General features: G+C 71.6%; 48 protein-coding genes and 1 pseudogene (2 of these 49 running past the window's edge). 35 read left to right on the top strand and 14 right to left on the bottom strand.

Annotated elements, in window-relative coordinates; translation table 11 throughout:
* The 3 genes from ychF to ACIQIB_RS09825 all read left to right on the top strand — a co-directional run.
* Positions 1–672 carry the 3' portion of a redox-regulated ATPase YchF gene (ychF, locus tag ACIQIB_RS09835; protein WP_363607457.1) on the top strand. The gene continues 402 nt to the left of window position 1, outside the view, so only the last 672 of its 1,074 coding nucleotides appear in the window; the start codon falls outside the window, past its left edge; the stop codon is at positions 670–672.
* A gap of 198 nt (positions 673–870) precedes the next feature.
* The gene (locus ACIQIB_RS09830) at positions 871–1,152 is read left to right on the top strand and encodes a type II toxin-antitoxin system prevent-host-death family antitoxin (protein WP_363607458.1); all 282 of its coding nucleotides are present in this window, start codon (positions 871–873) and stop codon (positions 1,150–1,152) included.
* Entirely contained in the window at positions 1,149–1,403 is a 255-nt protein-coding gene (locus ACIQIB_RS09825; protein WP_363607459.1) for a Txe/YoeB family addiction module toxin, read from the top strand. The genes ACIQIB_RS09830 and ACIQIB_RS09825 overlap by 4 nt, the downstream gene beginning before the upstream one ends.
* A gap of 325 nt (positions 1,404–1,728) precedes the next feature.
* Here ACIQIB_RS09825 and ACIQIB_RS09820 read toward each other — a convergent pair whose 3' ends face one another.
* The 4 genes and pseudogenes from ACIQIB_RS09820 to ACIQIB_RS09805 form a co-directional block, all read right to left on the bottom strand.
* Positions 1,729–1,989 carry a Txe/YoeB family addiction module toxin gene (locus ACIQIB_RS09820; protein ID WP_363607460.1) on the bottom strand — a complete coding sequence of 87 codons (261 nt, stop codon included), beginning with the start codon at positions 1,987–1,989 and terminating at the stop codon, positions 1,729–1,731.
* Positions 1,986–2,243 (bottom strand): type II toxin-antitoxin system prevent-host-death family antitoxin, encoded by a 258-nt coding sequence (locus ACIQIB_RS09815; protein WP_363607461.1) that lies wholly within the window; start codon positions 2,241–2,243, stop codon positions 1,986–1,988. The genes ACIQIB_RS09820 and ACIQIB_RS09815 overlap by 4 nt, the downstream gene beginning before the upstream one ends.
* 234 nt (positions 2,244–2,477) lie before the next feature.
* Positions 2,478–3,146, bottom strand: a complete 669-nt coding sequence (locus ACIQIB_RS09810; protein WP_400757462.1) for an HAD-IA family hydrolase — start codon at positions 3,144–3,146, stop codon at positions 2,478–2,480.
* Positions 3,147–3,207: 61 nt separating this feature from the next.
* A pseudogene (locus ACIQIB_RS09805) lies at positions 3,208–4,346 on the bottom strand (dihydrofolate reductase family protein).
* Positions 4,347–4,515: 169 nt separating this feature from the next.
* On the opposite strand from ACIQIB_RS09805, the gene ACIQIB_RS09800 reads away from it, so the two are divergent.
* The 24 genes from ACIQIB_RS09800 to ACIQIB_RS09685 all read left to right on the top strand — a co-directional run bounded on the left by ACIQIB_RS09800 (position 4,516) and on the right by ACIQIB_RS09685 (position 37,562).
* Entirely contained in the window at positions 4,516–5,892 is a 1,377-nt protein-coding gene (locus ACIQIB_RS09800; RefSeq protein WP_400757461.1) for a hypothetical protein, read from the top strand.
* Between the two features lie 166 nt (positions 5,893–6,058).
* On the top strand, positions 6,059–6,877 hold the full coding sequence (locus ACIQIB_RS09795; protein WP_400757460.1) for a methyltransferase domain-containing protein: 819 nt from the start codon (positions 6,059–6,061) through the stop codon (positions 6,875–6,877).
* Positions 6,878–7,030: 153 nt separating this feature from the next.
* A complete protein-coding gene (locus ACIQIB_RS09790) occupies positions 7,031–8,497 on the top strand; it encodes a DUF4190 domain-containing protein (RefSeq protein WP_400757458.1) in 1,467 nt (488 codons plus the stop codon).
* A 103-nt stretch (positions 8,498–8,600) separates the two neighbouring features.
* Positions 8,601–8,753 carry an SPOR domain-containing protein gene (locus tag ACIQIB_RS09785; protein WP_363607465.1) on the top strand — a complete coding sequence of 51 codons (153 nt, stop codon included), beginning with the start codon at positions 8,601–8,603 and terminating at the stop codon, positions 8,751–8,753.
* Positions 8,754–8,763: 10 nt separating this feature from the next.
* A complete protein-coding gene (locus ACIQIB_RS09780) occupies positions 8,764–9,204 on the top strand; it encodes an NUDIX domain-containing protein (RefSeq protein WP_400659983.1) in 441 nt (146 codons plus the stop codon).
* 416 nt (positions 9,205–9,620) lie between these two features.
* Entirely contained in the window at positions 9,621–12,185 is a 2,565-nt protein-coding gene (locus ACIQIB_RS09775) for a SpoIIE family protein phosphatase (protein ID WP_363607467.1), read from the top strand.
* 361 nt (positions 12,186–12,546) lie between these two features.
* Positions 12,547–15,024, top strand: coding sequence for a SpoIIE family protein phosphatase (locus ACIQIB_RS09770; RefSeq protein ID WP_363607468.1), 2,478 nt, complete (start codon positions 12,547–12,549; stop codon positions 15,022–15,024).
* 106 nt (positions 15,025–15,130) lie between these two features.
* The gene (locus ACIQIB_RS09765; RefSeq protein WP_400757455.1) at positions 15,131–16,999 is read left to right on the top strand and encodes an ABC transporter family substrate-binding protein; all 1,869 of its coding nucleotides are present in this window, start codon (positions 15,131–15,133) and stop codon (positions 16,997–16,999) included.
* Between the two features lie 229 nt (positions 17,000–17,228).
* Positions 17,229–19,130 (top strand): translational GTPase TypA, encoded by a 1,902-nt coding sequence (gene typA, locus ACIQIB_RS09760; protein ID WP_363607470.1) that lies wholly within the window; start codon positions 17,229–17,231, stop codon positions 19,128–19,130.
* Positions 19,131–19,560: 430 nt separating this feature from the next.
* On the top strand, positions 19,561–21,198 hold the full coding sequence (locus ACIQIB_RS09755; protein ID WP_400757454.1) for an ABC transporter substrate-binding protein: 1,638 nt from the start codon (positions 19,561–19,563) through the stop codon (positions 21,196–21,198).
* 88 nt (positions 21,199–21,286) lie between these two features.
* Positions 21,287–22,231: an ABC transporter permease gene (locus ACIQIB_RS09750; RefSeq protein ID WP_400757452.1), complete on the top strand. Its 945-nt coding sequence runs from the start codon at positions 21,287–21,289 to the stop codon at positions 22,229–22,231.
* The gene (locus tag ACIQIB_RS09745; protein ID WP_400757451.1) at positions 22,224–23,165 is read left to right on the top strand and encodes an ABC transporter permease; all 942 of its coding nucleotides are present in this window, start codon (positions 22,224–22,226) and stop codon (positions 23,163–23,165) included. Before ACIQIB_RS09750 ends, ACIQIB_RS09745 begins: the two co-directional genes overlap by 8 nt.
* A 19-nt stretch (positions 23,166–23,184) precedes the next feature.
* Positions 23,185–24,234 carry an ABC transporter ATP-binding protein gene (locus ACIQIB_RS09740; protein WP_400757449.1) on the top strand — a complete coding sequence of 350 codons (1,050 nt, stop codon included), beginning with the start codon at positions 23,185–23,187 and terminating at the stop codon, positions 24,232–24,234.
* Complete coding sequence (locus tag ACIQIB_RS09735) at positions 24,227–25,246, top strand: dipeptide ABC transporter ATP-binding protein (RefSeq protein ID WP_363607475.1); 1,020 nt, start codon at positions 24,227–24,229, stop codon at positions 25,244–25,246. Before ACIQIB_RS09740 ends, ACIQIB_RS09735 begins: the two co-directional genes overlap by 8 nt.
* 173 nt (positions 25,247–25,419) lie before the next feature.
* Positions 25,420–27,039 carry an ABC transporter substrate-binding protein gene (locus ACIQIB_RS09730; protein WP_400757447.1) on the top strand — a complete coding sequence of 540 codons (1,620 nt, stop codon included), beginning with the start codon at positions 25,420–25,422 and terminating at the stop codon, positions 27,037–27,039.
* 150 nt (positions 27,040–27,189) lie between these two features.
* Positions 27,190–28,116, top strand: coding sequence for an ABC transporter permease (locus ACIQIB_RS09725; protein WP_363607477.1), 927 nt, complete (start codon positions 27,190–27,192; stop codon positions 28,114–28,116).
* A 76-nt stretch (positions 28,117–28,192) separates the two neighbouring features.
* Positions 28,193–29,107: an ABC transporter permease gene (locus tag ACIQIB_RS09720; RefSeq protein WP_400659997.1), complete on the top strand. Its 915-nt coding sequence runs from the start codon at positions 28,193–28,195 to the stop codon at positions 29,105–29,107.
* Positions 29,108–29,122: 15 nt separating this feature from the next.
* The gene (locus ACIQIB_RS09715; RefSeq protein WP_400757446.1) at positions 29,123–30,175 is read left to right on the top strand and encodes an ABC transporter ATP-binding protein; all 1,053 of its coding nucleotides are present in this window, start codon (positions 29,123–29,125) and stop codon (positions 30,173–30,175) included.
* Positions 30,165–31,373: an ABC transporter ATP-binding protein gene (locus tag ACIQIB_RS09710; protein WP_400757445.1), complete on the top strand. Its 1,209-nt coding sequence runs from the start codon at positions 30,165–30,167 to the stop codon at positions 31,371–31,373. Before ACIQIB_RS09715 ends, ACIQIB_RS09710 begins: the two co-directional genes overlap by 11 nt.
* 427 nt (positions 31,374–31,800) lie before the next feature.
* Positions 31,801–33,450, top strand: coding sequence for an ABC transporter substrate-binding protein (locus tag ACIQIB_RS09705; RefSeq protein ID WP_363615247.1), 1,650 nt, complete (start codon positions 31,801–31,803; stop codon positions 33,448–33,450).
* 93 nt (positions 33,451–33,543) lie between these two features.
* Positions 33,544–34,488, top strand: a complete 945-nt coding sequence (locus ACIQIB_RS09700) for an ABC transporter permease (protein ID WP_400757444.1) — start codon at positions 33,544–33,546, stop codon at positions 34,486–34,488.
* Positions 34,481–35,443, top strand: coding sequence for an ABC transporter permease (locus ACIQIB_RS09695; protein WP_363615251.1), 963 nt, complete (start codon positions 34,481–34,483; stop codon positions 35,441–35,443). The genes ACIQIB_RS09700 and ACIQIB_RS09695 overlap by 8 nt, the downstream gene beginning before the upstream one ends.
* 15 nt (positions 35,444–35,458) lie before the next feature.
* Complete coding sequence (locus tag ACIQIB_RS09690; protein WP_400757442.1) at positions 35,459–36,550, top strand: ABC transporter ATP-binding protein; 1,092 nt, start codon at positions 35,459–35,461, stop codon at positions 36,548–36,550.
* Complete coding sequence (locus ACIQIB_RS09685; protein WP_400757441.1) at positions 36,543–37,562, top strand: ABC transporter ATP-binding protein; 1,020 nt, start codon at positions 36,543–36,545, stop codon at positions 37,560–37,562. The genes ACIQIB_RS09690 and ACIQIB_RS09685 overlap by 8 nt, the downstream gene beginning before the upstream one ends.
* 52 nt (positions 37,563–37,614) lie before the next feature.
* Here the strand turns inward: ACIQIB_RS09685 and ACIQIB_RS09680 are convergent, their stop codons facing one another.
* The 5 genes from ACIQIB_RS09680 to ACIQIB_RS09660 all read right to left on the bottom strand — a co-directional run bounded on the left by ACIQIB_RS09680 (position 37,615) and on the right by ACIQIB_RS09660 (position 43,710).
* The gene (locus ACIQIB_RS09680; RefSeq protein WP_400757439.1) at positions 37,615–39,324 is read right to left on the bottom strand and encodes an ABC transporter family substrate-binding protein; all 1,710 of its coding nucleotides are present in this window, start codon (positions 39,322–39,324) and stop codon (positions 37,615–37,617) included.
* Positions 39,325–39,464: 140 nt separating this feature from the next.
* On the bottom strand, positions 39,465–41,819 hold the full coding sequence (locus tag ACIQIB_RS09675) for a peptidoglycan binding domain-containing protein (RefSeq protein WP_400757437.1): 2,355 nt from the start codon (positions 41,817–41,819) through the stop codon (positions 39,465–39,467).
* Positions 41,820–42,057: 238 nt separating this feature from the next.
* A complete protein-coding gene (locus ACIQIB_RS09670) occupies positions 42,058–42,519 on the bottom strand; it encodes a DUF6113 family protein (protein WP_400757436.1) in 462 nt (153 codons plus the stop codon).
* Positions 42,516–43,469, bottom strand: a complete 954-nt coding sequence (gene mshB / locus ACIQIB_RS09665; protein WP_400655075.1) for an N-acetyl-1-D-myo-inositol-2-amino-2-deoxy-alpha-D-glucopyranoside deacetylase — start codon at positions 43,467–43,469, stop codon at positions 42,516–42,518. The genes ACIQIB_RS09670 and mshB overlap by 4 nt, the downstream gene beginning before the upstream one ends.
* 46 nt (positions 43,470–43,515) lie before the next feature.
* Positions 43,516–43,710: a DUF2304 family protein gene (locus ACIQIB_RS09660; protein ID WP_363610822.1), complete on the bottom strand. Its 195-nt coding sequence runs from the start codon at positions 43,708–43,710 to the stop codon at positions 43,516–43,518.
* A gap of 325 nt (positions 43,711–44,035) precedes the next feature.
* Here ACIQIB_RS09660 and ACIQIB_RS09655 point away from each other — a divergent pair, with 325 nt between their 5' ends.
* From ACIQIB_RS09655 to ACIQIB_RS09645, 3 genes are all read left to right on the top strand, one after another.
* A complete protein-coding gene (locus tag ACIQIB_RS09655; RefSeq protein ID WP_400757435.1) occupies positions 44,036–46,189 on the top strand; it encodes a prolyl oligopeptidase family serine peptidase in 2,154 nt (717 codons plus the stop codon).
* Between the two features lie 334 nt (positions 46,190–46,523).
* Complete coding sequence (locus tag ACIQIB_RS09650; protein ID WP_400757434.1) at positions 46,524–47,774, top strand: sensor histidine kinase; 1,251 nt, start codon at positions 46,524–46,526, stop codon at positions 47,772–47,774.
* Between the two features lie 362 nt (positions 47,775–48,136).
* Entirely contained in the window at positions 48,137–48,343 is a 207-nt protein-coding gene (locus ACIQIB_RS09645; protein ID WP_363610828.1) for a hypothetical protein, read from the top strand.
* A 148-nt stretch (positions 48,344–48,491) separates the two neighbouring features.
* Here the strand turns inward: ACIQIB_RS09645 and ACIQIB_RS09640 are convergent, their stop codons facing one another.
* Positions 48,492–49,031: a carboxymuconolactone decarboxylase family protein gene (locus ACIQIB_RS09640; RefSeq protein ID WP_400655081.1), complete on the bottom strand. Its 540-nt coding sequence runs from the start codon at positions 49,029–49,031 to the stop codon at positions 48,492–48,494.
* 340 nt (positions 49,032–49,371) lie between these two features.
* On the opposite strand from ACIQIB_RS09640, the gene ACIQIB_RS09635 reads away from it, so the two are divergent.
* Both ACIQIB_RS09635 and ACIQIB_RS09630 read left to right on the top strand, forming a co-directional pair.
* On the top strand, positions 49,372–50,472 hold the full coding sequence (locus ACIQIB_RS09635) for a YncE family protein (protein WP_400655083.1): 1,101 nt from the start codon (positions 49,372–49,374) through the stop codon (positions 50,470–50,472).
* A gap of 149 nt (positions 50,473–50,621) precedes the next feature.
* Positions 50,622–51,254 (top strand): response regulator, encoded by a 633-nt coding sequence (locus tag ACIQIB_RS09630; protein WP_400655085.1) that lies wholly within the window; start codon positions 50,622–50,624, stop codon positions 51,252–51,254.
* Between the two features lie 6 nt (positions 51,255–51,260).
* Here the strand turns inward: ACIQIB_RS09630 and ACIQIB_RS09625 are convergent, their stop codons facing one another.
* Both ACIQIB_RS09625 and ACIQIB_RS09620 read right to left on the bottom strand, forming a co-directional pair.
* Positions 51,261–52,133, bottom strand: a complete 873-nt coding sequence (locus tag ACIQIB_RS09625; RefSeq protein ID WP_363610836.1) for a transglutaminase-like domain-containing protein — start codon at positions 52,131–52,133, stop codon at positions 51,261–51,263.
* Between the two features lie 100 nt (positions 52,134–52,233).
* A complete protein-coding gene (locus tag ACIQIB_RS09620) occupies positions 52,234–53,151 on the bottom strand; it encodes a GNAT family N-acetyltransferase (RefSeq protein ID WP_400655088.1) in 918 nt (305 codons plus the stop codon).
* Between the two features lie 227 nt (positions 53,152–53,378).
* On the opposite strand from ACIQIB_RS09620, the gene fdxA reads away from it, so the two are divergent.
* Positions 53,379–53,705: a ferredoxin gene (gene fdxA / locus ACIQIB_RS09615; protein WP_030061559.1), complete on the top strand. Its 327-nt coding sequence runs from the start codon at positions 53,379–53,381 to the stop codon at positions 53,703–53,705.
* 21 nt (positions 53,706–53,726) lie between these two features.
* The gene (gene dapC / locus ACIQIB_RS09610) at positions 53,727–54,887 is read left to right on the top strand and encodes a succinyldiaminopimelate transaminase (RefSeq protein WP_363610840.1); all 1,161 of its coding nucleotides are present in this window, start codon (positions 53,727–53,729) and stop codon (positions 54,885–54,887) included.
* Positions 54,888–54,958: 71 nt separating this feature from the next.
* Here dapC and ACIQIB_RS09605 read toward each other — a convergent pair whose 3' ends face one another.
* The gene (locus tag ACIQIB_RS09605; RefSeq protein ID WP_363610842.1) at positions 54,959–55,720 is read right to left on the bottom strand and encodes a hypothetical protein; all 762 of its coding nucleotides are present in this window, start codon (positions 55,718–55,720) and stop codon (positions 54,959–54,961) included.
* Between the two features lie 278 nt (positions 55,721–55,998).
* The gene (locus ACIQIB_RS09600; RefSeq protein ID WP_363610844.1) at positions 55,999–57,015 is read right to left on the bottom strand and encodes a hypothetical protein; all 1,017 of its coding nucleotides are present in this window, start codon (positions 57,013–57,015) and stop codon (positions 55,999–56,001) included.
* A 499-nt stretch (positions 57,016–57,514) separates the two neighbouring features.
* Between ACIQIB_RS09600 and dapE the strand changes: the two genes are divergently transcribed.
* Positions 57,515–57,671 carry the beginning of a succinyl-diaminopimelate desuccinylase gene (gene dapE, locus ACIQIB_RS09595; protein WP_400655094.1) on the top strand. It continues 917 nt past the right edge of the window, so the window shows 157 of its 1,074 coding nt (coding positions 1–157); its start codon is at positions 57,515–57,517; the stop codon falls past the right edge of the window.

Genomic DNA, 57,671 nt, shown 5'->3' with positions numbered 1-57,671 from the left:
GCCGACCTCCAGACCGTCGAGAAGGTGCTGCCCCGGCTCCAGAAGGAGGCGCGCCTGAAGAAGGACACCGCCCCCGTGCTGGCCGCCGCCGAGGCCGCGCAGGCGATCCTGGAGACCGGCAAGACCCTCTTCGAGGCCGGCTTCGACACCGCCCCGATCCGCGAGCTGCACCTGCTGACCGCCAAGCCCTTCCTCTACGTCTTCAACGTCGACGAGGACGAGCTGGCCGACGAGGACTTCAAGAACGCCCAGCGCGCGCTGGTCGCCCCGGCCGAGGCGATCTTCCTCAACGCCAAGATCGAGTCCGAGCTGATCGAGCTGGACGACGCCGAGGCGCTGGAGCTCCTCCAGTCCATGGGCCAGGACGAGCCCGGCCTGGCCACCCTCGCCCGGGTCGGCTTCGACACCCTGGGCCTGCAGACCTACCTCACGGCCGGCCCCAAGGAGGCCCGCGCCTGGACCATCAAGAAGGGCGCCACCGCCCCCGAGGCCGCCGGTGTGATCCACACCGACTTCCAGAAGGGCTTCATCAAGGCCGAGGTCATCTCCTTCGCCGACCTGGTCGAGACCGGCTCCATCGCCGAGGCCCGCGCCAAGGGCAAGGCCCGCATCGAGGGCAAGGAATACACCATGCAGGACGGCGACGTGGTGGAGTTCCGCTTCAACGTGTGACGATGTGCATACTTTGCGCTAGATGACCTGTCAACTGTGCAGGTCAGATGGGGCCCACTCTCTCGGGGGGTGGGCCCCTTGCTTGTTCCCGTGCTGACTTGGTGCTGGCTTCTCCGGGTCGGCATCGCGCTGAATGCCTCACCGGTCATCGCCGTGAGTGGTACGTTATTCGGTACCACTCTTGAAGGGTTTCCTGCCATGTCCATCACTGCGAGCGAGGCCCGCAAGGATCTCTTCCCGCTCATCAAGAAAGTCAATGACGATCACGAGGCCATCGAGATCGTCTCCAAGCACGGGAATGCCGTCCTCGTATCCGCCGAGGACTACGCCGCCCTGCGCGAGGGCTCCTATCTGCTGCGCTCGCCCGCCAATGCCCGCCGCCTGCTCAAGGCGTACGAAAACGCTCTCGGTCGCATCAACCTCGCCGAGCGCGAACTGGTCGACCCCGATGCGGCGGATGCGGGGCAGGGCGCCGCGTGAGGCTCGTCTTCGAGGATCAGGGCTGGGAGGACTACACGTCCTGGCTCAAGAGCGACCGCAAGATGCTCGCCCGGATCAACAAGCTCATTGAGGACGCCTGCCGTGATCCCTTCGCCGGGATCGGCAAGCCCGAGCCGCTGAAGTACCACCTGGCCGGCGCCTGGTCACGGCGGATCGACGACGAGCATCGCCTCGTCTACCTGGTCACGGATGAGGAGATCATCATCCTCGCTGCTCGCTATCACTACTGATCGTCCTCTGGCGAAGGTCGTCCCACCGTGCTGATTTCGTGCTGACTTAGGTCGCCGGAATCGACGTTTCCACAGGTCAGAACTCTGTACTCAACGTTCCGCTTCAACGTGTGACCGGATTAATGCCCTAAGTTAACTTGATCTGTCAAATGCACAGGTCGGGCGAGGCTTGCCTCTCTTGAGGCAAGCCTCGATTTCTTTTCCGTGCCGACCTGGTGCTGAGATTCGGGGCGGATCACTGCGGTGCGCCGTCCTGGAACGGCAGGCGGGCGGCTTCCCGAGTATCGGGCCGGGGGTCGTCCTGTGGCGTCTCGGCCGCCGCCCCTCAGTTCTCGTAGCGGTAGCGGCACTGGGCGATCAGGATCGAGTCGCCGGTGACCTTGTAGATCAAGCGGTGCTCGTCATTGATCCGACGCGACCAGTAGCCCTGGAATCCGTGCTTGAGTGGTTCCGGTTTGCCGATTCCCTCGTTGCCGTTGCACGCGATGTCGGCAACGAGTGTGTTGATTCGTCCGAGGGTCTTGCGGTCCTGGATCTGCCACCACAGGTAGTCCTCCCAGGCCCGGGAGGCGAAGGTGATCTTCACTCCGGGTTCGCCAGCTCCCGTACGGTTCCTCCGCCGTTCTCCAGCTCCTCGATGGAGGCCAGGAGGCGGCGGGCGTTCGCGGGGCTGCGCAGGAGATAGGCGGTCTCCTTGAGGGACTGGTAGTCCTCCAGCGAGACGATGACCACCGGTTCGTGCCCGGCGCGAGTGATCACTATCTCCTCGCGGTCATCCGTGACCGCATTGAGCACCTCGGCGTAGCGCGCACGGGACTCCGAGTAGGTCATCGTCTTCATGACTCGACTCCTCCGCTAGGTACAGGAAATTGTACGCCTGTGCTCGGACGGCGACAAGGGCGCGAGCGCCCCTCCGGCGGACCGGCGCCTGGTGCGCTCCTCGGGCCGGCTCTACCGAACAAGAGGTGCGCAGGGGCTTCGGCGGTGCCGGATCGGTCGCTTCGACGTCCGGGCGGTATCCGTGCGCCACCGCCCGTTCGCCCGGGTGCGTGCGGTGGCCGGGCGGCTCGGGGCTCAGCCGGTGTGGACGGTGATCGTGAGGGTGCCGTCGGGGGACGGGGTGACGGTGACCTGTTCCAGGGTGAGGGCGTGGATGGTGGGGTGGTGGGCGGCGGCGCGGGGGCCGATGCCGACGACCGGCATGCCCGCGGCGAGGGCGGCGGTGATGCCGGCCTCGGAGTCCTCGAAGGCGAGGCAGTCGACGGGGGCGAAGCCGAGGGCGGCGGCGCCCTTCAGGAAGGCCTCGGGGTCGGGCTTGCTGGCGCCGACCGATTCGGCGGTGATCAGGGTCTCCGGCAGCGGCAGGCCGGCGGTGGCCATCCGCAGCCGGGCGAGCCGGTCGTCGGCCGAGGTGACCAGGGCGTGCGGCAGGCCGGCCAGCGAGGCGAGGAAGGCGGGGGCGCCGGGGACCGGGACGATGCCGTCGGTGTCGGCGTGCTCCTCGGCGAGCATCCGCCGGTTGTCGGCCAGGTTGAGGTCCATCGGGCGCTCGGGCAGCAGCCTGGCCATCGCCGCGTGGCCCTGGCGGCCGTGTGCGACGGCCAGCACCTCGGCGGGGTCGAGGCCCTGCTCGTCCGCCCAGCGGTGCCAGCAGCGTTCGACGACGGCGTCGGAGTTGACCAGGGTGCCGTCCATGTCCAGCAGCAGGGCCTGGGTGGTCAGCACGGTGGGGGTGGCAGGCATGGAGTCTCCTCGCGGGCGCGGCACGAAATGCGAGCTGTTTGTTCAGTAATGATACAAAAAATCATCCCAACAGGTGGGCATTGACCGCGCGGGCCTCCCCGGCCAGCTCCGGCAGCTCCAGCACCTCGACCCCGGCCGCCTCCAGCAGTGCCGTCCCCTGACAGTCGGTGACGAACAGGTCCGGCTCGCGCCAGGCCACCACCACCCGGGGCACGCCCGCCGCGATGAGCAGCCGGGCGCACGGCAGTGGCCGCGAGGCCCGCTGCCCGCACGGCTCCAGCGAGCTGTAGACGGTCGCGCCGCGCAGCCGTTCGTCCCCCGCGGGGAGCTTGCCGAGCGCCGCCTCCTCGGCGTGGTCGTGGGCGTCGGCCTCGCGGCTGTAGCCCTCGGCCAGCACCGTGCCGTCCGCGCCGACGATCACCGCGCCGACCGAGAACGCGGTCGCGGACGGCGGGCAGCGGCGGGAGAGTTCGACGGCCCGCCGCAGGTGCGCGAGGTCGGCCGGGTCGGTGGTCACGGGGCGGGCTCCTTGGGGGCGTATCTGAGCAGGACGACGTCGCCCACCGTACGTGCCTCCAGCAGCCGCATCCGGCGGGCCGGGCCGCCGGGGAAGACCGCGGGGTGGACGAAGCGCGGCGCCCGCGCCTGGCCGACCAGCAGCGGGGCGACGGCCAGTTGGAGCTCGTCCGCCAGGCCCTGCGCCAGGAACTGGGTGTGCACGCTGCCGCCGCCCTCGACCATCAGCCGGCGGATCCCGCGCGCCCCGAGGTCGTCCAGCACCGCGCCCAGCTCCACCGAGCCGCCGAGCGCCACCACCTCGGCCAGCCCGTCCAGCGCCGGGCGCAGCGTGACGGCCCCGGCGTCGGTGGTGTAGGCGAGCCGGTCGCCGCCGGTGTGCCAGAAGTTGAGCGCCCGGTCGAGCCCGCCGCCGGCGGTGAGCGTCACCTTCAGCGGGTACTCGGGCCGGCCGGCCGCCAGTCGGGCGGCGCGCCGGGCGGGGTCGTTGACCAGCAGCCGGGGGTTGTCCGTGCGCAGGGTGTTGCCGCCCACCAGGATCGCGTCGCTGGCGGCGCGTTCCTCGTCCACCCGGTCGAAGTCGGCCGGGCTGGAGAGCAGCAGCCGCTCGGGGGAGGCGTCGTCGAGGTGTCCGTCGAGCGACATCGCGGCGCTCAGCAGGACGAAGGGGCGGGGGCCGGGCATGGTGGGACCGTTCTGTCGGGTGCCCTCCACCGTACGGCGCGGGCGGGGGGCGTCGGTCCGGTGAGGGGCGCTGTTCGCCGACCGGACCACCGGCCTGGGGGTGGCGTTCGCCCAGCGGCCTCATTCTGGTCGCGACCTCGCACCGCCCCCACTTCGAAGGGCTGTCACCGTGTCCCGTCTCTCCCGCGGCCTCCTGCCGCTGGCCGTCGCCGTCCTGCCGGTGCTGGCCCTGCCGGCCGCGCCCGCCACCGCCGCGTCGTACGGAACCCCCACCATCACGCTCTCGGCCGGTTACCTCTCCGGTGCGGTCGGCGCCACCGGCGACCCGACGGTCACCGTCACCGTCGCGCAGAGCGGCGCCGCCGCGTCCGCGCTGACCGTGGCGGCCTCGGCGAGCAGCCGCGGTTCGGTGGCCAGGCCCGGCGACGTCAGTGTCGCCGGCACCACCGGCACCCGCACCCTCGTGGTCGCCGCGCAGGGCGTCGGCTACACCGACCTCACCATCAAGGTGACCGGCCTCGGCGGCAAGAGCGCGACGAAGACGCTGCACTACGCGGCCTCGCCCGCCGTCCAGCACGCGGCCGCGAGCCGCTATCTGACCGGCTCCAGCGACGCCTCGGCGGCCGTCGACGCGGGAGGCGGCTACATCCTGGTGGCCGACGACGAGTCCAACGTGCTGCGCCTGTACGACCGCAACGCCTCCGGCGGGCCGGTCCGCACCTGGGACTTCAGCGGCGCGCTCGGGGTCTCCAAGGAGATCGACATCGAGGCCGCCACCCGGGTCGGCGACACCGTCTACTGGACGGGCTCCCTCGGCAACAACAAGGACGGCGCGGTGAAGCGCGACCGGCAGACCGTCTTCACCACCACCGTCACCGGCTCGGGCGCCGACACCCAGTTGTCGCCGGCCGGTTCGTACCGCGGGCTGCGTGACGACCTGATCGCCTGGGACCACGCCAACGGTGACCGCTACGGCTTCGCGGCGGGTGCGGCGGACGGCCAGGCGCCCAAGCAGATCGACGGATTCAACGTCGAGGGGCTGGAGTTCGCGCCGGGCAGCACCACCACCGCGTACGTGGGCTTCCGGGCGCCGCTCACCCCGGCCGTCACCGGCGGCCGGGCGCTGCTCGTGCCGGTCACCAACTTCTCGTCGCTGCCCGGTGGTTCCGCGCACGCCGCGTTCGGTGCCCCGGTCGAGCTGGACCTCGGCGGGCTCTCCGTCCGGGACCTGCGGCGCAACGCGCTCGGCCAGTACCTGATCGTGGCCGGTTCCTGGGCGGCCGACGACAACTCCGACCCGTACGCGCTCTACCGCTGGGACGGGCGGCCCGGGTCCAGGCCGGTCAAGGTGCTGGACCTGCCGACCAGTGACGCGGGCGGCTGGGAGGCCGTCGCGGACCTCCCCGACCTCACCGCCCCGGGTGCCCGGGTGCAGCTGATCACCGACGACGGCTCCGCCGACCTGTACGGCGACGGCACGGCGGCCAAGGACCTCACCCACGCGGAGTGGAAGAAGTCGCGGACCACCTGGTTCACCCTCAACTAGCCTCTACCGAACGGAAGAAGCCCCCGGTCGGGATCCCGGATCCCAGCGGCCGGGGGCTTTCGCACGCCGGACGCAAGCCATTATGTGAGACGAATCTTCTCGTCATGCGGGACGGGGAGTAGCGTCGAAGGCGTCGAGGAGACCGACCGAACCCCAGGGGGACGCCATGACCGGACCGCAGTCCGACGCCGTCTACACGCACGGCCACCAGGAGCCCGTGCTGCGCTCGCACCGCTCCCGTACCGCCGCCGACTCGGCCGCCTACCTGCTGCCCCGGCTGCGGCCCGGGCAGGCCCTGCTGGACGTCGGCTGCGGCCCCGGCACCATCACCGCCGACCTGGCCGAGCTGGTCGGCCCCGGCGGGCGGGTGGTGGCCGTGGACACCTCGGCCGAGGTGCTGGAGCAGGCGGCCCGGTACGTCGCCGGGCGAGGCCTGTCCAACGTGGTCTTCGAGGTCGCGGACGTGCACGGACTGCCCTACGCGGACGGGGAGTTCGACGTGGTGCACGCCCACCAGGTGCTGCAGCACGTCACCGGCCCGGTGGCCGCGCTGCGCGAGATGCGCCGGGTCGTGGCGGAGGACGGCGTCGTCGCCGCCCGGGACGTCGACTACGCGACCATGACCTGGTACCCCGAGGCGCCCGGGCTGGACCGCTGGCTGGCGCTGTACCGGCGGATCGCCCGGGCCAACGGCGGCGAGCCGGACGCCGGCCGGCGGCTGCTGTCCTGGGCACGGCAGGCGGGCTTCAGCGAGGTCACCGTCTCCTCCAGCAGCTGGACGTACGCGACCCCCGAGCAGCGGGAGTGGTGGGGCGGGCTGTGGGCCGACCGGATCGTGAGCTCCGGCATCGCCGCGACCGCGGTGGCCGAGGGCTACGCGGACCCGGCGGAACTGGAACGGATCGCGGCCGGCTGGCGGGACTGGGCGGCCGCCGGGGACGGCTGGTTCGCGATGCTGCACGGTGAGGTCCTGGCCCGGCCATAGGGCGCCCGGGCGGTCCGGGCCGGGTGAAAAATGAGCGGGGGGTGTTGGGCGAGATCGGGTAAAGTCGCGCGTCCGTTCCCATTGATCCGTCCGCGGAACGTTCGAGTCGCAACCGCTGAACTGATGCCCGTACCGGCGGGCGGGGGAGTCCACGTGTCCAAGCCCGAGCCCGACGCGCCCGTGCCCGCGGTGGACACCCCGCCGCCCGCGTCGGACATCCCCGCAGCGGACGTTCCCGCGCCCGTCGACCGGGTGAAACTGACCAAGCCGGCCGCCCCGGCCGCCCCGCCTGCGCCGGCCGGGCCCGCCACATCTGAACCTGTCGCACCCGTGCCCGCCGCACCTCCGGCCGCACCCGCCGGGGCCCCGGCGCCCCCCGCCGCCCCCGCAATGCCCCCTGCCGCCCCCGCCGACCCGTGGGCCGTACCCGGCCCCGGCGCGCCCGGCGCTCCGGTGCCACCCGGCGCTCCGGTCCCGCCGGGGGCACCGTCCGGCGGCGGCTGGGCGGCGGTCCCGCCCGGGGCGCTCTCCGGCTTCCAGCCCGGATACGCCTATCCGCCCGCCCCCGGGGCCACCAACGGCTTCGCCGTCGCCGCGCTGATCACCGGTCTGCTCTGCATGTGGCCGCTCTCGCTCGCCTTCGGGATCACCGCGCTGGTCCAGATCCCCAAGCGCAACGAGCGCGGCCGCGGCATGGCGGTGGCCGGTGTGCTGCTGGGCGTCGTCGGGGCAGTGATCATCCTGGTGGCCATGATCGGGGTGATCGCGGGCGACGCCGGCACCACCACCACCGGCCGCCCCGCCCGTGCCCCGAAGGCCCCGCCCGGTTCGGTCCTGTGGTCCACGCTCAAGTCCGGCGACTGCTACAACCCGCCGGAGGGCTCCGCCCTGCCCGATCCCGAGGGCGGGGACCAGGCCGTCTTCTGGGTGCGCAAGGTGCCGTGCCTGCTGCCGCACTACGGCGAGGTGGCCGGCACCGCCCGGATCCCCGAGAGCGCCGGGCCCTACCTGGGCGAGAACCTCATGCGTGAGCGCGCCGCCACCCTCTGCGGCCCGGTGCTCGCCGACTACGCCCTCGACAGCTGGGTCGTGCCGGACGGCATGGGCGAGGTCTACCTCTACCCCGACCGGGCCAGCTGGAAGTCCGGCGAACGCTACGTCACCTGCGGTTTCGAGGACCCGGGCGCCCAGCACCGCGGCACCGTGCGCACCGACCGGGGCAGCCTGACCTCGGCCCAGCTCGCCTACCTGGAGGCCGTCCGGACCTTCAACACCGCCTACGGGAAGGAACCGGAGGACGACATCACCGAGGCGCACTCCGAGTACCGGGCGTGGGCACGGCAGATGGCCGCAGCCTCCCGCGGCGAGGCGGAGACGCTCACCAAGAGCTCGACGGTCTGGCCGGAGAGCGTCCGGCCGAAGATCGCCGAGCTGGCGGCCGTCCAGCTGGAGGCCGCCGCCGCGTGGGACGCCGCGGCCGGGACGACCGACAACGCCACGCTCGAACGCGAGGTCCGGCGGGCCGAGGTGCTGGTCGCCAAGTCGACCAGGCCGAGCGTGGAGATCCGCCGCGAGCTGGGCCTGTCCACCGGTGAGCAGGTCGGCGAGATCCAGGTCTGACCTGACCCGGCCGGGTGTCCTGCCCGGTGCTGGCCGCGCCGGTACCCGTCGGCCCCGCGCCGGGAGCAGCGGCCCCCATACGGGCCGGGGCTACGCTCACGCCATGGACACCTTCCGGGTGATGCGGCAGGACGACAACGGCAACCGCTTCGAGGTCGCCAAGGGCCTCGGCCGGGCCGAGGCCGAGGAGGTGGCCGCGCGCTTCGAGGCGCGCGGCCACAAGCAGCTGTACTGGGTGGAGGCCGAGGGCGCATAGGGTCTGGCCCATGGAGAAGGCCATGGAGAACCCGGTCGAGGGCCCCGGCGCGGGCCGGGCCGGGAACCGGATCGTCGTCGGCGGCGCGCTCGTCCACCGGGGCCGGGTGCTGGCCGCCCGCCGCAGCGCACCGGCCGAGGTGGCCGGCCGCTGGGAGTTCCCCGGCGGCAAGGCCGAGCCCGGCGAGACCGAGACGCAGGCGCTGGAGCGCGAGCTGCTGGAGGAACTGGGCGTCCGGGCGAAGGCGCTGGAGCGGCTGCCCGGTGCGTGGCTCGTCCGGCCCGGCCTGGAGCTGCGTTTCTGGGCCGCCGAGCTGCTCTCCGGTGACCCGAGGCCGCTGGAGGACCACGACGAACTCCGCTGGCTGGGCCCGGCCGAGCTCGCCGACGTCGACTGGATCGACCACGACCGTGAGGTCCTCCCGCACATCGCCCGCCTGCTGACGGCCTGACCGGCCGGACCTGCCCGACCACCGCCACCATCCCCGCCACCACCCCCGTCCCCGCCTCCGCTGCCCCGTCGACGCGCCGGATGCCGCGTAGGTCAATCGGAAAAGACGACCTGGTCGCCGGGATAGCCTGGGCTCTGCTGGGTATGTCGCTTTTTGGCACTATTCGTCACCATCGGTGAGCCGCCCCCAGCCGGCGACGCCGATCCCGACCAGAGCCGGAGGCCCCGTCGGTGTCGAATACCGGTAACGGCGGCGGGGGAGCACGGCGTACGGGCGCTGGCGGGAGCGCAGCCGCTCGCGCCCGGCTGCGCCGTGGCGTGCGCCCGGCGGCGCCTCCGCCGCCCGCCGGCCGCCGCCGGAGCGACGGCGCCGTCCCCGAGACCCCTCAGCAGTCGACGCCGGCGCCGTCCCCGGTGGTGTCCGGCACCCCGTCGCGGGCGGGTGCCCGCAGCCGGCCCGGCCGGCCGTTCCCGGGCGGTCCCGGCGACCAGGGCGGCCCCGGCGGGCACTCCGGCGGCAACCTCTTCGACGTCGTCAAGGTCGCCATCGCGATCCTGGACACCGCGGGCCGGGTGGTGCTCTGGTCCCCGGCCGCCGAGGAACTGCTCGGCTGGCCGAACGAGCTGCTGGTCGGCCGCCGGATCGACGACCTGATCCCGGACGAGGACCAGGTCGCCCGGATCCGTGCCGCGATCCAGGACACCCTGCGGCACGGCCGCTGGGCCGGTCTCGCCGAGCTGCGCGACCGGGACGGCGCCGCCGTCACCGTCGACGCCCGGATCTCCCTGCTGGTGGACGGCGACGGCACCCCGTTCCTCCAGGTCAACATGGCCGAGGCGGGGGCCGTCCGGGCCGTCGAGCGCGACCTCGCCGTCCGTGACGCGCTGTTCGAGCAGTCCCCGCTGGGGATCGCCATCATGGACACCGACCTGCGCTACACCGCCGTCAACCAGACCCTCGCCGAGATGAACGGCGTCGCTCTCGAGGACCATGTCGGCCGCACCACCGGCGAGACGCTGCCCGAGCGGGCCGCCGACGAGATCACCGCCATCCAGCGCCAGGTGCTCGCCACCGGCGAGCCGGTCATCGACGTCACGCTGGCCGCGCCCGTCACCGCCCGGGCCGGCTACCGCTCGATCTCCTACAACCGGATGACCGACCGGGCCGGCCGGGTGCTCGGCATCTCCGGCACCGTGATGGACGTGACCGAGCGGTACCGGGCGGTCGCCAAGGTCGAGCACGCCCGCCGCCGGCTCTCGCTGCTCAACGAGTTCGGCTCCCGGGTCGGCGACCTCCTGGACGCCTCCCGGATCGCCCAGGAGCTGGCCAGCGCCGTCGTCCCGAGGCTCACCGACCACTCCGCGGTGATCCTGCTCCAGGCCGTCGCCCACGGGGACGACCTGCCCCGGCACGGCCACGACCGCCGCACCTCGCTGCTCCAGCTGGGCACCGCCTCCGTCCAGGACGGCCCCGAGGTGGAGGTGATGCTCAGACGCGGGGCCCGGATCACCTTCGCCGAGGACTCCGCCTGCGGCCGGGTGCTGCGCACCGGCGTTCCCGAGCTGCTCTCCGGCGCCGACCAGCTGAGTGACGTGACCTACCCGGGCGACCCGAAGATGCAGGCCGCCCACGACCTGGGCGTGCACTCGATGCTGGTGGTGCCGCTGCGAGCCCGGGGGATCGTGATCGGCCTGCTGCTGGTCAGCCGGGCCGGCTACCGGGAGGGCTTCGACCGCGACGACCTGGCCTTCACGGTCGAGCTGGCCGACCGGGCCGGCAGCTCCCTGGACAACGCCCGGCTGTACGCCCGCGAGCGCACCGCCGCGCTGACCCTGCAGCGCACCCTGCTCCCGCAGCAGGTCCCGCAGCCGACCGGCGTCGAGGTCGCCTACCGGTACGTGCCCGGCAGCAGCGGCACCGAGGTCGGCGGCGACTGGTTCGACGTCATCCCGCTGCCCGGCGACCGCACCGCGCTGGTGGTCGGCGACGTGATGGGCCACGGTCTGCGGGCCGCCGCCACCATGGGCCGGCTGCGCACCGCCGTCCGGGTGCTGGCCGCTCTCGACCTGCCGCCGGACGTCCTGCTGCGGCACGTCCACGAGCTGGCCGACGACCTCGCCCAGGGACCGGACGAGGCGCTGCTGGCCACCTGCATCTACGCCGTGTTCGACCCGGCGACGGCCCGGCTGACGGTGGCCAAGGCGGGCCACATCCCGCCGGTGCTGATCGTGCCGGCCGACGAGTCCGACGAGCCGACCCGGACCGGCGGCCCGCTGCCCGGCGGCACCGGCCGGATCCTCGACCTGCCCTCCGGCGCCCCGCTCGGCGTCGGCGGCGTCCCGTTCGAGTCCGTCGAGCTGAAGATCCCCGAGGGCAGCCTGCTCGCCCTCTGCACCGACGGCCTGGTGGAGTCCCGGGACAAGGACCTGGACGTCGGCCTCGGCCGGCTGCTCGTCGTCCTCGAACAGTCGTACGCCTCCATCCAGGCGGCCTGCGAGGCGGTGCTGGACACCATGGAGCAGGGCCGCGAACCGGACGACGTGGCGCTGCTGCTCGCCCGGCTCGGCCACGGTCAGGCCGGCACCCCGACCGCCGGCTGGACCCTGCCCGCGGAGCCCACCGCCGTCTCCCGGGCCCGCCGGCTGGTCCGGGCCACGCTCGTCGAATGGGGCGTCGAGGAGCTCACCGACATCACGGAACTGCTGGTCAGCGAGCTGGTCACGAACTCCGTCCGGTATGCGAGCGCACCCATCGGAGTACGGTTGACGCTCGGCGAGACGCTGCTGGTCGAGATCTCCGACCCGCTGCCCGACCCGCCCCGCGAGCGCCACGCGGAGGAGGCGGACGAGGGCGGGCGGGGGCTGGAGCTCGTGCGCCGGCTCGCGCTCCGCTGGGGCGCCCGGGCGGAGGGTATGGGCAAGGTTGTCTGGTTTGAGCAGGCCCTGCCGGGTAATGAGCCCGACGAGCCGGGAGCCGAGTAGGACGCGAGTAGAACGGGGCCGCATATGCCAGCAGGGGGCCGGGGGGAGCGCGCACTCCGGCAGGGGGCGCGGGCGTGGCATTGTGGTTGCGCGGGCGGTAGGACAAAAACCTTCGCCCGATCTGATGTTGTGATGTTGAGGGCGTGTGAACGTACCCCTCGATGATGAATACTCGGTCTTCTCGACATCCGGACGGTCGCGGGTTGGAGGGGTCGGTCCGTTGAACAGCACCCCGGCGCGGAATGCGCCGAGCAGCAGCGGTCATGCCGCTGTGCCCGGGCAGGCCGGGTCCTCCCACCTGCCCGGTCCCGTGGCGGCGCCCGCCGCGGGGTCCCCCGGCCGTGCCCCGGCGGCCCGGCCGATGGCCGACGCCCACCACTGGGGCGCCGGCGACCCGGGCTCGATCTACGACTACATCCGCGTCGCCACCTTCACGATCGGCCCCGACGGCCGGATCAGCCAGTGGAGCGGGCGCGCCGCCGACTTCTTCGGCCTGCCCGCCGCCGAGGCGGTCGGCGCCGACCCGATCACCACCTTCGTCCCGCGCGAGCTCTGGCAGCGCGGCCGCGCCCGGCTGGAGCGCACGCTGGCCGGTGAGGAGTGGGTCGGCACCACCCCCTACCGGGACGCGGCCGGCCGCGAGGGCCTCGCCGAGCTCTACCTCATGCCCGACAGCGCGCTGCCCACCGCCGGCGCCACCTGTCTCGCCGTCGACCTCGGCCGGCTGCGCCGGATCGAGACCGACCTCGCCGCCTCCGAGGCGGTCTTCGGCCAGACCCCGACCGGCTTCATCCTCTTCGACGACCGGGTCCGCCTCCAGCGCGTCAACGAGGCCTTCGCCTCCGGCCTGGGCCTGACCCCCACCGACCTCGAAGGCCTCACCCCGCACGACCTCTTCCCGCCGTCCGAGGCCGACCGCCTCACCGCGGCCCTGCGCAAGGTCCTCGCCACCGGCGAGCCCGTCTTCGACCTGCGCTTCCACTCCACCGTCCCCACCCGCGAGGGCAACCGGCTCTGGGCCGTCTCGCTCTACCGGCTGAACGGCTCGGCTGGCCAGCCGATGGGCGTCGCCGGCCAGGTCTCCGACGTCACCAGCCGGCACGTCGCCGAGCGCGAGGCCGACGGCGTCCGCCGCAACCTCGCCCTGCTCAACGAGGCCAGCGCCCACATCGGCTCCACCCTCGACCTGGAGACCACCGCGAAGGAACTGCTGGACGTCGTCGTCCCGCCGTTCTGCGACCTCGCCACCGTGGACCTCTACACCGCGCTGCTCTCCGGCGAGACCGTTCCCAGCGCCGGCCGACTCGGCGACACCGTGCTCACCGACGGCAGCGGCGAACTGCGCCGGGTCGCCGTCTCCAGCGTGGTCGGCGGCGCCTCCTCGGTCCTCGGCTCGGTCACCGGCCTGCCGATCGCCGAGCCCGGCGGCACCCTTTGCTACCCGCGCCGCTCCCCGCACGCCCGGGCGCTGCGCACCGGCCGCAGCGTCGTCCCCGACCCCGGGCCGGACCCGCTGCTGCGCTCCACCCTGATCGTCCCGCTGGTCGCCCGCGACCAGGTGCTCGGCCTGGTCCAGCTGTCCCGCGCGATCGGCAGCGAGCCCTTCGACGCCAGGGACGTCGCGATCGCCGAGGAGCTCGTCGCCCGGGCCGCCGTCTGCATCGACAACGCCCGGCTCTACCGCCGCGAGCACGAGCGCGCCCTGATCCTCCAGCGCAGCCTGCTGCCCCCGGGCAACCCGGCCGCCAGCGGCCTGGAGATCGCCTGCCGCTACCTGCCCAGCAACAACAACACCGAGGTCGGCGGCGACTGGTTCGACGTCATCCAGCTGCCCGGCAACCGCACCGCCCTGGTCATCGGCGACGTCATGGGCCGCGGCCTGCGCGCCGCCGTCGCCATGGGCCAGCTGCGCACCGCCGTCCGCACCCTCGCCATGCTCGACCTCGAACCGGCCGAGGTGCTCACCGCCCTCGACGAGATCGCCCGCGGCCTCGGCGACGACTCCGCGCCGCCCGTCGGCCCGCCCACCCCGTACGGCCGGCTCACCTCGACGGCCGACGAGGAGGCCCGCGAGGTCTACCTGGCCACCTGCGTCTACGCGGTCTACGACGCCGTCACCCGGCGCTGTGTGTTCGCCAACGCCGGCCACCTGCCGCCCGTCCTGCTCAGCCCCGGCGAGAGCGCCCGGATGCTGGACGTGCCGCCCGGTCTGCCCCTGGGCGTCGGCGGCGAGCCGTTCGAGGAGGTCGAGCTGACCCTCCCGGACGGCGCCGTGCTCGGCCTCTACACCGACGGCCTGGTGGAGAGCCGCAAGCACCAGCTGGACGAGGGCCTGCGCGCCTTCCGCACCGCGCTGTCGGCCGAGGGCAAGGGCCTGGAAGACCTCTGCGACCATGTGCTCGGCGAGCTCAACCCGCACCACGGCGAGGACGACATCGCCCTGCTGATGGCCAGGGTGCACGCCTTCCCCGAGGACGCGGTCGGCAACTGGTTCCTCCCGCCCGAGCCGACCTCCGTCGCCAAGGCCCGCGAGCTGGCCTGCAGCTGGCTGCTGGCGCGCGGCCTGGAGGAGCTGGTCGACACCACCGAGCTGCTGGTCAGCGAGCTGGTGACGAACGCGCTGCGGCACGGCCGGGGCGAGATCCGGCTGCGGCTGCTGCGCGACCGGAACATGGTCTGCGAGGTCTGGGACGACGGCTACGCCCAGCCGCGCCAGCGGCGCGCCCAGGAGACCGACGAGGGCGGCCGCGGCCTCCAGCTGGTCAGCCTGCTGGCCGAGCGCTGGGGCAGCCGGCGCACCCCCAAGGGCAAGATCGTCTGGTTCGAGCTGTCGCTCTGACCCCCGGGCCACCGCACCCGGGCGCTTCGGCTGTCCGGGTGCAGTAGCCCGCCGGCCCGCCGTGTCGGCGGGCCGGGCCGCCCCCGGACGGCGTTCCATGGCCGCCATGCGCGCCCGCCAGCTCACCGCCGCAGCCGCCGCGCTGCTGCTCGCCACCAGCACCCTGGCCGCCTGCACCGGCGACCGGGCACCCGCCCCCGCGCCGGCCCCGGTGCCGGCCCCGCCCACCATCACCACCGGTGACGTCCGCCCGTACGACCGGGACACCGTCCGGGACGGCGGCACGCTGCGCTGGGCGGTGGACGCCGTCCCGGCCACGCTCAACGTCTACCAGCCGGCCGCGACCGCCGACTCGGCGCTGCTCGCCCACGCCCTGTACCCCTCGCTGTTCCGGCCCGACGAGCACGGCCGGCCGGTCGCCGACCCGGACTACCTGGTGGCCGCGGAGTCCACCCCGCCGGGGCGGCGGCCGCAGGTGATCACCTACCGGCTCAACCCGAAGGCCGTCTGGAGCGACGGCACCCCGTTCTCGGCGGCCGACTTCACCGCCCAGCGGGCCGCGCTCTCCGGTCCCGACACCGCGTACACCAGCACCCGCCCGGCCGGATACGGCTTGATCGACTCGATCGAGCAGGGAGCCGACCCGGCCGAGGTCAAGGTCGTCCTCCGGCAGCCGTACGCCGACTGGCGGGCGCTGTTCAGTCCCCTCTACCCCGCGGCCCGGACGGCCACCGCGACCGCCTTCAACCAGCCGCTGACGGGCACGGGGCAGGTGACGGCGGGGCCGTACGCGGTGGCCGGCTACGACCCCGAGGGCGGGCGGGTCACCCTGGGGCGCAACCCGCTCTGGTGGGGCGACCCGGCGAAGGCGGACCGGATCGACTTCCTGGCCGCGCCGCCCGAGCAGCGGCTGGACGGGCTCGACCAGGACCGGCTGGACATCGCGCCGCTCACCGCCGCGGTCGACCGGGCCGGCGTCCTGTCGGGCGCTTCCCCCGATGCTTCGCCCAGCGCTTCCCCCACCGTTTCCGGCACGGCCACCCCCACCCCCGCCGCCGCGCCGCCCGCCGCCGTACCGGAGGCCGCCGTCCGGGAGCTGCGGCGGGCGGAGGCGCTGCCCGGCGTCACCGTGCACCGGGCCGCCGCGCCCTCGCTCACCCAGCTCACCCTCAACGCCGCCCACGAGCCGCTCACCGACCCGGCCGTCCGCGCCGCCCTCGGTCTGGCCGTCGACCGGCGGCGGATCGCCGATGCCGCGCTCACCCCGCTCGGCCTGGTCGCCGCACCGCTCGGCAGCCACCTCCTCACCGCCGACCAGGACGGCTACCGCGACAACGGGCCCGCCGCCGCCCCGGCGGACGTGAGCCGGCTCCTGGACGAGGCGGGCTGGCGGCGTCCCACGGACGACGGCACCCGGACCAAGGACGGCAAGGACCTCGCCCTCACCCTGCTGATCCCGGCGGGCTCCGCCACCGCCCTGCGCACCGCCGACGCGCTGACCGCCGACCTGGCCGAGTCCGGCATCGCCGTCCGGCCGGTGACGGCGCCCGCCGAGACCTTCGTCCAGGACCACCTGGCCACCGGCGACTACGAGCTCGCCGTTTTCTCCTGGCCGGCCGGTTCGAACCCGGCCACCGAGCAGCGCCCGGTCTACGCCAAGCCCCGGCCCGACCCGGACGGCGTCCTGGAGGCCGGCACCAACTTCGCCCGCGCCGGTACCGAGGAGATCGACCGGCTCTTCGACCGCGCTGCCGCCGAGCTCGACCTCGACGCCCGTCTCGCCCTGCTCCAGGAGGCCGACACCCGGATCTGGCAGCTCGGTCACTCCGTCCCCCTCTACCAGCGGCCCGACCTGGTGGGTGTCCGGTCCGGCGTCGTGGGCGCCGGGGCGTGGGGCTTCGGGTGGCCGCGCTTCCAGGACATCGGCTGGGCCGGCGGGGAGCAGAGCCCCGAGGCCACTCCGTCCGCGTGGTGAAGCGCGGTGAGGACGGGGTGATCCACTTGTGATCTTGATCCCGCCCGACCTGCCCGTTTCGGCCCACCTGGGTGGTTCCCCGTACGATAGGAGGAAGCCGTGGCATGTCCTGCCCGGCGGGTGGACCGGTAGTAGCAGGCGGAACGGGCGGCGGCGATCAACAGGGATCGCCGGTCAGCGTCTCGCGGCCGGGCGCCGAAACCCACGATTCCGGGAGAATCAGCCAGGCATGCCCACGCGCAACGACATCCGTAACGTCGCCATCGTCGCCCACGTCGACCACGGCAAGACCACTCTGGTCGACGCCATGCTGAAGCAGGCCGGCGCCTTCGCCGCCCACCAGCAGCTCGACGACCGCATGATGGACTCCAACGACCTGGAGCGCGAGAAGGGCATCACCATTCTCGCGAAGAACACCGCCGTCAAGTACCACCCCAAGGACGGCGGGGCTCCCATCACCATCAACATCATCGACACCCCGGGCCACGCCGACTTCGGTGGCGAGGTCGAGCGCGGTCTGTCCATGGTGGACGCCGTCGTCCTGCTGGTCGACGCCTCCGAGGGCCCGCTGCCGCAGACCCGCTTCGTGCTCCGCAAGGCGCTCACCGCGCGCCTGCCCGTCATCCTCTGCATCAACAAGACGGACCGCCCGGACTCCCGGATCGACGAGGTCATCAACGAGACCTACGACCTGTTCCTGGACCTGGACGCCGACGAGGACCAGATCGAGTTCCCGATCGTCTACGCCTGTGCGCGTGACGGCGTGGCCTCGCTGACCAAGCCGGAGGACGGCACCGTCCCGGCCGACAGCGACAGCCTGGAGCCGTTCTTCTCCACCCTGCTGGAGCACGTCCCGGCCCCGACCTACGACGCCGAGGCCCCGCTCCAGGCGCACGTCACCAACCTGGACGCCGACAACTTCCTCGGCCGTATCGCGCTGCTCCGCGTCGAGCAGGGCGAGCTGCGCAAGGGCCAGACCGTGGCCTGGATCAAGCGGGACGGCTCGATCTCCAACGTCCGCATCTCCGAGCTGCTGATGACCGAGGCGCTCACCCGCAAGCCGGCCGAGGTGGCGGGCCCGGGTGACATCTGCGCCGTCGCCGGCATCCCGGAGATCATGATCGGTGAGACCCTCGCCGACACCGAGAACCCGATCGCGCTGCCGCTGATCACGGTGGACGAGCCGGCCATCTCGATGACCATCGGCACCAACACCTCGCCGCTGGTCGGCCGTGGTGGCAGCGGCAAGGGCGCGGACGCCAAGTCCGCGGTCAAGGACCGCAAGGTCACCGCGCGCCAGGTGAAGGACCGCCTGGACCGCGAGCTGATCGGTAACGTCTCGCTGCGCGTGCTGGACACCGAGCGCCCGGACGCCTGGGAGGTGCAGGGCCGTGGTGAGCTGGCGCTGGCCATCCTGATCGAGACCATGCGCCGCGAGGGCTTCGAGCTGACCGTCGGCAAGCCGCAGGTGGTCACCAAGGAGGTCAACGGCAAGACCCACGAGCCGGTCGAGCGCCTGACGGTGGACGTGCCGGAGGAGCACATGGGCGCGGTCACGCAGCTCATGGGCGTCCGCAAGGGCCGGATGGACAACATGTCCAACCACGGCTCCGGCTGGGTCCGGATGGAGTTCGTCGTGCCGTCCCGCGGCCTGATCGGCTTCCGTACCGAGTTCCTGACCAGCACCCGCGGTACCGGCATCGCGCACTCGATCCACGAGGGCCACGAGCCGTGGTTCGGCACGCTGACGACCCGCAACAACGGCTCGCTGGTGGCCGACCGGGCCGGCGTGGTCACCGCCTTCGCGATGACCAACCTGCAGGAGCGCGGTGTGCTCTTCTGCGACCCGGGCACCGAGGTGTACGAGGGCATGATCGTCGGCGAGAACTCGCGCGCCGACGACATGGACGTCAACATCACCAAGGAGAAGAAGCTCACCAACATGCGTTCCTCGAACGCCGATGTGGCTGAGTCGATCGTCCCGCCGCGCAAGCTCTCGCTGGAGCAGTCGCTGGAGTTCTGCCGCGAGGACGAGTGCATCGAGGTGACCCCGGAGACCGTCCGTATCCGCAAGCTCGTCCTGGACCAGAAGGACCGCGGCCGCACCGCCTCGCGCGCCAAGAAGTCGTGATCTGTTCGGTCTGATCGGGCCTTTGGCCGGAAACGATCGCCCCCCTCTCCACCGGAGAGGGGGGCGATCGTTTTTCACTACTCCACGCTGTCGACGCGCGTATAAACGGAATAGCGCTTAACACCGCAAGGTGTCCGCTGAGCGAACGTGACAGTCCGTCATTCATGACGACTGTCCGTTTAATGCCTGTCTGGCTATGTCTCTTATGTCCGGTTTTCGAAACTTACTGACCGTTCATGTGACCTAATTGAGATCGGCATTGGTCACTTTCGTGTCCGTGCGTGACGGATAGTGGGTGCAGTCAGGCTCGGGTCAAGGGTTAACGCGCAGGGGTGCGCGCCGAAACCACGAGCGCGGACGGCATGGCGGACCGGTGACAACCGCCCGCCTGCTCTCCTCGTTGGAAAGTCGAATTCAGGAGGCATCCCCCATGCGCGGTGCAACCCAGACCAAGTGGATCGTCGCGGCGACCGCTATCGCCCTCGCGGCGACCGCTTGCAGCACCAGCTCGAAGAGCAGTGACAGCAAGGCGGGCGCGTCCGCCGGCGGCACGATCGCCGTCGAGCTCGGCGAGCCGCAGCACGGTCTGGTGCCGCAGAACACCGCGGAGTCCGAGGGCTCCGAGGTGCTCAACGCGGTCTTCGCCGGCCTGGTCGACTACGACCGCAAGACCAACGCCCCGAAGCTGCGCGTGGCCGAGTCGATCGAGTCCACCGACAGCAAGGTCTGGACGATCAAGCTGAAGGACGGCTACACCTTCCACAACGGTGAGAAGGTGACCGCCAAGTCCTTCGTGGACGCCTGGAACTACGGCGCCAACCAGGACAACGCCCAGGAGAGCCTGCCCTTCTTCAGCAAGATCGAGGGCTCCGAGGAGCTGGCCCCGGGCAAGGACAAGAAGCCCTCCGCCAAGGAGCTCAAGGGCCTGAAGGTCGTCGACGACAAGACCTTCACCGTCACCCTGTCGGCGCCGTTCTCGCAGTTCAAGACGATGCTCGGGTACAACGCGTTCTACCCGCTGCCCACGGCGTTCTTCAACGACCCGAAGGCGTTCGGCGAGAAGCCGATCGGCAACGGCCCGTTCGAGATGGACGGCGCCTGGGAGCACAACAAGCAGATCAAGGTCAAGCGCTTCGAGAACTTCCCGAGCTCTGACACCAAGGCGAAGCTCGCCGGCGTGACCTTCAAGATCTACGACAACCTGGACACCGCGTACAACGACCTGCGCGCCGACAACATCCAGGCCACCGACAAGCTGCCGATCTCGGCCATGTCGACCGTCAAGAACGAGTTCGGCGACCGCTACATCTACAAGCCCGAGTCGGGCGTCGGCTACATCGGCTTCCCGATCGCCACCAACCCGGAGACCTACGGCAAGCCGGAGATCCGCAAGGCGATCTCGATGGCGATCGACCGGGAGGCGATCACCAAGACGATCTTCTCGGGCACCCGCGTCCCGGCCGACGACTTCGTCAACCCGCTGGTCAACGGCTACCGCAAGGGCGCCATGGGCGACGCGGCCAAGTACGACCCGGTCAAGGCCAAGGAGCTCTTCACCCAGGCCAACGGTGTTCCGAACAACACCATCGAGCTGGGCTACAACGCGGACGGCGGCCACAAGGAGTGGATCGAGGCCGTCGGCAACCAGCTGAAGAAGAACCTGGGCGTCGAGGTCACCTTCAAGCCGTTCGAGAAGTTCGGCAAGATCCTGGACGCGCTGGGCGACAAGCAGTACTCCGGCGCCTTCCGCATGGCCTGGTCGATGGACTACCCGTCGATCGAGAACTACCTGCGCCCGATCTTCTCCAAGGTCGCCATCGACAACGGCTCGAACTACGGCGGTTACGTCAACGAGCAGTTCGAGACCCTGCTGAGCCAGGCCGACCAGGCGAAGACGGAGGAGGAGGGCCTCAAGCTGTACCAGCAGGCCGATGACGTCCTGATCCAGGACCTCCCGTACATCCCGGTGTACACCTACATGTCCTCCGCCGCGTACACCAAGAAGATCAAGAACTTCGACACCGACGCCCAGGGTCACATGAACCTGGCCGAGGTCGAGCTGGCCTGATCTGTAATCAGACGATCGGGGGCGGGCGGACCGGACTACAGTCCGGGTCCTCCCGCCTCCCTTCCTTGTCCGAAAGTATGGAGGTCTGATGGGCCGCTATGTCATCCGCCGACTGATACAGGCGATCCCTGTGCTGATCGGTGCGACGTTCCTGATCTACTGGCTGGTCTTCAGCCTGCCCGGCGACCCGGTGCAGGCGCTGGCCGGCGAGAAGCGCGCCGACCCGATCGTCGCGGAGATGATCCGCAACAAGTACCACCTGAACGACCCTTTCCTGCTCCAGTACTGGGAGTACATGAAGGGCGTCTTCCAGGGGGACCTGGGCGAGAGCCTGACCGGTCGCTCGGTGAGCGAGATGATCGGTGACGCCTTCCCGTACACCGTGAACCTCGCCCTGGTCGCCTTCGTCTTCGAGGCGGTCATCGGTGTGCTGGCCGGTGTGATGGCGGCCCTGCGCAAGGGCAAGTTCCTGGACCAGCTGGTGCTCATCAGCACCCTGCTGGTCATCTCGATCCCGGTCTTCGTCACCGGCTTCATGCTCCAGCTGGTGCTGGGCGTCAAGCTGAAGACCGACTACGGCATCGACTTCTTCTCGGTCTCGTTCAACGAGGACGACGGTCTGCGCGCCTACCTGCTGCCGGCCTTCGTGCTCGCCTCGATGTCGCTGGCGTACGTGGCCCGACTGACCCGCACCAGCCTGATGGAGACCATGCGCGCGGACTACGTCCGCACCGCGGTCGCCAAGGGCCTGAAGCGGCGCCGGGTGATCGGCCGCCACGCGCTGCGCAACGCGCTGATCCCGATCATCACCTTCCTCGGCGCCGACCTCGGTGGCCTGATGGGCGGTGCGGTGATCACCGAGAGGATCTTCAACATCCACGGCATCGGCGGCCTCCTGGCCCAGGCCGTGTACCAGAAGCAGGGCACGATCATCGTCGGCGTCGTCACGCTGCTGGTGCTGGTCTACCTGGTCACGACCCTGTTCGTGGACATGCTGTACGCCGTTCTGGACCCGAGGATCCGCTATGCCTGACACCATCACCAAGGGCACCGAGGCCCCGTCCGACGACAACAGGCCGAAGGCCGCGCCGGCGAAGAAGGAGAAGCCGGAGCGCGTTGCCAGCCTCTGGTCGGACGCGCTGAGCGACCTGCGCCGCAACCCGGTCTTCATCATCGGCGCGGTGCTGGTGCTCTGCCTGCTGGTGATCGCCGCCGTCCCGCAGTGGTTCACCGACGGCAGCCCGTTCGCGGGCGGTGCCTGCAACCTGGACGACTCGCTCAAGCGCCCGAGCGCCGAGCACTGGTTCGGCTTCGACGTCCAGGGCTGCGACATCTACACCCGGACGCTCTGGGGTGCCCGCAACTCGATCATCGTCGGCGTCCTGACCACCCTGCTCGTCACCCTTGTCGGCTCCCTGCTCGGCCTGGTGGCCGGCTGGAAGGGCGGCATCGTCGACAGCATCCTGTCCCGCTTCACCGAGATCTTCTTCTCGATCCCGCTGCTGCTCGGCGGCATGCTGATCATGTCGGTGCTCAAGACCGGTAACGCCTACACCGTCTCGCTGGTGATGGCCGTGCTGGGCTGGCCGCAGATCTTCCGCATCATGCGCGCCTCGGTGATCTCCAACAAGCACAACGACTACGTGATGGCGGCCCGCGCGCTCGGGGCCGGCAGCGGCCGGATCACCTTCCGGCACATCCTGCCGAACGCCATCGCGCCGGTGATCGTCATCGCGGCGATCAGCCTGGGTGTCTACATCGGTGCCGAGGCCGCGCTGTCCTACCTGGGCATCGGTGTCCAGTCCCCGGAGATCTCCTGGGGTCTGATGATCAGCGACGCCCAGCCCCGCTTCCTGAACGCGCCGCACGTGCTGCTCTTCCCGGCCGCCGTGCTGAGCATCACCGTGCTGGCCTTCATCATGCTCGGCGACGCGGTGCGCGACGCCCTCGACCCGAAGCTCCGCTGAGAGAAGAGGTGACGACCCGATGACCACCGTGATCGAGAAGAACCAGAACAACGACCGACTCGCCGTGGGCACCCCGCTGCTGGAGGTCCGTGACCTCCATGTGGAGTTCCACACCCGGGACGGCGTCGCCAAGGCCGTGAACGGCGTCAACTACTCCGTGGCCGCCGGTGAGACCCTGGCGGTGCTCGGCGAGTCCGGCTCCGGCAAGTCGGTGACCGCCCAGACCATCATGGGCATCCTCGACATGCCGCCCGGCAAGATCAGCCAGGGCCAGATCCTCTACCGCGGCGAGGACATGCTCGCCATGAAGGAGGAGCAGCGCCGGCTGATCCGCGGCCAGAAGATCGCGATGATCTTCCAGGACGCGCTCTCCTCGCTGAACCCGGTGATGACCGTCGGTGCCCAGCTCGGCGAGATGTTCCGGGTGCACCAGGGCGCCTCCCGCAAGGAGGCCAGGGACAAGGCCATCGAGCTGATGGAGCGGGTGCGCATCCCCGCCGCCAAGCAGCGCGTGGGCGACTATCCGCACCAGTTCTCCGGCGGTATGCGCCAGCGCATCATGATCGCGATGGCGCTCTCCATGGAGCCCGACCTGATCATCGCCGACGAGCCCACCACCGCCCTGGACGTCACCGTCCAGGCCCAGGTGATGGACCTGCTCGCCGAGCTCCAGGCCGAGTACAACATGGGGCTGATCCTGATCACCCACGACCTCGGCGTGGTCGCCGACGTCGCGGACAAGATCGCCGTCATGTACGCCGGCCGGATCGTCGAGACGGCTCCGGTGCACGAGCTGTACGCCAACCCGGCGCACCCGTACACCAAGGGCCTGCTCCGTTCCATCCCGCGCCTGGACCAGAAGGGCCAGGATCTGTACGCGATCAAGGGTCTGCCCCCGAACCTGCTGAAGGTTCCGGCCGGCTGCGCGTTCAACCCCCGCTGTGACGTCGCCACCGACCTGTGCCGCACGGAGACCCCGAAGCTGCACCAGGTGACCGACAAGGACGGCAAGGAGCTCACCGGCCGCCGCAGCGCGTGCCACCTCTGGAAGGAGACCCTCCATGGCTGAGCCCATCCTGGAGGTCAAGGACCTGGTCAAGCACTACCCGCTGACCCAGGGCATCCTCTTCAAGAAGCAGGTCGGCGCGGTCAAGGCGGTCGACGGCGTCTCGTTCGACCTGGCGAAGGGCGAGACGCTCGGCATCGTCGGCGAGTCCGGCTGTGGCAAGTCCACGCTGGCCAAGGTGCTGATGAACCTGGAGCGGGCCACCTCCGGCCAGGTGCTGTTCAAGGGCGAGGACATCTCCCGGCTCTCGGGCGCGGGGCTGAAGGCCGTGCGGCGCAACATCCAGATGGTGTTCCAGGACCCGTACACCTCGCTGAACCCCCGGATGACGGTCGGCGACATCATCGGCGAGCCCTTCGAGATCCACCCCGAGGTGGCGCCGAAGGGCGACCGCCGCAAGGCCGTTCAGGACCTGCTGGACGTCGTCGGCCTGAACCCGGAGTACATCAACCGGTATCCGCACCAGTTCTCCGGCGGTCAGCGCCAGCGCATCGGCATCGCCCGCGGCCTCGCGCTCAAGCCGGAGGTGATCATCTGTGACGAGCCGGTCTCCGCGCTGGACGTGTCGGTGCAGGCGCAGGTGATCAACCTGCTGGAGCAGCTCCAGGACGAGTTCGAGCTCTCGTACATGTTCATCGCGCACGACCTCTCGATCGTCCGGCACATCTCCGACCGCGTCGGCGTGATGTACCTCGGCAAGATGGTCGAGATCGGCACCGACGAGCAGATCTACGAGAACGCCACGCACCCGTACACCCAGGCGCTGCTCTCCGCGGTGCCGGTGCCGGACCCGACGGCGCGGGAGTCCCGCGACCGGATCATCCTGAGCGGCGACATCCCCTCGCCGGCCAACCCGCCGTCCGGTTGCCGGTTCCGCACCCGCTGCTGGAAGGCGGAGGAGCGCTGCTCCACCGAGATCCCGCTGCTGGCGGTGCCGTCCGTGCTGAGCGGCCCGGCCGCGCACGAGTCGGCCTGCCACTTCGCCGAGGTTCGGGAGACGGCCGCCGCCGTCTGATCCCCGAGGCGCCATCAGGAAGGGCCCGCGGCCATCGAGCCGCGGGCCCTTCCGGCGTTCCGTCAACTTGCCGCCGCGGAGGTGTACCCGTCCGGGGGTACCCGGCGCGCGCCGCCGCAAGGGCACGCTTCTCATGGGGTGTGATGCGACACACACCTTGAGGAGGGACCTCCATGCCCGCAGCCACTCGTGTTCGTTGGGTCCTCGCCGGAGCGGCATCCGTGGCCCTGGCGGCCGGCGGGTGCAGTGGCAGCGGCGGAGGCGGAAGTTCGTCGGACAGCGGCAAGACCTTCAGCTACCAGAGCAGCGAGCCGCAGAACCCGCTCCAGCCGGCGAACGCGAACGAGGTCGGTGGCGGTCGCATCCTGCAGAACCTCTTCAGGGGGCTGGTGGACTACGACCCCGGCGATGCCAAGATCCGGATGCAGGTCGCGGACAAGATCGAGACCAGTGACTCGCAGACCTTCGCCATCACGCTGAAGGACGGCTGGAAGTTCCACGACGGCACCCCGGTGAAGGCGAAGAACTTCGTCGACGCCTGGAACTGGGGCGCGACCACCACCAACAACCAGATCAACAGCTCGTGGTTCTCCGACATCGAGGGCTACAAGGACGTCCACCCGGACAGCGGCCAGCCGGCCGCGACCACGATGTCCGGGCTGACCGTCGTCGACGACACGCACTTCACCGTCAAGCTGAGCGGCAAGGTCTCGTACTTCGAGTACAAGCTCGGCTACATCGCCTTCTCCCCGCTGCCGGACGCCTTCTTCAACGACCCGTCGGGGTACGGGCAGAAGCCGGTGGGCAACGGGCCGTACCAGTTCGTCAGCTGGTCGCACAACCAGCAGGTGGTGACCAAGGCCTTCCCGGACTACCAGGGCGTGGACAAGCCGAAGAACGGCGGCGTCGTCTTCAGGATGTACAACACGTCCGAGGCGGCCTACGCCGACCTGCTGTCCAGCAACCTCGACGTGATGGACCAGGTGCCGCCGTCCGCGCTGGCGACGTACCGGAGCGACCTCGGGGACCGGGCGATCGACGAGCCGCAGGGTGCCATCCAGAACATCGGCTTCACGCTGTACCAGGCGGACTGGTCCGGCCCGGCCAAGGCCAAGGTCCGGCAGGGTCTGTCGATGGCGATCGACCGCGACACCATCACCAAGACGGTGCTCCAGGGCTCGCGCAAGTCCGCCTCCGCCTGGGTGGCCGAGGGCGTCGAGGGCTACAAGGCCGGCGTCTGCGGCGACAACTGCACGTTCGACCCGGCCAAGGCCAAGCAGCTGATCACCGAGGGCGGCGGGGTGCCCGGGAACAAGCTGACGATCACCTACAACGCGGACGGCGGCCACAAGGAGTGGGTGGACGCGGTCTGCAACTCGATCCGGCAGAGCACCGGGGTGGACTGCACCGGTGATCCGAAGCCCGACTTCAAGACCGCCCGCGCGGCGATCACCGGGCACCAGATCAACGGCGCGTTCCGCACCGGCTGGGTACAGGACTACCCGCTGAACGCCAACTTCCTCGCCGACGTCTACCGCACCGGCGCCGCCTCCAACGACTTCGGCTACAGCAGCCCGAAGTTCGACCAGCTGGCCGCCAAGGCGGACCAGGCCGCCAGCGTCGCCGACACGGTGACCGGCTACCAGCAGGCCGAGGCCGTGCTGCCCGGGGACATGCCCGCCATCCCGCTCTGGTACTACCGCACCAACTCGGGCTACTCCACCAAGGTCCAGAACGTGAAGTTCGACTCCTTCGGGAACCCGGCCTGGACCCAGGTCGAGGTCAAGGGCTGACCCTCTCCCGCCCCCGCGCCCGTCACCGGACCGGGGGGCCGGCCGCGAGGGCCGGGGAGAGAGGGCCGTCCCACGCCGGGCCCCGCCCTCCCCGCACGGAGGGCGGGGCCCGGGCACTCGGCCAATCGGTCACCTAGGAAGGAGGCTCGGATGGGCAGTTATGTGCTGCGGCGGGTGCTGCAGATGATCCCGGTGTTCTTCGGCACCACGCTGCTGATCTTCCTGATGGTCTACACGCTGCCGGGCGACCCGGTCGCGGCGCTGTTCGGGGACAAGGCCGCCGATCCCGCCGTCGTGGCCAACCTCAAGCACAAGTACTACCTCGACCAGCCGATCTGGAAGCAGTACCTGCACTACATGGGGAACCTCTTCCAGGGGGACTTCGGGACCAGCTTCACCGGCCGCCCGGTCACCGACATCATGGCGAACGCCTTTCCGGTGACCATCCGGCTGGCGCTGATGGCCTTCGCGTTCGAGCTGGTCCTGGGGCTCTGCCTCGGCGTGGTCTCCGGACTCAAGCGCGGCAGCGTCCAGGACACCCTGGTGCTGATCCTCACGCTGCTGGTGATCTCGATCCCGGTCTTCGTGCTGGCGTACATCGCCCAGACGGTGTTCGCCACCAATCTGGGCTGGGTCACCCCGACCGTGCAGGACTCCCGGGACCTCTCCCAGCTGCTCCTGCCCGCGATCGTGCTCGGCTCGCTCTCGCTCGCGTACGTCGCCCGGCTCGCCCGGACGTCCATCGGCGAGAACCTGCGCGCGGACTACATGCGGACGGCGGTGGCCAAGGGGCTGCCCCGGCGGACCATCATCTCCCGCCATCTGCTGCGCAACTCACTGATCCCGGTGGTCACCTTTCTCGGCACCGACCTCGGCGCACTGATGAGCGGCGCGATCGTGACCGAGGGGATCTTCAACGTGCAGGGCATCGGCAACGTCCTGTACCGGGCGATCAACCAGAAGGAGGGACCCACCGTGGTCGGCATCGTGACCGTCCTGGTGATCGTCTACCTGGTCGCCAGCCTGCTCGTCGACCTGCTCTACGCGGTCCTGGACCCGAGGATCCGCTATGCCTGACATCCACGACGAGAACTCGTACGAGCCGCATCCGAAACCGGGGGTCTCACGCTTGGACTACGCCGGCGAGCAGGGCATGGCGGTCGAGCAGGAGACCCTGGTCGAGGCCGACGTCATCAAACGGGAGGAGGCCCGCAGCCTCTGGGGCGACGCCTGGCGGGACCTGCGGCGCCGGCCGATCTTCCTGATCTCGGCGGTGCTGATCCTGCTGCTGGTCGTGATGGCGGTCTTCCCCTGGGCGTTCACCGACGCCGACCCGCGCAGGGCCGACCTGGTCCACGACTACCTCAAACGCCCGGACTGGGCCGACTTCTTCGGGGCCGGCTGGTTCGGCTACGACGGGCAGGGCCGGTCCATCTACGCCCGGGTGGTGTACGGGGCCCGCGCCTCGATCACCGTCGGCATCTGTGTCACGGCGGCCGTCACCCTGCTCGGCGGTCTGGCGGGCATGGTCGCCGGCTACTTCGGCGGCGGCGTGGACGCGGTGATCTCCCGGATCGTCGACATCTTCTTCGGCATCCCGCTGCTGCTCGGCGCGCTGGTGCTGCTGAACGCCTTCGCCACCCGCACGGTGTGGAGCGTGGTCATCGCGCTCGCCTTCCTCGGCTGGACCCAGATCGCACGGGTGATGCGCGGGGCGGTGCTGACCGTCAAACAGTCGGACTACGTGGTGGCCGGCCGGGCGCTCGGCGCGGGGACGGGGCGGCTGATGTTCCGGCACATCCTGCCCAACGCGGTCGCACCGGTGATCGTGGTCGCCACCATCGCGCTCGGCGGCTACATCGCCACCGAGGCCACGCTGAGCTTCCTCGGCATCGGTCTGCAGGACCCGACCATCTCCTGGGGCATCGACATCTCCTCCGCCCAGAAGGTGATCCGGACGGCCCCGTTCGCGCTGTTCTTCCCGGCCGCGGCGCTCTCCGTCACCGTGCTGGCCTTCATCATGCTGGGCGACGCGGTGCGCGACGCCCTCGACCCGAAGCTTCGCTGAGCGAGGGGACGCATCGTGACAACAGCTGTCGACACCGCCAGGTCCGCGCGGGAAACGCCCTACGAGGGGCCGCTGCTCGACGTTCGCGACCTGCACGTGGAGTTCGCCACCCGGGACGGTGTGGCGAAGGCCGTCAACGGGGTGAGCTACTCGGTGTCGGCCGGTGAGACCCTGGCGGTGCTGGGGGAGTCGGGCTCGGGCAAGTCGGTGACCGCCCAGGCGATCATGGGCATTCTGGACATGCCGCCGGCCCGCATCCCCCGGGGCGAGATCCGCTTCCGGGGCCAGGACATGCTGAAGATGGGCAAGGAGGAACGGCGGAAGGTCCGCGGCCGGCGGATCGCGATGATCTTCCAGGACGCGCTCTCCTCGCTGAACCCGGTGCTCAGTGTGGGCTATCAGCTCGGTGAGATGTTCCGGGTGCACCAGGGCGCCTCCCGCAAGGAGGCCAAGGACAAGGCCATCGAGCTGATGGAGCGGGTGCGCATTCCCGCGGCCAGGCAGCGGGTGAACGACTATCCGCACCAGTTCTCCGGCGGTATGCGTCAGCGCATCATGATCGCGATGGCGCTGGCGCTGGAGCCGGACCTGATCATCGCGGACGAGCCCACCACCGCGCTGGATGTGACCGTCCAGGCGCAGGTGATGGACCTGCTGGCGGAGCTGCAGTCCGAGTTCAACATGGGGCTGATCCTGATCACCCACGACCTCGGTGTGGTCGCCGACGTCGCGGACAAGATCGCCGTGATGTACGCGGGGCGGATCGTGGAGACGGCTCCGGTGCACGAGCTGTACGCGCGCCCGGCGCACCCGTACACCCGGGGCCTGCTGGACTCGATCCCGCGGCTGGACCAGAAGGGGCAGGAGCTGTACGCGATCAAGGGCCTGCCGCCGAGCCTGCTGCGGATCCCGCCGGGTTGCGCGTTCAACCCGCGCTGCCCGCGGGCTCAGGACATCTGCCGGGCCGAGGTGCCGGAGCTGTTCCCGGTCACCGAGGAGGACGGCACCACGGCGGCCGGGCGGGGCAGCGCCTGCTTCTTCTGGAAGGAGACCCTCCATGACCGCTAACGGGTCCACCGCACTGAGGGCGGCGGTACCGGAGGAGGCCGCGTTCGCGCAGGAGGTGCCGCCCGGCGAGCCGATCCTCGAAGTCCGGGATCTGGTCAAGCACTTCCCGCTGACCCGGGGCATCCTCTTCAGGAAGCAGGTCGGCGCGGTGAAGGCGGTCGACGGGGTCAGCTTCGACCTCATGCAGGGGGAGACGCTGGGCATCGTCGGCGAGTCCGGCTGTGGCAAGTCCACGCTGGCCAAGGTGCTGATGAACCTGGAGCCGGCCACCTCCGGGCAGGTGCGGTACAAGGGCGAGGAGATCTCCCGGCTCTCGGGCGCGGGGCTGAAGGCCGTCCGCCGGAACATCCAGATGGTGTTCCAGGACCCGTACACCTCGCTGAACCCGCGGATGACGGTCGGCGACATCATCGGCGAGCCGTACGAGATCCACCCCGAGGTGGCGCCGAAGGGCGACCGCCGCAAGGCCGTTCAGGACCTGCTGGACGTGGTCGGGCTCAACCCGGAGTACATCAACCGGTATCCGCACCAGTTCTCCGGCGGTCAGCGCCAACGGATCGGCATCGCCCGGGGGCTGGCGCTCAAGCCGGAGGTGATCATCTGTGACGAGCCGGTCTCCGCGCTGGACGTGTCGGTGCAGGCGCAGGTGATCAACCTGCTGGAGCAGCTCCAGGGTGAGTTCAACCTCTCGTACATGTTCATCGCGCACGACCTCTCGATCGTCCGGCACATCTCGGACCGGGTGGGGGTGATGTACCTCGGCAAGATGGTCGAGATCGGCTCCGACCTGGAGATCTACGATCATGCGACGCACCCGTACACCCAGGCGCTGCTCTCCGCGGTGCCGGTGCCGGACCCGGCGGCGCGGGAGTCCCGCGACCGGATCATCCTGAGCGGCGACCTGCCCTCGCCGGCCAACCCGCCGTCCGGCTGCCGGTTCCGCACCCGCTGCTGGAAGGCGCAGGAGCGCTGCTCCACCGAGATCCCGCTGCTGGCGGCCCCGGCCTGGCTGGACGGGCTCGCCCGGCACGAGTCGGCGTGTCACTTCGCGGCGGAGCGCGACATCGAGCAGAGCGCGGCGGAGCGCGACATCGAGCAGAGCGCGGCGGAGCGCGGCGTCGAGCCCGGCGCGGCGGAGCGCGAGGTCGGTCGGAGCGCTGCGGAGGGCGGGGGAGGCCCCGGGGGCACGGAAACGTAGTTGACACGGCTGTACCGGTCCGCCTTGCAGGGCGCGTCCTCCTTTCGGAGGGCGCGCCCTTGCGTTGTGCTGCGGAAACGCTCGAATTCCGGGCGCCCGAACGGCTCCCTTTTAGTCATTACGCTACGTAAAGCATCGAATACCGGAGATTATTGTCCGCTATTCGGAAGGCGGAGCAGGGGGCTCCGGGAGCGATATGCAGGAATTTGGCGAGCAATGTCACAAATTGGTCTGAGCATGTAATTGAAAAGAGATGTGACGTGGATTCCGCCAGGGGGGTCGGGTGATCGATAGTTGCTCTGCGCGTATCAGTGGTCACCTCGCCAACTGTGCGGATCGGCCCTGAGATGTCGACCCTCGCCATGCCCGGCACACCGACTGGCGGGGCGCCGTTCGTTCGTAAGCCCCTAAATCGAGAGGCAGTTGAATGAGGCTCACCAAGACGATGCGTTGGACCGCGCTCGCGGCGTGCACCGCGCTCGCGATCTCCGCCTGCAGCACCGGCGGCGACAAGAAGTCCTCGGACCCGGCGAGCGGCGGATCGGGCAAGAAGGGCGGCTCGATCAATGTCGAGCTGGGTGAGCCGCAGCACGGTCTGGTGCCGCAGAACACCGCCGAGTCCGAGGGCGCCGAGGTGCTCCACGCGATCTTCGCCGGCCTGGTCGACTACGACATCAAGGACAACTCGCCGAAGCTCCGGGTCGCCGAGTCGATCGAGAGCACCGACGCCACCACCTGGACGATCAAGCTCAAGGACGGCTACGCCTTCCACAACGGCGAGAAGGTCACCGCGCAGTCCTTCGTGGACGCCTGGAACTACGGGGCGAACCAGGACAACGCGCAGGAGGCGCTGCCGTTCTTCGACAAGATCCTCGGCTCCGAGGAGCTGGCCCCGGGCAAGGACAAGAAGCCCTCCGCCAAGGAGCTCAAGGGCCTGAAGGTCGTCGACGACAAGACCTTCACCGTCACGCTCAAGGCGCCGTTCTCCCAGTTCAAGACCATGCTGGGCTACAACGCCTTCTTCCCGCTGCCGAAGGCGTTCTTCACCGACCCGAAGGCGTTCGGCGAGAAGCCGATCGGCAACGGCCCGTTCGAGATGGACGGCGCCTGGGAGCACAACAAGCAGATCAAGGTGAAGCGGTTCGAGAACTTCCCGGCAGCGGACGGAAAGGCCAAGCTGGATTCCGTCACGTTCAGGATTTACGAGAAGCTGGAAACCGCCTACAACGATCTCCGCGCGGACACCATCCAGATCACCGACAAGCTGCCGATCTCGGCGATGGCGACGGTCGCGCAGGAGTTCGGTGACCGCTACATCTACAAGCCGGATTCCGGCGTCGGTTACATCGGATTCCCGATCGCGACGAACCCGGCCGCTTTCGGCAAGCCGGACATCCGCAAGGCGATCTCGATGGCGATCGACCGGGAGTCGATCACCAAGACCATCTTCTCGGGCACCCGTAAGCCCGCCGACGACTTCGTCAACCCGATCATTCCCGGGTACCGCCAGGGCGCGCTCGGCGACCTCGCCAAGTACAACCCGGCGAAGGCGAAGGAGCTGTTCACCCGGGCCGGCGGCCTGCCGGGGAACACGCTGGAGATCGGCTACAACGCGGACGGCGGCCACAAGGAGTGGATCGAGGCCGTCGGCAACCAGCTGAAGGCCAACCTCGGCATCGAGGTCACCTTCAAGCCGTTCGAGAAGTTCGGCGCCATCCTCACCGCGCTGGGCGACAAGCAGTACTCCGGGGCCTTCCGCATGGCCTGGTCGATGGACTACCCGTCGATCGAGAACTACCTGCGCCCGATCTTCTCCAAGGTCGCCATCGACAACGGCTCCAACTACGGCGGCTACGTCAACGAGGAGTTCGAGAGCCTGCTGACCCAGGCCGACGCGGCCAAGAGCGACGCCGAGGGCATCAAGCTCTACCAGCAGGCCGACGACGTGCTGATCAAGGACCTGCCGTACATCCCGGTGTACACCTACATGTCCTCCTCGGCCTACACCAAGTCCGTGAAGAACGTGAACGTCAACGCCCAGGGACAGATGGACCTGGCCAACGTCGAACTGGCCTGACCGACCACCATCTGACCGGCCCGCCCGGACGGGCGGCGCGGGCAACCCCCGCGCCGTCCGGCGCAGGCGTGCCCCGAACCACGAGGAGGCCGCATGGGCCGCTATGTGGTCCGCCGGATCATCCAGGCCATACCTGTGATCCTCGGCGCGACGTTCCTTATCTACGCACTGGTCTTCCTGCTGCCTGGTGACCCCATTACGGCACTGGCCGGTGAGAAGCGGCAGGACCCGGCGGTGGTGGCCGTCCTGCGGGACCGCTACCACCTGGACGACCCGTTCTTCGTCCAGTACTGGGACTACCTGGTCGGCCTGTTCAAGGGCGACTTCGGCGAGGACTACCGCGGCAACCAGGTCGTGGACGTCATGAAGACCGCGTTCCCGTACACCATCAACCTGGCGGTGACCGCGCTGGTCATCGAGATGGTGGTGGGTGTCACCGCCGGTGTGATCGCCGCCCTGCGGCGCGGCCGGTTCATCGACAACGTGGTGCTGATCTCGACCCTGATGGTGATCTCGATCCCGGTCTTCGTGATCGGCTTCGTGCTCCAGCTGATCCTCGGGGTGAAGCTCAACACCGACTACGGCATCGACTTCTTCCCGGTCTCCTTCAACGAGGAGGCGGGCTTCCGGTCCTATCTGCTGCCGGCCTATGTGCTGGCCTCCACCTCGCTGGCGTACGTCGCCCGGCTCACCCGGACCAGCCTGATCGAGGTCATGCGGGCGGACTACGTCCGGACGGCGGTCGCCAAGGGGCTCAGCCCGTTCCGGGTGGTGGTCCGGCACGGTCTGCGCAACGCGCTGATCCCGATCGTCACCTTCCTGGGCATGGACCTGGGCGGGCTGATGGGCGGTGCGGTGATCACCGAGGGCATCTTCAACATCCCCGGGGTCGGACACCAGCTCTTCCAGTCCGTCTACCTGCGGGAACGCACCATCGTGGTGGGGATCGTGAGCGCCCTGGTGCTGGTCTACCTGTTCGCCAACCTGGTGGTCGACCTGCTGTACGCCGTTCTGGACCCGAGGATCCGCTATGAGTGAGCCGACGAAGAGCGAGAACGTGACGGTGGCGGCCCCCGGGCAGCCGGCCGCCGGATCCGCCGCCGGGGCCGCGCCCGCGGTCACGCCGGACGGCAATGAGCGGGTGGCCAGCCTCTGGACCGACGCCTGGTACGACCTGCGGCGCAACCCGCTGTTCCTGATCGGCGGGGTGCTGGTGCTGTTCATGGTGGCGCTGGCCGTCGCCCCGCAGCTGTTCACCGACAAGGACCCGAGTTCGCCGGGCTTCTGCAACCTGGTCGACTCGCTGAAGCGGCCGAGCGCCGAGCACTGGTTCGGCTTCGACGTCCAGGGCTGTGACATCTACACCCGGACGGTGTGGGGTGCCCGCAACTCGATCATCGTCGGCATCCTGACCACCACGCTGGTGGTCCTGGTCGGTGGCACGCTGGGCCTCTGGGCGGGCTGGATCAGCGGTCTCTGGGACAGCGTGCTCTCCCGGGTCACCGAGATCTTCTTCGCCATCCCGCTGCTGCTCGGCGGCATGCTGATCATGTCGACCTGGAAGACGGGCAACGCCTGGACGGTCTCGGCGGTGATGGCGGTGCTCGGCTGGCCGCAGATCTACCGGCTGATGCGTTCGGCGGTGCTCTCCAACAAGCACAACGACTATGTGGTCGCGGCCAGGGCGCTCGGGGCCGGTACCGGACGGATCGTCTCCCGGCACATCCTGCCGAACGCCGTGGCGCCGGTGATCGTGGTCTCCACCATCAACCTGGGCGTCTACATCGGCGCCGAGGCCGCCCTGTCCTACCTGGGCATCGGCATCCAGTCCCCGGCGATCTCCTGGGGTCTGATGATCAGCGACGCGCAGTCCCGCTTCCTGAACGCCCCCCATGTGCTGCTCTTCCCGGCCGTCGTGCTGAGCATCACCGTGCTGGCGTTCATCATGCTCGGCGACGCGGTGCGCGACGCCCTCGACCCCAAGCTTCGCTGAGGAGGGCCGCGGACGATGAGTGACGCGACAAGGCCGTCGAAGGACGGCGCACCGCGCCAGGACGCGGTGGAGGTGATCAAGGGCGGCCGGGAGAACCTGACGCCCGGTACCCCGTTGCTGGAGGTCGACGACCTGCACATCGAGTTCCACACCCGGGACGGTGTCGCCAAGGCGGTCAACGGGGTGAGCTACTCGGTGTCGGCCGGTGAGACCCTGGCGGTGCTGGGGGAGTCGGGCTCGGGCAAGTCGGTGACCGCCCAGGCGATCATGGGCATTCTGGACATGCCGCCGGGGAAGATCACCGCCGGTTCGATCCGGTTCCAGGGCCAGGACCTGCTCACCATGAGCCCCAAGGCCCGGCGGGCGGTGCGTGGCCGGCGGATCGCGATGATCTTCCAGGACGCGCTCTCCTCGCTGAACCCGGTGCTCAGTGTGGGCTATCAGCTCGGTGAGATGTTCCGGGTGCACCAGGGCGCCTCCCGCAAGGAGGCCAGGGACAAGGCCGTCGAGCTGATGGAGCGGGTGCGCATTCCCGCGGCCAGGCAGCGGGTGAACGACTATCCGCACCAGTTCTCCGGCGGTATGCGTCAGCGCATCATGATCGCGATGGCGCTGGCGCTGGAGCCGGACCTGATCATCGCGGACGAGCCCACCACCGCGCTGGATGTGACCGTCCAGGCGCAGGTGATGGATCTGCTGGCGGAGCTGCAGTCCGAGTTCAACATGGGGCTGATCCTGATCACCCACGACCTCGGTGTGGTCGCCGACGTCGCGGACAAGATCGCCGTGATGTACGCGGGGCGGATCGTGGAGACCGCTCCGGTGCACGAGCTGTACGCGCGTCCGGCGCACCCGTACACCCGGGGCCTGCTCAACTCGATCCCGCGGCTGGACCAGAAGGGGCAGAACCTCTACGCCATCCAGGGCCTGCCGCCGAGCCTGCTGCGGATCCCGCAGGGCTGTGCGTTCAATCCGCGCTGCGACCGGGTGGCGGACCGCTGCCGCACCGAACTCCCGCAGCTCGTCCCGGTGCTGGACGGCGAAGGGGCCGACCTGCCGGGCCGCCGCAGCGCCTGCCACTTCTGGAAGGAGACCCTCCATGGCTGAGCCCATCCTGGAGGTGAAGGACCTGGTCAAGTACTACCCGCTGACCCAGGGCATCGTCTTCAAGAAGCAGGTCGGCGCGGTGAAGGCGGTCGACGGCGTCTCGTTCGAGCTGCGGCGGGGCGAGACGCTGGGCATCGTCGGCGAGTCCGGCTGTGGCAAGTCCACGCTGGCCAAGGTGCTGATGAACCTGGAGCGGGCCACCTCCGGCCAGGTGTTCTTCAAAGGCGAGGACATCACCCGGCTCTCGGGCGCCGGCCTCAAGGCCGTGCGGCGCAACATCCAGATGGTGTTCCAGGACCCGTACACCTCGCTGAACCCGCGGATGACGGTCGGCGACATCATCGGGGAGCCCTTCGAGATCCACCCCGAGGTGGCGCCGAAGGGCGACCGCCGCAAGGCCGTTCAGGATCTGCTGGACGTGGTCGGGCTCAACCCGGAGTACATCAACCGGTATCCGCACCAGTTCTCCGGCGGTCAGCGCCAGCGCATCGGCATCGCCCGGGGGCTGGCGCTCAAGCCGGAGCTGATCATCTGTGACGAGCCGGTCTCCGCGCTGGACGTGTCGGTCCAGGCACAGGTGATCAACCTGCTGGAGCAGCTCCAGGGTGAGTTCGAGCTCTCGTACATGTTCATCGCGCACGACCTCTCCATCGTCCGGCACATCTCCGACCGGGTGGGGGTGATGTACCTCGGCAAGATGGTCGAGATCGGGACGGAGGACCAGATCTACTCCTACCCGACCCATCCGTACACCCAGGCGCTGCTCTCCGCGGTGCCGGTGCCGGACCCGGTGGCGCGCGAGTCCCGCGACCGGATCATCCTGAGCGGCGACCTGCCCTCGCCGGCCAACCCGCCGTCCGGTTGCCGGTTCCGCACCCGCTGCTGGAAGGCGCAGGAGCGCTGCTCCACCGAGATCCCGCTGCTGGCGGTGCCGTCCGTGCTGAGCGGCCCGGCCGCGCACGAGTCGGCCTGCCACTTCGCCGAAGTGCGGGACGTGATCGGCGCGGGCTGACCGGTCGACCGCCGGGCCCCGGAGGGTGTGACCGCCTCCGGGGCCCGGCGCGTCACTTCTCGAAGCCGACGTTCTCCCAGACGATGTCGGAGAGGCCCTGCGCGCCGATGTTGGCGAGGTTGGCGCGGGCGCCGTACAGCTGCGGGCGCTGGTAGAGCGGCAGCACGCCGGCCACCTTCCACAGCTCGCCGTCGGCCTGGTTGATGGCCTCGAAGGCGGTGGCCGCGTCGGTCGCGGCGGCGGCCCGGTCGAGGGCGGTGTCGACGGCGGGGCTGCCGGCCTGGGAGTGGTTGGTCCCGCCGTTCTGGACGAAGTTGGCCCGGTTGCCGCTGGCCGGGAAGGGCGTGCCGAGCAGCGAGTACGCGGCGATGTCGAAGTCGCGCCGGTTCACGTACCGGTCGAAGAACTCGTTGGCTTCGGCGGTCACGGTGGTGACCTTGACCCCGACGTCCTTCAGCATCCGGGTGGCGACCGAGGCCTCGTTCTGGGCCTGGGTGACCCCGGCCGGGATGACCATCCGCAGGTTCAGCTCCCGGCCGTCCTTCTTGCGGACGTCGCCGTCGAGCTTCCAGCCGGCCGCCTCCAGCTTCCGGACGGCGTCGTCCGGGTCGTAGCGGCTGAGGCCGAGGGAGTTGTCCCGGTAGGCGTTCTGGTTGGCGACCAGCAGATGGTTGTTGAGGGTGACGGTGGGCCAGTCCAGGCCGTTGAGGTCGGACCGGGTGATGGCGTCCCGATTGATCGCCTGGAACAGGGCCTGGCGGACGGCCGGGTCGGTGAGCGCGGGGCTCCGGCTGTTCAGCGTGAACTGGCGGAAGTCGGGGCCGCCGGCGCGGCGGACGGCGGCCCCCTTGGTGCTCTTGATGATCTGGTAACCGGCCACGTCGGGACCGTTGTTGAAGAGGTCGACCTCGCCCTTGGCGAAGGCGGCGGCCATGGTGTTGGGGACCATGGCACGGAAGACGATCCGGTCCAGCAGCGGTTGGTCGCCCCACCAGGCCGGGTCCGCGACCAGGGTGACGGTCTGGGTGGCCCGGTCGAGCCTCTCGACCTTGAACGGGCCCGCGGTGACCGGGATCGCGTTCAGGTAGGAGGTGTTGAACAGCTCCGGGGTGGCGATCCGGCTCGCCGGGAGCAGCGGGGCGTTGGCGGCGCCGTTGAACATCGACTGCCACTCGGAGAACGGCCGCTCGAAGGTCATCACGGCCTGGAAGTCGTCCTTGCCCCGCTCGACCGCGGAGACCAGCTCGAAGCCGGTGCTGCTGGAGGCCCGGTAGGCCGGGTCCTTCCCGTTCAGGGCGCGCCAGTTGGCCTCGATGTCCCGCCAGGTGATCGGCGTGCCGTCGGACCAGACGGCCGTCGGGTTGAGCGTCCAGGTGACGGTCTGCCGGCCGTCCTTCAGCTCGGACCTGGCGTCCTGGAGATAGGCCGGGTTGACGGTCTGGGTGCCGGCCGCGTCCGAGCGGAAGAAGGTGGGCAGCAGGGGCTTGGTGACGCTGATGGTGGAGGACTCGCCACCGTCGGTCTGGATCGGCGACCACTGGCTGGAGAACTGGGCGATCGCGACGTTCAGCGTGCCGCCCCGGCGCAGCCGCGAGCGGTCGTGCGGGTTGGTGTCGACGGTGGTGAGCTTGGGCGCCTCGGCCGCGGTCGGGAGCGCCCGGGCGCCGGTACCGGTGCCGCAGGAGCAGAGCGTCAGAGAGAGCGAGACGACGGTGAGACCGGCGAGCAGGGCCGTTCGGTGTGGCGTGAGGCGGCGGCCCATGGTGTGCTTCTCCCTGGTGCTGGTGTGACGGACGGTACGGCGTCACATCTTGCTGACCTGGGAGGGGAGTTGTCGAGGGGCGGGCCCGGATTCGGGCCCGCCCCCGGGGTCTGCCGCCGGGTGGTGGGTCGGGAAGCGGGTCAGACGGTGGCGAACTTGAAGGTGCGGTCCTTGTCGCCGCTCTTGTCCAGCACCGAGGTGATGCCGTCGGCGACGTCCTGCGCGGTGATCACGGCCGTCTGGCCGTTCTTCTTCACCTTCACCTTGTCGAAGTAGCCGTTGATCTGGCCGTTCAGCGCGTCCAGGTCCCACTTGGGCACGATCTTGCCGGAGGCGTCCGGCACCAGGGTCAGCGCCTTGGCCGCGGTGAGCTTGCCGAAGTCCCACTTCTTGGTGCCGGCCAGGACATGGACGTTGCCGCTCACCACGGACTTGCCCAGGCTGTCGGCGGCGGCCTGGAGGGCCTGCGGCGAGACCTTGGGCTGGGCGGCCGTCACGGAGAGCGCGACGGGCTGCTCGGCCTTGCCCGCGGCGCGGTCGCGGTAGGCCTGCTCGATCTGGTCGACCGCGGCGGCGGAGTCCACCGCCTGGCCGGCCCGGCCGGGCACCACGACGGGCTCACCGGAATCGCTGAACTTGACGTAGCCCTCCTGGAGGGTCTGCCCCGAGCCGGCGCCCAGGGCGTCCAGGGCGGCCTTGAGCTTGGCCCGGTCCACCTTGACCTCCGGCGGTACGGCCTTCTCGCCGCCCTTCAGCGAGGTGATCACGTCGACCGGGCTGTAGCTGTGCCGGGTGAGGTTGTCCACGGTGGCCGTGGTGTCGAAGCTCAGCCCGGCGACGGCCGGGTCGAGGTCCACGGACTGTTCGCCGATCTTCAGCTTGACGGGCTGCCGGCCGGCCTTGCCGATCGTCTCGTCGAGCTGGTGGATCGCCTGGTCTCGGTTGTTGCCGCCGATGTCCGTGCCCAGCACGACGGTGCCCTTGGGGATGTCGGACTGGTTCAGCATCAGACCGGTGCCGTACGCGGCGGCGCCGAGGAACAGCAGGCCGCCGACGGCGTAGACGCCGAGCTTGACGAGCTTCTTGCCGGCGCCGGCCTTGGGCTTGCCCGTCGCCTTGCCCGTCGCGGGCTTGGGGGCCGCCGGCTTGGGTGCCTCGGGCTTCTTCGGGCCGGGCGCGGGCGCCGCCACCGGTCCGGCGGGGCCGCCGGGCGTCTGGGCACCCGGCTCGGGCTGCGGGCGGCCGGGCGCGGTGGCGCCGGGGCCCTCCGGCCGGTGGCCGGGGGACGGGGCGGGGGTCTCGTCCTGGCGGCCGGGGGCACCGGGGAAGAGGCCGCCCTGGACCGCGGTGCCGAACGGGTCGGTGCCGGCCGGGGGCCGCTGTGCGGCGAACGGGTCGGTGCCGGCCGGGGCGGAGGCGAACAGGCCGGGCTGCGGCCGGCCGTTCTGCTGCGGGGCGCCGTGCTGCGGCAGGCCGTCCTGGGGCAGGCCGTGCTGGGCCGCCGCGCCCGCGGGCGGACCGGATATGGCGCCCGGCGCGGTGGCGCCCTCGCGGATCGGCGCGAAGCCGTCCACCGAGGTGTCCTCCGGGCTCACCGCGCCGGACGGGCCGCCAGCCGGATGGCCCTGGGGGTGGCCGGCGGTGGGGCCGCCCGCCGGGGCGAAGGGGTCGGCGACCGGGGCGAACGGATCCGCCGGGGCGAACGGATCCGCCGGGGCGAACGGGTCGGTGGGGAAGTCCTCGTACACGCCGGCCTCGTCCGCAGGGACGTCCGGTCCGACGCCGGTGCCGAACGGCGAGGCGGGCGCGCCGGTCGGGCGCGGTGCGGGTGCGGGTGCGGGGGCCTGGCCGGGCACCGGGCGGCCGTTCGGGTGGTCCGTACCCTGGCCGGAGGCCTGGGTCTGCCGGGCGCCACCCGGCTGGGAGCCGTTCTTCCGGGCGCCGTTCGGGCGGGCCCCGGCACCGCCGGCGGGTTCGGCCGGGGGGCCGGCCGGAGCCGGAGCGGGCTCGGTGGAGGACGCCTTCTTCTGGCGCGGCCGGAACCACGCGCCGGTCGACTCGGCCTCCGAGGTGGCCGGCGGGATCTGCCACTCGGGCGGCAGGTTCGGCGGTGTGGCCGTCCGGGCGCCGCCGTCCATCACCCCGAGCACGGGGGAGGAGGGCGCGGCGGAGCGGTGCCGGGGGCCGGGCGGCTCGGTGGCGGCGGGCGGGGTGTCATCGCCCGGGCCGTCCTCGTTCTTGACGGCGCTGCGGACCACGACGGGCGGGATCGGACGCGAGCCGGGGATGTTGATCCGCACCCTGGTGGTCAGGGTGGTCTCGGTCTTCGGGGCCTCGTCCTCGCCGCCCGACGCCGGTCCCTGGGCGGCACTGGTGCCCGCACGGTCGCCGCCGGGGAGGCCCGGTGTGCCGTAGGGCGGGGTGCCCGACGGGTAGGCGTCCGGGCCCGTGCGCCGAGGCGTCGGGTGGGCGTTGTCAGATTCGCGGCTGCTCAATGCTGCTCTGCTCCGGGTTCGCGGGCGGGCCGTCGGGCGCGACCGCGGGTTCGTGGGCGCCGGGCCTGGCGGGCGGCGGTCGGGTACGGCGTTCTGCGGCACCACCATACTGGGAAGAACTGAGCGGTGAACCGGTTCGGATAGAACCTGATACGTCCGGTTCCTCCGGTATGAGAGTACGGCCGTTCGGTCCTGACTGCTCGTCGTACGCGGTACCGTACGCCGCGCACCGCCGAGGTCAGCGGGTAGGGCCCGGTACTCCGGGGAACCAGCTGGTCCGGGTGGGCAGGGTGGCGCAGATCACGCCCAGAATCGACCCGGCGAACAGCCAGCCGAGTGAGGTCGCGTTGGTCCAGAGCACGTTGTCGCCCTCGGGCCGGGGGACCATCACCAGCAGCAGCGCCAGGAACCAGCCGGCCGCCGGGAGCCCCGCGCCGAGCCGGGTACCGGTGACCCGCAGACCGGCGTAGAAGGTGGCACCGGTGGCGGCCAGCGCCAGCAGAACCCCCACCGGCGGCCACAGGGCCTGCACAAAGGCTCCGCAGATCGACACCGCGGCACCCAGCAGGAAGAACAGGACGTAGGAGACGATCCGCCAGGCCCGCGGGGGCTGAGGCTCGGCCAGCCGCTCGGCGCGGGTGCCGAGGACGGCCGCCGGGATCGAGCGGCGCGGCGGCCGGGCGTCGGCGGGCTCGGTCATCGGACACCTTCCTGTTCCTGCGCGGGGGCGGCGGTCGCGTCGGCGGCGGCCGGGCCCGTGGTGTTCGGGCCTGTGGTGTCCAGGCCCGCGAAGAGGTCGTCCTCGGGCAGCCGCGGCCCGGCCTGGCCGCGCACCAGCTGGTAGTACTCGGTGGCGACCAGCGGCTGGCCGAGGTTGTTGGAGAGCGCGAAGAAGGCGCCGTCCACGGTGATCTGGGTGGCGTGCGCGGCCATCGCGGCCGCCTTGCGGCCGGCGTACGCGGCGCCGTCCAGCACGGTGGTGACCGCGGCGTCGTCCACCACGCCGGGCACGTCGGACGGCGCGGCGACACCGGGGAACGGTGCCCTGGCGGCGGTCTCGGCGAGCCCCCGCTCGATCACCGAACGGGGCATCCGGTTCCAGTACACCTTGGCGATCCGCCAGGCCGGGCCCAGCTCGGGCCGGTACGCGGGATCGGCGGCCAGCTCGTACGCGCGCATCGCGACCCGGTGCGCCTGGATGTGGTCCGGGTGCCCGTAGCCGCCGTCCTCGTCGTAGGTGACCAGGACCTGCGGCCGCACCTCCCGGACCACCGCGACCAGGTGACCGGCCGCCTCGTCCGGGTCGGCCCGCCAGAAGCAGCCGGGCACGTCGTTGTCGGGGACGCCCATCATCCCGGAGTCGCGGTAGCGCCCCGGGCCGCCGAGGAAGCGGACGTCGGCGACGCCGACCGCGCGCATGGCGGCGGTCAGCTCGCCGATCCGGTACGGGCCGAGCGCGTCGTCCCGATCCGCCGTCAGACGGGCCAGCTCCGGCGGGATGACCTCGCCGCCCTCACCGAGGGTGCAGGTCACCAGGGTGACGTGGGCGCCCTCGTCGGTGTACCTGGCCATCGTGGCGCCGTTGCCGATCGACTCGTCGTCGGGGTGCGCGTGCACCAGGAGCAGGCGGCGGCCGGTAGTCACGGTCATGGGAGCAGCCTAACGACCGGTCCACAGGGTGCGGGCGGGGGCGGGGTCAGAGCTTGAGGCCGTTGATCATCCCGGCGAGGTTGCTGGTCACCTGGCTGATCGAGGGGGCGATGGAGCTGGACGCCAGGTAGAAGCCGAGCAGCGCGCAGATGATCGCGTGCGCGAGCTTCAGACCGGAGCGGCGGATCAGCACCACCACGATGACCAGCATCAGCATGGCTGCGGAGATGGACAGGGCCATGTCGGCTTACACCCCTTTTCTCGGGTGCGCCACCCCTCGGCAGGGCGGCGGTCGGACCGTGCGGGACTTGCGGTCGGGCGACCGGGGCCCGGGACGGGGCCCGACGATCACGCGCCGGACCCAGTCATACCCGATGAGTGATGGATGTATGACGTACGGTGACGCCGCACGCCCGGGGTACGGCGGCACCGGTGGGGCGCACAGGCCGGTCGGAGGGGGTTCGGAGGGGGGCGGACGGCTTCGGGGCGTCCTTCGCCGGGATGCTCCGAACGAGTGATCGTGATCGGCCGGGCGGTGGCACCCGAAGGTCGTATGGTCTGGTGCCATGACCACCCACACCCCTGCGGACACCTTCCCGAGGCAGTACGCGCGCACCCTGCGCTACACCGTCGGCGCGCCCCGGTCGTTCTCCGTCGCACCCGACGGCTCCCGGGTCGTCTTCCTGCGCTCCCGTTCGGGCGGCGACCGGGCCAACCTGCTCTGGACCCTCGACACCGCCACCGGCGAGGAGCGGATCGCCGCCGACCCGGCCGTCCTGCTCGGCGGCGGCGAGGAAGACCTCTCCCCGGCCGAGAAGGCCCGCCGCGAGCGCAGCCGCGAGGGCTCGGCCGGCATCGTCGGCTACGCCCTGGACGGCGCCGGCCGGCTGGCCGCCTTCGCCCTCTCCGGACGCCTGTTCACCGCCGACCTGGTGGCGGGCACCACGGCCGAACTGCCCGCCGAGGGCCCGCTCCTCGACCCGCGCCCCTCGCCGGACGGCGTCCACGTCGCCTACGCCAACACCGCCGGCGAGCTGCGGCTCACCCGGACCGACGGTACCGGCGACCGGGCCCTCGTCCAGCCCGAAGGCCCCGGCGTGACCTGGGGGCAGGCCGAGTTCATCGCCCAGGAGGAGATGGACCGCGACCGCGGCTTCTGGTGGTCGCCCGACGGTGACCGGCTGCTGGTCGAGCGGGCCGACGACAGCCCGGTGCGCCGCTGGTGGATCGCCGACCCGGCCAACCCGGGCACCGAGCCCGCCGAGATCGCCTACCCCGCCGCCGGCACCGCCGACGCCGAGGTCGGCCTCTGGGTGGTCGGCCTGGACGGCGCCCGGACGGAGGTGCTGTGGGACCGCACCGCCTTCCCGTACCTGGCCCGGGTGCACTGGTCCAAGGGCGGCGTACCGCTGCTGCTCGTCCAGGCCCGCGACCAGCGCAGCCAGCTGATCCTCGGGGTGGACGTGGCGAGCGGCGCCACCGAGGTGCTGTTCGAGGAGCGCGACGACGCCTGGCTGGAGCTGTTCCAGGGCGTCCCGGCCTGGACGCCGGACGGCCGGCTGGTCCGGATCTCCGACGCGGACGGGACGCGCGCGCTGGTGATCGGCGACCAGGCCGTCACCGGGGCCGACCTGCACCTGCGCTCGGTGGTCGCGATCACCGAGGACGAGGTCTTCTTCAGCGCCTCCGGCGGCGCCGAGGAGACCGACCCCGAGCCCGGCTGGATCGCCGTCGGCCGGATCAGCCACGACGGCAAGCGGCTCTCCTGGGAGGCGGCCAACGGCCGGCCGTTCACCTCGGTGACCACCGCGGTGCACGCGGCCGGCGTCACCGTCCGGGCCACCGCCGAGCACGACCGGCCCGGCACGCTCGTCCAGGTCGCCCGCGACCTGCCGGAGGGCGTGGTGGTGGACGACATCGCCACCATCGAGTCCTACGCCGAGACGCCGGTGATCACCGCCCGCCCGGTCTTCCGCTTCGCCGGTGAGCGGCGCATCCCCGCCGCGGTCTTCCTGCCCACCGGCTACGACCGCGAGCGCGACGGCCTGCTGCCCGTCCTGATGGACCCGTACGGCGGCCCGCACGGCCAGCGCGTCGTCCAGGCGCACAACCCGCACCTCAACTCGCAGTGGTTCGCCGACCAGGGCTTCGCGGTGGTCGTCGCCGACGGGCGCGGCACCCCCGGGCGCGGCCCGGCCTGGGAGAAGTCGATCGCCTTCGACTTCGCCGGCGCCACCCTGGACGACCAGGTGGAGGCGGTGCAGGCGCTCGCCGAGGAGTTCCCGCTGGACCTCGGCCGGGTCGCCATCCGCGGCTGGTCGTACGGCGGCTACCTCTCCGCGCTCGCGGTGCTGCGCCGCCCGGACGTCTTCCACGCGGCCGTCGCCGGCGCCCCGGTGACCGACTGGGAGCTGTACGACACCCACTACACCGAGCGCTACCTGGGCCACCCGGCCGAGCGTCCGGAGGTCTACGCGGCCAACTCGCTGAGCGGCTACGCGGCCGGTCTGGAGCGGCCGCTGATGATCATCCACGGTCTGGCGGACGACAACGTGGTGGCCGCGCACACCCTGCGGCTCTCCTCCGCCCTGCTCGCGGCCGGCCGCCCGCACACCGTGCTGCCGCTCTCGGGCGTCACCCACATGACGCCGCAGGAGGAGGTCGCGGAGAACCTGCTGCTGCTCCAGGTCGACTTCGTGCAGCGCTCGCTGGGCATCTGATCCCCCGCAACCGCCCCTGACCCGCGGCTTCCGCGGCCGGTGCCCGTGCCGCGGGTGCCGGCCGCAGCCATGACATCCGTCATGCGGAAGGCACGACGGCGGGCACTGCCGCCGGCCCCGGTCCGCGCGGGACCCTGAGGTGGCGCGAACGACACCGGCAGGGGAGAGGACCGGGGCGATGGACACCGAAGCGGCCGCCTTCCGGCAGGTCGGCAAGAGCTGCGGCCGGGTCCGGGCGGTGGACGGTGGTCGGTCCGGCCGGCTTCCCGGTGGTCTTCGTCGCGGCCGCGGCAGCGCTGTACCGCCGGGACACCCGGCGGGCATGATGGCCCCCATGCCAGACACGTTCTCCGCGTACCGTCCCGACGAGCTCGGGAAGGCGGGCGGGGAACGGGTGGTCTTCACCAACATCCCGGGCGCCCCGGTGGAGAACCGCCGCCAGCTGCTGGTCAAGGTCTGCTGGATGCTGCTCTGGATGGTCTACCTGTTCTACCCGGTGGGCGATCTGCTCAAGGGCGGGCACGCGGTGGCCGCCACGGTGGCCGGCTGGCTGGCCCTGGCCGCCTTCCTGGCCAGCTACATCGGCCTGGTGATCTTCCGCTCGATGGTCGGGAGGCTGCCCAGGGCGGGCGACGCGATGGCCGCCGTGATGATCGTGATCTCGGTGGTCACCACCTTCGGCCTCGGCACCGCCTGGCTGACGCTGTTCACCTACTCCGCGGTGGCCGTCGGCGTCGTCCTGCCACCGCGCTTCGCCCTCGGCGGGGTCGCCGTGATGACGCTGGTCACCGGCGCCGTCGGACTGCTCAGCCACGCCGACCGCGGCGCGATCCCGACCATCATGCTCAGCGCCTTCCTGGCCGGCGCCGCGATGACCGGCCTGCAACGGCTGGTCGCGACCATGCGGGAGCTGCGCGAGGCACGGGCCGCCGTCGCCCACCTGGCCGCCGCCGAGGAGCGGCTGCGGCTCTCCCGGGACCTGCACGACCTGCTCGGGCACTCGCTGTCGCTGATCACCCTGAAGAGCGAGCTGGCCGGGCGGTTCATGGACGTGGGCAAGGACGAGGCGGCACGGGCGCAGGTCGCCGACATCGAGCAGGTGGCCCGGCAGTCGCTGATCGACGTCCGGGAGGCGGTGACCGGCTTCCGCAGGCCCACCCTGCCGGTCGAACTGGCCGCCGCCCGTACGGCGCTGGCGGCCGCGCAGGTGACCCTGGAGGTGTCGCCGACGCTGCCGGACGCCTGGACCGGGCTCGCCACCGAGGAGTCGGGCGCCCTGGCCTGGGCGCTGCGCGAGGCGGTCACCAACATCGTCCGGCACGGCGAGGGCGCCACGGCCTGCACGGTGACGGCCGACGAGACCTGGGAGGGCGACGGCGAGCGATACGCCGCCCTGGAGATCACCGACAACGGCGCCGGGCCCGGCAAGTCCGCCCCGGGCAACGGGCTTTCCGGCCTGGAGGAGCGGCTGACGCTGGTCGGCGGACGGCTGGAGACCGGGCCGGGGGAGCGCGGCAGGGGCTTCCGGCTGCGGGCGCTGGTGCCGCTCCGGACGGCCTCCGCACCCGCGCCCGGCGGGCGTTAGGGCTTGCCGGACAAGCCCTGGGCCACGCCGGGCCCCCGGCCGGCGGTGGTCTCCCCCTTCCTCGGCCGGTCGCCGCGCGCGCCGAACCGGAGGCCGGGCGATGTGGTGACCCCGTACCGGTGTCACCACATCGGGTCTTCTTCTCGCCGGTGAATCCCCTTGCGCCGCTTGCCCGGGCCCCGCGCCCGGCCCCTGAGGGATGTTTGAGCAGGGTGAAGCCGGGACAGGGGCACGTTCTGCTGCTAGGCGAGGAAGGACTGCACCATGGCATCGAGGCCGAGAAGGGCGACCGAGGAGATCCGGCGGGGGCCGGCGGAGGTGGCCGCCGAGCCGGTCGACGCTCCCCGGAAGGGGACGCGGGCGTGACGGCCCCGGACTCCTCCTGGTCTCCGTGCATCGGGGAGACGGTGGCCATCGTCCCGCCGGACTGGGAGATCTCGACGCCCTGGGCCCCCCGGATCCCCGCCGAGGTCGTCGATGTGACCGACAACCTCATCACGCTCACCGTCGACGGCCAGCTCCGGCTGCGCCGGCTGCACCAGATCGCGCCCTGGACGGACCTGCGCTGAGCACCGACGAGGCGGAGCCGCGATGAGCGCTCCCGGGCCGTGCACCGCGGCGCCCGGCGTCGCCGTCCACGACCGCCGTGCCGCCCGACTTCCTGCGGGTCGCCCTCTGCCGGTCCGGGCACGCCGGGCAGGCCGGCCCCGGGCGCCCTCAGTCCCCGCGGCCGTAGCCGGAGTCGACGATTCGCTGCGCCCCCTCGGTGTAGTAGCCGGGGTCCTCGGGCAGTTCGGTGGCCAGAGCGTCGACGTAGCGGTTGTACATGCAGAACGCGGCGGCGATCAGGACGGTGTCGTGGATCTCGGTGTCACCGGCGCCGGCCGCCCGGGCGGCCGCCACCGCCTCCTGCGAGACCGGCCCGACCTGCCCCCGGACCTCGGCCGCGATCCGCAGCAGGGCCCGCATCCGCTCCGTGAGCGGCGCGGACGCGGGATCGGCCAGGGCTGCCTTCACCAGCGCCTCGCCACCCTCCAGCTGCGCTGCGGCGAAGGCGCTGTGGGCGTTCGTGCAGTAGCGGGTGCCGTTGAGCCCGGAGACGTACGCGGCGACCAGCTCGCGCTCGCCCCGGCTCATCGGGGCCGGGTTGCGCAGCAGCGCGTCGGCGAGCATCGACAGCGGGGCGGCGGTGTCCGGGCGGAGCGTCAGCAGCCCGTTGATTCCCGGTAGTTCGTTGTCGATGGCGATGTGAGGCACGGTGCACTTCCTCGTCTCGGAGGGGTGGGCGGACGGCGGTCCATCGTCACGGGTGCCGCTCCGGGCGGGCAACTTCCATATTGCCCAACCGTCTTGGGCCGAGGCCGGCCCCGGCCGGCGTGCCCCGGGTGCAGACCGGGAACAGGGTGGGTCGGCGAAGTGCCCAGGGGGCGCGCCCCGGCGGACGTGGCTGATTCCAGGCGCGCTTGGAGGGCGTTCGGCCCGGTTCGTACGGGCGGTTCTGAGCCCCGTCCGCCGACCGGCCCCGCCCTGCCGGGCCGGTGCCCTAGCCTGGCCCACGGCCGCCGCGGAGGGCGGTCTCCCGATAGCGGAGGGTGTCATGAATTCGCTTGCGAAGAAGGCACGTTGGGCAGGTTCATTGATGGTGGCCGGGGTGCTGCTGGTCACCGGCGCGGGTGCCGCCGCAGCCGATCAGGCGCCCGAGGTGCCGGGTGCCACCGCGGTCGGCTGGCGGTCGCTCGGGCTGGCGGTCAGCCCGGACGGGACCAGGGCGTACGTGGTGGCGTGGGACCGGGTGGGCAGCGACCTCTCCGTGGTGCTGCGGACGGTCGACACCCGGACGGGCACGGTGGTCGCGCGGCTGACGCTGGCCGACACGGGGACGGCGGGCCGGCCCGTGGTCAGCCCGGACGGCTCCCGGCTCTATGTGGTGGTCTCGGAGCAGCTGGTGGCCGTCTCCACCGCCACCAACACCGTGCTGTCCCGGACCCCGGCGCCGGACCAGCCGCGCCCGGCCGGCTGGAGCCAGGGGAGGCTGACCGGCCTGGCGGTCAGCCGGGACGGCGCGCGGGTCTACGTGGACCAGTACGGGCCGTACGGCCTCAACCAGGGCGTCGGCACGGGCCGGGTGCTGGTGTTCTCCACCGGGCAGGACGCGTTCACCTCCACCGTGCCGGTGGGCGGCTACCAGGTCGACTCGATCGCCGTCGCCCCGAACGGCGGCGCCGCGTACGTCAGCACCGACCAGGGGCTGTTCCACCTGGACACCGGCGGGGCCGTCCCGGCGGTGGCCCGCGTCGTCGACCGGCTCGGCGCCAGCACCGAACTGGCACCCTCCCCGGACGGCACCCGCCTGTACGCGCTGGGCTGGCAGACCGGCAGCGGCACCGGCTACGAGGTCGACACCGCCAGGGACACCGCCCGGCCCGCGGTCACCTTCGGCTCGGGCTGGGTCGACGTGCACTTCGTGTCCGTGAGCCCGGACGGCCGCCGCCTGTACGTGCTCAAGGACGGGTGGGCCCCGAAGGCGTCGGTGCTGTCCTTCGACACCGCGACCAACACCGGCGTCCCGGCGGAGACGCTCACCGGGTTCGCCCTGGACGGGGTGTCGGACGCGGCGGTGGGCCCGGACGGCCACACGCTGTACGTGGTCGGCCTCCACGGCGGCGACGGCTCGTACCTGAAGACCGTCGGCTTCTGACCCGCGGTCCGCGGCGACGCACCCGCGGCGGGCGGCCGGGGACACCGGCCCGCCCGCCGCACCGGTGCGGGGGCTCAGGTGCCGGGCCCGTCGGGAGCGGACGTCCGCGGTGCCTCGACGAACCACCCGGGGCCCCTAAGGTCGTCGGCATGAGTGAGATTCAGAACGGCGGGGCCTCCGTCCGCGTCCTGCTCGCCGAGGACCAGGGGATGGTCCGGGAGGCGCTGGCCGCGCTGCTCGGGCTGGAGGGGGACATCGACGTCGTCGCGCAGGTCGGGCGCGGCGACGAGGTGGTGGCGGCCGCCATCGCGCACGAGGTGCAGGTCGCGGTGCTGGACATCGAGATGCCGGGGATGACCGGGATCGAGGCGGCCGCCGAGCTGCGCCGGCAGCGGCCCCAGACCAGGATCGTGATCGCGACGACCTTCGGGCGGCCCGGGTATCTGCGCCGGGCGATGGAGTCGGGCGCGGACGCGTTCCTGGTGAAGGACGCCCCGGCGGCCGAGCTGGCCGAGGCGATCCGGCGGGTGCTGCGCGGCGAGCGGGTGATCGACCCGGCCCTGGCCGCCGCCGCGCTCGCCGAAGGGGCGAACCCGCTGACGGCCCGTGAGCGTGATGTGCTGGCGGCCGCCGCCGACGGGGCGGTGAACGCCGACATCGCCAAGCGGCTGCACCTCTCCGAGGGGACGGTGCGCAACTACCTCTCGATGGCGATCCAGAAGACCGAGGCCCGCAACCGCACCGAGGCCGTCCGGATCGCCCGGGAGAAGGGCTGGCTGTGAAGCCGGTCAGTTGAGCCGGTGCCGGGCCGCGCGGGCCTCCTGCCGGACCTTCGCCGCCGCGTCCGGGTCGAAGGCGTCCAGGATCTCCGCGTACGCGTCCATCTCGGCCGAGCCGCCGAGGAAGTCGCCGGTCCGGACGAGCAGCTCGGCCCGCTCCAGCCGGAGCTGGGCGGGGTGGCGGGGGAGCAGCAGGGCCAGTTCGGTGGCCCAGAGCTGGGTGCGGGCGTGCTCGGGACGGTCGGCGGCCCAGCCGCGGATGTTGCCGAGTACCCGCAGCACGATGTCCAGCGGCTGCGCGGGGGTGAGCAGTTCGGGCGTGAACGGGTGGCCGGTGGCGTGGACCAGGTCGGTCACGTCCGTGAGGTCGAGCAGCCGGCCGCCGTGGAACGGGTCCGCCAGGACGTAGTCGTCGCCGCCGTCCGGGCCGCCGACGGCGACGATGAAGTGGCCCGGCAGGGCGACGCCGTGGACGGCCAGCCCGGCCCGGGCGGCGACCGCCGTCCACACCAGCGACAGCATGATCGGCAGCCCGCGCCGGCGCCGCAGCACGTCCGGCAGCAGCGAGGACTCCAGCCGCCGGTAGTCGGACTGCCGCCCGTGGAACCGCTCCCGCCCGCCGAGGACGGCCGCGAGCAGGGCGGCCGTCTCCTCGGGCCCGGCCGGCGCGCGCTCCGCGACGGCGAGCCGGACGGCGGCGGCGTGCCGGTCCAGCGCGGCCTCGCAGGCGGCGAGCAGCGCGTCCAGGGTGGGCGGCTCCCGGAGGTCGTCGGGATCCGGTGCGGGGCTGTGCTCGGCGGCCGCGAGCAGGCAGAGCAGCACCGGATCGGGGTGCTCGGCCCGGGCCTCGGTCCGGAAGCGTGCTCTGCTCTGCTCGGTCACGGTGGCTGCGACGGCTTTCGTGCGGCGGACGGCTGGGACGGCTGGGACGGCTGGGACGGCGGACGAGGGACGGCCGGTGGTGGACGGCTCCCGGAGCGCGCTACCGCTGGGGGAGGCGGGCGTAGTGGTAAGTGTGACTGGTCGTGAAGCCAAGTCCGTCATAGAGCGCGATCGCACCATCGTTCTCCGCCTCGACCTGGAGGCAGGCACCGGTGGCGCCCTCCTCGGCGGCCCGGGCGGCGAGCACCGCCATCAGCGCCGTGGCCAGGCCCGCGCGCCGGGCGTACGGGGCGACCTCGATCGCCCCGAAACAGGCCCACGGTCCGTCGATGACACAGCGTCCGATCGCCGGCGGCGGCTGACCGGCCGCCCCCGGCACGGTGGCGAACCAGACCGAAGGGCCGCCGTGCAGCACCGCCCGGGCGGCCTCCTCCACCGCCGGGTCGTCCGTCACCCGCCGGTACAGCGCCATCCACTCCGGACCGGCCGTCCGGGACAGCCGGACCCGGTCGTGCCCCGAGCCGATCCGGGCCAGCGGCGCCAGCGCGGCGGTCCGTACCAGGGTGGGCGAGTACGCGGCGCCCAGCCGGTCGAGCTCGGCGCGCAGTTCCTCCGGCGAGCCGGGCACGCAGACCTCGACCCAGGCGGGCAGGGCGCGCGCACGGTACCAGTCCTGGACGGCCGCCAGCGCCCGCGGCAGCGGCAGCCCGGGGTCGCCGAGGGCCTGGACGGAGTTGGCCCGGCGGGTGAAGCCGGCCGAGGCGCGCAGCGTCCAGTCGCCGAGCGGCTCCTGCTCGACGGCGGGCCAGCCGCGCGCCGCGATCCGCTGGAGCTCGACCGCCGTCGCGACGGGCGGGGCGACACGCCGGGCCGGGAAGAGCGGCACCACCTTGCCCGCGACCAGCAGCTTCTCGTCGAACGAGACCGGATCGCCACTCCTCGGGACGACCGTCAGTCCAAGATCGTCCCACGATGTGAGCACGCCGATCACATCGCGGAACACCGGCCTGTCGTCCACGAACTCCGAGACGCGCCGTACTGAAACGCGTCGTCCCACGTCAGAGCGGTCTATCCGGACCTCCGGACGCGACTCCACGGGCCCGCTGGACGCCATCTGGGCACCTCCTGTGCATTTGCGGTCTCCGACCCGCGATACTAGGGGCGGGCATCGACGACGCCGCGCTCACCCGCGCACGCGAGCAAAACAGAATGGGCCGCCGAGCCCTTCCGAGGAGGAACGACAGCGTGACCTACGTCATCGCGCAGCCTTGTGTCGACGTCAAGGACAAGGCGTGCATCGAAGAGTGCCCGGTTGACTGCATCTACGAGGGCGAGCGATCGCTCTACATCCACCCGGATGAGTGTGTCGACTGTGGCGCTTGTGAGCCGGTCTGCCCGGTCGAGGCGATCTTCTACGAGGACGACACTCCGGAGGAGTGGAAGGACTACTACAAGGCGAACGTCGAGTTCTTCGACGACCTCGGTTCGCCCGGTGGTGCCTCGAAGCTCGGCCTGATCGAGCGCGACCACCCGTTCATCGCCGCTCTGCCGCCGCAGAACGCCGACCACTGACCGATCGGTGGCAACTGAGCTGTGAGTACCAACGACAGCACGCACGCGCCGTTCCCGGGCCACCCGGGGGCGGCGCGCCGCGTTTCCGACCTCCTGCCGGTCTTCCCCTGGGACAAGCTGGAGCCGTACAAGCGGACCGCCCTCGCCCACCCGGGCGGGCTCTGCGACTTCTCGGTGGGCACCCCCGTGGACCCGGTCCCCGAGGTGATCCAGAAGGCGCTGGCCGCCGCCACGGACACGCCCGGCTATCCGACCGTCTGGGGCCCGGTGGAGCTGCGCGAGGCGATCGCCGGCTGGCTGCGCCGCCGGGTCGGCGCCGAGATCGGCCCGGAGGCCGTCCTGCCGACCGTCGGCTCCAAGGAGCTGGTGGCCTGGCTGCCGACCCAGCTCGGCCTCGGCCCCGGTGACCAGGTCGCCTACCCGCGGCTGGCCTACCCGACGTACGAGGTGGGCGCGCGGCTCTGCGGCGCCGAGCCGGTCGAGTACGACTCGGTGGACGAGCTGGACGGCTCGCGGGTGCGCCTGATCTGGGTGAACTCGCCGTCCAACCCGACCGGCCGGGTCCTGGGCGCGGACGAGCTGCGCCGCGCGGTCGAGTGGGCCCGGGAGCACCGGGCGCTGCTGGTCAGCGACGAGTGCTACCTGGAGCTGGGCTGGGAGGCCGACCCGGTCTCCGTCCTGCACCCGGACGTCTGCGGGGGCTCCGGCCGGGAGAAGCGGCACGAGGGCCTGCTGGCCGTCCACTCGCTCTCCAAGCGTTCCAACCTGGCGGGCTACCGCGCCTCCTTCGTGGCGGGCGACCCGGTGGTGGTCAGGGAGCTGCTGGAGGTGCGCAAGCACGGCGGCATGATCGTGCCGGCGCCGGTCCAGGCGGCGACCGTCGCGGCGCTCGCGGACGACGCGCACGTGGCCGAGCAGCGTGGACGGTACGCGGCCCGGCGCTCGGCGCTGCGGGCGGCGCTGGAGGCGTACGGCTTCCGGGTGGAGCACTCGGAGGCGAGCCTCTACCTGTGGGCGACCCAGGACCGGCCGTGCTGGGAGACGGTGGCCGAACTGGCCGGTCTGGGCATCCTGGTGGCGCCCGGCGACTTCTACGGGCCGGCCGGCGGGCAGTTCGTCCGGGTCGCGTTCACCGCGACCGACGAGCGGGTCGCGGCGGCCGTGGAGCGGCTGCGCGGCTGAGCCCGCGGACGTGCTGCGGAGGGGGCCGGTGCCCCGACGGACACCGGCCCCCTCCGCGTGCCGTTCCCCGGTCAGCCGATCGGCAGCCCGCTGAGGCTGCCGCCGTTCAGGCCGCCCAGCAGCCCGGAGAGCGGGCCGGTGAGGCCGGCCAGCGGGTTGTTCGCGCCGAGGTCGGTGCCGCCCAGGCGGTTGGCCGAGCCGTGCTCGGCCAGGCCGAGCACGTCGGCACCGGGCAGACCGGCGGGCAGGGCGCGGGTCACCGCGCCGATCGGCAGCGCGTCGGTGACGGCGTTGGCGCCGGGGACGGCACCGGTGAGCGTCTCGGCGCCGGGCAGGGCCTGGGTGACCGCGCCGGTCTGGGTGAGCCCGCCGACCGGGTTGGTGGTGGCGGCGCTGCGGCCGGCCGCAGCGTGGCCGGTGACGGCCTCGCCGAGCTTGCCGGCCAGGGCGGAGGCCACCTTCGGGGTGACGGCGGAGAGCTGGCCGGTGGTGGCGGCGGTCTTGTCGACCGGCGCGGTCAGCGAACCGGCCTTCTCGTTCGCCTCGGGAAGCTGCTGGGCGACGATGTTGCCGGTGGCGTCCGCGGTGGCGGGTACGCCCGCGGCGACGGTGGCGGCGCCGGTGTTCCCGGCGGCCTGGCCCAGCTCGTGGGTGGTGTGCTGCAGGGTGGAACTCGCGTCGGTGTTGGTCAGCTGGCCCAGCGGCGCGGCCAGGTCCGACTTGGGCAGCAGGGCGTCGGCTGCGGACGCGGAGCCGGCCGCGACCAGCGGGGTCGCTCCGGCCGCCACGAGCAGCGCGGCCTGGGCGATCCGGCGCGTGAGGGAGTGAGACATGGGGCTCCTCGAAGGGTCTGGGTCCGTCCCGTCCGCCGGGCGGACGACGTTCATACCGCTTGAGAAGCCAGAAGGTTTCGGTCGGTGCAACGAAAGCGCATAGCCGACGATCGGATCGTATGTCTGACGCTGTGCCGGGTCGGCCGGCCCGTCCGGTGGCGCGGACGGGCCGTGGCCAGGGGAAGTGACGGTTCTGCACTCCGGCGGGGACAACCAGCCACCCGTCCACCGGGGTTGACCGGAATCACCGGTTCGGCGGTAACCCGGACACCAGTGCGTCAGCTCTTCCCGACGGAGGCCAGCGAGACCTGCACGAGCTTGGTCGAGGTGCCGGTCGGCTGCGGCTTCCAGCCGTCCTCGGACTTCGCCTTCCGCCAGATCCTTCCGTCGTACGCCACCGTCTCGATGCCCAGCTCCTGGGCCTGCGTCACCGCCCAGTGCGCCACCGCCCAGCCGTTCTGCCGCTCGGCGTCCGGGCCCGCGTCGGTGCTCGCGGCCGGGTCCGGCGTCAGCGAGACGGCGTTCCCGACGCCCTTGATGGTGGAGGCGTACCCGGTGGCCGGCGTCACCGTCCGGCCGAACTCACGGCGCACCCGGTCGGCCAGCGCCTGCGACCGGTCCGGCCGTCCGGCCGGCGAGGCGGAGGCCGACGCGGACCCGGTCGGGGTGGCGGCGTCGTCGGCCGGATCCGGCGCGTCGAAGTCGTGCACCACACAGGTCAGCGAGGCCGGCTCGCGGCCGGTGAGCGCCGAGGCCAGCAGCGTCGCCTTGGTCTCGTGCTTGGCGTAGGCCTGCGGGTAGCCGCTCTTCTGCACCTGCTGCGCCGCGTCGGTCAGCGGAAGCCGGGTGTAGCCGGGCACCTTGACCAGGCCGTCCAGGAACTTGTTGGTCGCGTAGACCGGGTCCATGATCTGCTCCACGGTGCCCCAGCCCTGCGAGGGACGCTGCTGGAACAGACCGACCGAGTCCCGGTCGCCGCCCGACAGATTACGGATCTTGGACTCCTGCATCGCGGTCGCCAGCGAGATGGTCACCGCCCGGTCCGGCAGGCCGCGCGCGTGCGCCACGGCGGCGATCGTCGCCGCGTTGGCCGCCTGCGGGAGCTCCAGCGTCCCCTCGCCGGCCGGCGTCTTCACCTCGCAGCCCTCGGCCGTGAACTTCTGGTCGCGGAGCCAGTACAGCCCGACCGCGACCAGTACGAGCGCCAGCAGCCCGATCAGCACCGCCCGCAGCGGCCTGCGGCGCCGCCGGGGCGCCGTGTCGCCGCCCTGCCCGCCGCTCCTCTTCCTGGCCACCGCCGCCCCTCTCCACCGTCCCTTGATCCGACACCGTACCCACTCGGACGGACGTACGGCGCAGGCGGTTCTGTGTTATCGCCCTTCGCCGCCGGGCGCTCGTACCCGGTGCCGACGCTCCTCGCTTCGTCGCGCCCTCCTTCGTCGGTTGCTCCCGCGCTCTTTCGCTTTCGGCACCGGCGCGCCCTTTGGCTCAGGGCGGGTTCGCCCTTCGCCGCCGGGCGCTCGTACCCGGTGCCGACGCTCCTCGCTTCGTCGCGCCCTCCTTCGTCGGTTGCTCCCGTGCTCTTTCGCTTTCGGCACCGGCGCGCCCTTTGGCTCAGGGCGGGTTCGCCCTTCGCCGCCGGGCGCTCGTACCCGGTGCCGACGCTCCTCGCTTCGTCGCGCCCTCCTTCGTCGGTTGCTCCCGCGCTCCTTCGCTTTCGGCACCGGCGCGCCCTTTGGCTCAGGGCGGGTTCGCCCTTCGCCGCCCGGTGGCGCGGCGATAGGCTGGACGACCATGAGCAGCCCGAACACGCCCCTGGACCTCACCCTCGACGGCGGCACGCTGACCGCCCGGCTCGTCGACTTCCCGTCGGTCAGCGGCGACGAGCAGGCGCTCGCCGACGCCGTGGAGGCCGCCCTGCGCGCCTACCCGCACCTCACCGTCGACCGGC

The sequence above is a fragment of the Kitasatospora sp. NPDC092286 genome, assembly GCF_044755565.1.
Classification (GTDB): Bacteria; Actinomycetota; Actinomycetes; order Streptomycetales; family Streptomycetaceae; genus Kitasatospora.
Note: the sequence above shows the minus strand (reverse complement) of the source record. Positions and strands in the feature narration are given on the sequence as shown.

Excerpts from the sequence above, each read along its gene's own strand:
- ACIQIB_RS09765 (WP_400757455.1), top strand. The coding sequence starts at position 15,131 with ATGCGCGCCCGCCAGCTCACCGCCGCAGCCGCCGCGCTGCTGCTCGCC.
- ACIQIB_RS09660 (WP_363610822.1), bottom strand. The coding sequence starts at position 43,710 with ATGGCCCTGTCCATCTCCGCAGCCATGCTGATGCTGGTCATCGTGGTG.
- ACIQIB_RS09680 (WP_400757439.1), bottom strand. The coding sequence starts at position 39,324 with ATGGGCCGCCGCCTCACGCCACACCGAACGGCCCTGCTCGCCGGTCTC.
- ACIQIB_RS09815 (WP_363607461.1), bottom strand. The coding sequence starts at position 2,243 with ATGAAGACGATGACCTACTCGGAGTCCCGTGCGCGCTACGCCGAGGTG.
- mshB (WP_400655075.1), bottom strand. The coding sequence starts at position 43,469 with ATGACCGTGACTACCGGCCGCCGCCTGCTCCTGGTGCACGCGCACCCC.
- ACIQIB_RS09700 (WP_400757444.1), top strand. The coding sequence starts at position 33,544 with ATGGGCCGCTATGTGGTCCGCCGGATCATCCAGGCCATACCTGTGATC.
- ACIQIB_RS09785 (WP_363607465.1), top strand. The coding sequence starts at position 8,601 with ATGGACACCTTCCGGGTGATGCGGCAGGACGACAACGGCAACCGCTTC.
- ACIQIB_RS09750 (WP_400757452.1), top strand. The coding sequence starts at position 21,287 with ATGGGCCGCTATGTCATCCGCCGACTGATACAGGCGATCCCTGTGCTG.
- ACIQIB_RS09740 (WP_400757449.1), top strand. The coding sequence starts at position 23,185 with ATGACCACCGTGATCGAGAAGAACCAGAACAACGACCGACTCGCCGTG.
- ACIQIB_RS09830 (WP_363607458.1), top strand. The coding sequence starts at position 871 with ATGTCCATCACTGCGAGCGAGGCCCGCAAGGATCTCTTCCCGCTCATC.
- typA (WP_363607470.1), top strand. The coding sequence starts at position 17,229 with ATGCCCACGCGCAACGACATCCGTAACGTCGCCATCGTCGCCCACGTC.
- ACIQIB_RS09630 (WP_400655085.1), top strand. The coding sequence starts at position 50,622 with ATGAGTGAGATTCAGAACGGCGGGGCCTCCGTCCGCGTCCTGCTCGCC.
- ACIQIB_RS09710 (WP_400757445.1), top strand. The coding sequence starts at position 30,165 with ATGACCGCTAACGGGTCCACCGCACTGAGGGCGGCGGTACCGGAGGAG.
- ACIQIB_RS09755 (WP_400757454.1), top strand. The coding sequence starts at position 19,561 with ATGCGCGGTGCAACCCAGACCAAGTGGATCGTCGCGGCGACCGCTATC.
- ACIQIB_RS09635 (WP_400655083.1), top strand. The coding sequence starts at position 49,372 with ATGAATTCGCTTGCGAAGAAGGCACGTTGGGCAGGTTCATTGATGGTG.
- ACIQIB_RS09730 (WP_400757447.1), top strand. The coding sequence starts at position 25,420 with ATGCCCGCAGCCACTCGTGTTCGTTGGGTCCTCGCCGGAGCGGCATCC.
- ACIQIB_RS09780 (WP_400659983.1), top strand. The coding sequence starts at position 8,764 with ATGGAGAAGGCCATGGAGAACCCGGTCGAGGGCCCCGGCGCGGGCCGG.
- ACIQIB_RS09650 (WP_400757434.1), top strand. The coding sequence starts at position 46,524 with ATGCCAGACACGTTCTCCGCGTACCGTCCCGACGAGCTCGGGAAGGCG.
- ACIQIB_RS09795 (WP_400757460.1), top strand. The coding sequence starts at position 6,059 with ATGACCGGACCGCAGTCCGACGCCGTCTACACGCACGGCCACCAGGAG.
- ACIQIB_RS09705 (WP_363615247.1), top strand. The coding sequence starts at position 31,801 with ATGAGGCTCACCAAGACGATGCGTTGGACCGCGCTCGCGGCGTGCACC.
- ACIQIB_RS09685 (WP_400757441.1), top strand. The coding sequence starts at position 36,543 with ATGGCTGAGCCCATCCTGGAGGTGAAGGACCTGGTCAAGTACTACCCG.
- ACIQIB_RS09605 (WP_363610842.1), bottom strand. The coding sequence starts at position 55,720 with ATGTCTCACTCCCTCACGCGCCGGATCGCCCAGGCCGCGCTGCTCGTG.
- ACIQIB_RS09695 (WP_363615251.1), top strand. The coding sequence starts at position 34,481 with ATGAGTGAGCCGACGAAGAGCGAGAACGTGACGGTGGCGGCCCCCGGG.
- ACIQIB_RS09690 (WP_400757442.1), top strand. The coding sequence starts at position 35,459 with ATGAGTGACGCGACAAGGCCGTCGAAGGACGGCGCACCGCGCCAGGAC.
- ACIQIB_RS09720 (WP_400659997.1), top strand. The coding sequence starts at position 28,193 with ATGGCGGTCGAGCAGGAGACCCTGGTCGAGGCCGACGTCATCAAACGG.
- ACIQIB_RS09655 (WP_400757435.1), top strand. The coding sequence starts at position 44,036 with ATGACCACCCACACCCCTGCGGACACCTTCCCGAGGCAGTACGCGCGC.
- ACIQIB_RS09745 (WP_400757451.1), top strand. The coding sequence starts at position 22,224 with ATGCCTGACACCATCACCAAGGGCACCGAGGCCCCGTCCGACGACAAC.
- ACIQIB_RS09725 (WP_363607477.1), top strand. The coding sequence starts at position 27,190 with ATGGGCAGTTATGTGCTGCGGCGGGTGCTGCAGATGATCCCGGTGTTC.
- ACIQIB_RS09810 (WP_400757462.1), bottom strand. The coding sequence starts at position 3,146 with ATGCCTGCCACCCCCACCGTGCTGACCACCCAGGCCCTGCTGCTGGAC.
- ACIQIB_RS09770 (WP_363607468.1), top strand. The coding sequence starts at position 12,547 with ATGGCCGACGCCCACCACTGGGGCGCCGGCGACCCGGGCTCGATCTAC.
- ACIQIB_RS09670 (WP_400757436.1), bottom strand. The coding sequence starts at position 42,519 with ATGACCGAGCCCGCCGACGCCCGGCCGCCGCGCCGCTCGATCCCGGCG.
- ACIQIB_RS09735 (WP_363607475.1), top strand. The coding sequence starts at position 24,227 with ATGGCTGAGCCCATCCTGGAGGTCAAGGACCTGGTCAAGCACTACCCG.